Source organism: Fodinibius sp. AD559, assembly GCF_052712805.1.
Window position 1 is genome coordinate 346,029 of record NZ_JBQPVW010000003.1, and the last position, 57,671, is coordinate 403,699.

50 protein-coding genes and 1 tRNA gene (2 of these 51 cut by a window edge) are annotated in these 57,671 nt (G+C 42.1%); 23 read left to right on the top strand and 28 right to left on the bottom strand.

Annotated features, from left to right (window positions below):
• The 3 genes from ACQ4LT_RS07210 to ACQ4LT_RS07220 all read right to left on the bottom strand — a co-directional run.
• A protein-coding gene (locus tag ACQ4LT_RS07210) for a FecR family protein (protein WP_445665354.1) crosses the window boundary here: on the bottom strand, positions 1-524 show its 5' portion. 187 nt of this gene lie to the left of the window's left edge; 524 of the gene's 711 nt are visible here — the first part of the coding sequence; it begins with the start codon at positions 522-524; the stop codon falls past the left edge of the window.
• Between the two features lie 8 nt (positions 525-532).
• Entirely contained in the window at positions 533-1,615 is a 1,083-nt protein-coding gene (locus tag ACQ4LT_RS07215; RefSeq protein ID WP_445665355.1) for a hypothetical protein, read from the bottom strand.
• A gap of 259 nt (positions 1,616-1,874) precedes the next feature.
• Positions 1,875-1,948: transfer RNA gene (locus tag ACQ4LT_RS07220), tRNA-Ala, on the bottom strand.
• A gap of 192 nt (positions 1,949-2,140) precedes the next feature.
• On the opposite strand from ACQ4LT_RS07220, the gene ACQ4LT_RS07225 reads away from it, so the two are divergent.
• Positions 2,141-3,088, top strand: a complete 948-nt coding sequence (locus ACQ4LT_RS07225) for an OmpA family protein (protein WP_445665356.1) — start codon at positions 2,141-2,143, stop codon at positions 3,086-3,088.
• 228 nt (positions 3,089-3,316) lie between these two features.
• Here the strand turns inward: ACQ4LT_RS07225 and ACQ4LT_RS07230 are convergent, their stop codons facing one another.
• From ACQ4LT_RS07230 to ACQ4LT_RS07245, 4 genes are all read right to left on the bottom strand, one after another.
• Positions 3,317-4,195 (bottom strand): hypothetical protein, encoded by an 879-nt coding sequence (locus tag ACQ4LT_RS07230; protein WP_445665357.1) that lies wholly within the window; start codon positions 4,193-4,195, stop codon positions 3,317-3,319.
• Between the two features lie 128 nt (positions 4,196-4,323).
• On the bottom strand, positions 4,324-6,231 hold the full coding sequence (locus ACQ4LT_RS07235; RefSeq protein ID WP_445665358.1) for a TonB-dependent receptor plug domain-containing protein: 1,908 nt from the start codon (positions 6,229-6,231) through the stop codon (positions 4,324-4,326).
• Between the two features lie 228 nt (positions 6,232-6,459).
• On the bottom strand, positions 6,460-8,490 hold the full coding sequence (locus ACQ4LT_RS07240) for a prolyl oligopeptidase family serine peptidase (protein ID WP_445665359.1): 2,031 nt from the start codon (positions 8,488-8,490) through the stop codon (positions 6,460-6,462).
• A 46-nt stretch (positions 8,491-8,536) separates the two neighbouring features.
• Complete coding sequence (locus ACQ4LT_RS07245; RefSeq protein WP_445665360.1) at positions 8,537-9,889, bottom strand: M20/M25/M40 family metallo-hydrolase; 1,353 nt, start codon at positions 9,887-9,889, stop codon at positions 8,537-8,539.
• Between the two features lie 163 nt (positions 9,890-10,052).
• Here ACQ4LT_RS07245 and ACQ4LT_RS07250 point away from each other — a divergent pair, with 163 nt between their 5' ends.
• On the top strand, positions 10,053-10,700 hold the full coding sequence (locus ACQ4LT_RS07250; protein WP_445665361.1) for a CPBP family intramembrane glutamic endopeptidase: 648 nt from the start codon (positions 10,053-10,055) through the stop codon (positions 10,698-10,700).
• A 53-nt stretch (positions 10,701-10,753) separates the two neighbouring features.
• On the opposite strand, the gene ACQ4LT_RS07255 is transcribed toward ACQ4LT_RS07250, so the two are convergent.
• The 3 genes from ACQ4LT_RS07255 to ACQ4LT_RS07265 form a co-directional block, all read right to left on the bottom strand.
• On the bottom strand, positions 10,754-11,401 hold the full coding sequence (locus ACQ4LT_RS07255) for a LexA family protein (protein ID WP_445665362.1): 648 nt from the start codon (positions 11,399-11,401) through the stop codon (positions 10,754-10,756).
• 183 nt (positions 11,402-11,584) lie between these two features.
• Positions 11,585-13,060 (bottom strand): dihydrolipoyl dehydrogenase family protein, encoded by a 1,476-nt coding sequence (locus ACQ4LT_RS07260; protein ID WP_445665363.1) that lies wholly within the window; start codon positions 13,058-13,060, stop codon positions 11,585-11,587.
• Positions 13,057-13,383: a hypothetical protein gene (locus tag ACQ4LT_RS07265; protein ID WP_445665364.1), complete on the bottom strand. Its 327-nt coding sequence runs from the start codon at positions 13,381-13,383 to the stop codon at positions 13,057-13,059. The genes ACQ4LT_RS07260 and ACQ4LT_RS07265 overlap by 4 nt, the downstream gene beginning before the upstream one ends.
• A gap of 300 nt (positions 13,384-13,683) precedes the next feature.
• Between ACQ4LT_RS07265 and ACQ4LT_RS07270 the strand changes: the two genes are divergently transcribed.
• The 7 genes from ACQ4LT_RS07270 to ACQ4LT_RS07300 all read left to right on the top strand — a co-directional run bounded on the left by ACQ4LT_RS07270 (position 13,684) and on the right by ACQ4LT_RS07300 (position 19,860).
• Positions 13,684-14,019: an arsenosugar biosynthesis-associated peroxidase-like protein gene (locus ACQ4LT_RS07270; protein ID WP_322574660.1), complete on the top strand. Its 336-nt coding sequence runs from the start codon at positions 13,684-13,686 to the stop codon at positions 14,017-14,019.
• A 63-nt stretch (positions 14,020-14,082) separates the two neighbouring features.
• Positions 14,083-15,132 (top strand): arsenosugar biosynthesis radical SAM (seleno)protein ArsS, encoded by a 1,050-nt coding sequence (gene arsS, locus ACQ4LT_RS07275; protein ID WP_445665533.1) that lies wholly within the window; start codon positions 14,083-14,085, stop codon positions 15,130-15,132.
• 14 nt (positions 15,133-15,146) lie between these two features.
• Positions 15,147-15,767, top strand: coding sequence for a TIGR04282 family arsenosugar biosynthesis glycosyltransferase (locus ACQ4LT_RS07280; protein ID WP_445665365.1), 621 nt, complete (start codon positions 15,147-15,149; stop codon positions 15,765-15,767).
• Entirely contained in the window at positions 15,767-16,453 is a 687-nt protein-coding gene (locus tag ACQ4LT_RS07285; protein ID WP_445665366.1) for a TIGR04283 family arsenosugar biosynthesis glycosyltransferase, read from the top strand. Before ACQ4LT_RS07280 ends, ACQ4LT_RS07285 begins: the two co-directional genes overlap by 1 nt.
• 87 nt (positions 16,454-16,540) lie before the next feature.
• Positions 16,541-16,708 (top strand): hypothetical protein, encoded by a 168-nt coding sequence (locus ACQ4LT_RS07290; protein ID WP_445665367.1) that lies wholly within the window; start codon positions 16,541-16,543, stop codon positions 16,706-16,708.
• A 140-nt stretch (positions 16,709-16,848) separates the two neighbouring features.
• Complete coding sequence (locus ACQ4LT_RS07295; protein ID WP_445665368.1) at positions 16,849-19,248, top strand: DUF5686 family protein; 2,400 nt, start codon at positions 16,849-16,851, stop codon at positions 19,246-19,248.
• Between the two features lie 90 nt (positions 19,249-19,338).
• The gene (locus ACQ4LT_RS07300; RefSeq protein WP_445665369.1) at positions 19,339-19,860 is read left to right on the top strand and encodes a hypothetical protein; all 522 of its coding nucleotides are present in this window, start codon (positions 19,339-19,341) and stop codon (positions 19,858-19,860) included.
• Positions 19,861-19,921: 61 nt separating this feature from the next.
• Here the strand turns inward: ACQ4LT_RS07300 and ACQ4LT_RS07305 are convergent, their stop codons facing one another.
• From ACQ4LT_RS07305 to ACQ4LT_RS07315, 3 genes are read right to left on the bottom strand one after another with little or no spacing between them, the layout of a single operon-like run.
• Positions 19,922-20,200 carry a GlsB/YeaQ/YmgE family stress response membrane protein gene (locus tag ACQ4LT_RS07305; RefSeq protein ID WP_445665370.1) on the bottom strand — a complete coding sequence of 93 codons (279 nt, stop codon included), beginning with the start codon at positions 20,198-20,200 and terminating at the stop codon, positions 19,922-19,924.
• 14 nt (positions 20,201-20,214) lie between these two features.
• On the bottom strand, positions 20,215-21,264 hold the full coding sequence (locus ACQ4LT_RS07310; protein ID WP_445665371.1) for an ABC transporter ATP-binding protein: 1,050 nt from the start codon (positions 21,262-21,264) through the stop codon (positions 20,215-20,217).
• Complete coding sequence (locus ACQ4LT_RS07315) at positions 21,261-22,703, bottom strand: ABC transporter permease (RefSeq protein ID WP_445665372.1); 1,443 nt, start codon at positions 22,701-22,703, stop codon at positions 21,261-21,263. The genes ACQ4LT_RS07310 and ACQ4LT_RS07315 overlap by 4 nt, the downstream gene beginning before the upstream one ends.
• A 361-nt stretch (positions 22,704-23,064) precedes the next feature.
• On the opposite strand from ACQ4LT_RS07315, the gene ACQ4LT_RS07320 reads away from it, so the two are divergent.
• From ACQ4LT_RS07320 to ACQ4LT_RS07340, 5 genes are all read left to right on the top strand, one after another.
• A complete protein-coding gene (locus ACQ4LT_RS07320) occupies positions 23,065-23,592 on the top strand; it encodes an SPOR domain-containing protein (protein ID WP_445665373.1) in 528 nt (175 codons plus the stop codon).
• A gap of 99 nt (positions 23,593-23,691) precedes the next feature.
• The gene (locus ACQ4LT_RS07325; protein WP_445665374.1) at positions 23,692-24,618 is read left to right on the top strand and encodes an alpha/beta hydrolase; all 927 of its coding nucleotides are present in this window, start codon (positions 23,692-23,694) and stop codon (positions 24,616-24,618) included.
• Between the two features lie 339 nt (positions 24,619-24,957).
• On the top strand, positions 24,958-25,320 hold the full coding sequence (locus tag ACQ4LT_RS07330; RefSeq protein ID WP_445665375.1) for an STAS domain-containing protein: 363 nt from the start codon (positions 24,958-24,960) through the stop codon (positions 25,318-25,320).
• A gap of 5 nt (positions 25,321-25,325) precedes the next feature.
• On the top strand, positions 25,326-25,745 hold the full coding sequence (locus ACQ4LT_RS07335) for an ATP-binding protein (RefSeq protein ID WP_445665376.1): 420 nt from the start codon (positions 25,326-25,328) through the stop codon (positions 25,743-25,745).
• 4 nt (positions 25,746-25,749) lie between these two features.
• A complete protein-coding gene (locus tag ACQ4LT_RS07340) occupies positions 25,750-27,483 on the top strand; it encodes a SpoIIE family protein phosphatase (protein WP_445665377.1) in 1,734 nt (577 codons plus the stop codon).
• Here ACQ4LT_RS07340 and ACQ4LT_RS07345 read toward each other — a convergent pair.
• On the bottom strand, positions 27,476-29,005 hold the full coding sequence (locus ACQ4LT_RS07345) for a transglycosylase SLT domain-containing protein (protein WP_445665378.1): 1,530 nt from the start codon (positions 29,003-29,005) through the stop codon (positions 27,476-27,478). The genes ACQ4LT_RS07340 and ACQ4LT_RS07345 overlap by 8 nt on opposite strands.
• A gap of 834 nt (positions 29,006-29,839) precedes the next feature.
• On the opposite strand from ACQ4LT_RS07345, the gene ACQ4LT_RS07350 reads away from it, so the two are divergent.
• Positions 29,840-32,104, top strand: a complete 2,265-nt coding sequence (locus ACQ4LT_RS07350; RefSeq protein WP_445665379.1) for a TonB-dependent receptor — start codon at positions 29,840-29,842, stop codon at positions 32,102-32,104.
• 101 nt (positions 32,105-32,205) lie between these two features.
• Here ACQ4LT_RS07350 and ACQ4LT_RS07355 read toward each other — a convergent pair whose 3' ends face one another.
• The 6 genes from ACQ4LT_RS07355 to ACQ4LT_RS07380 all read right to left on the bottom strand — a co-directional run bounded on the left by ACQ4LT_RS07355 (position 32,206) and on the right by ACQ4LT_RS07380 (position 40,437).
• A complete protein-coding gene (locus ACQ4LT_RS07355) occupies positions 32,206-33,105 on the bottom strand; it encodes a DMT family transporter (RefSeq protein ID WP_445665380.1) in 900 nt (299 codons plus the stop codon).
• Positions 33,106-33,131: 26 nt separating this feature from the next.
• A complete protein-coding gene (locus tag ACQ4LT_RS07360; protein ID WP_445665381.1) occupies positions 33,132-33,539 on the bottom strand; it encodes a DUF4293 family protein in 408 nt (135 codons plus the stop codon).
• 155 nt (positions 33,540-33,694) lie between these two features.
• Complete coding sequence (locus ACQ4LT_RS07365; protein ID WP_445665382.1) at positions 33,695-37,045, bottom strand: efflux RND transporter permease subunit; 3,351 nt, start codon at positions 37,043-37,045, stop codon at positions 33,695-33,697.
• Between the two features lie 20 nt (positions 37,046-37,065).
• Positions 37,066-38,106 (bottom strand): efflux RND transporter periplasmic adaptor subunit, encoded by a 1,041-nt coding sequence (locus ACQ4LT_RS07370; protein ID WP_445665383.1) that lies wholly within the window; start codon positions 38,104-38,106, stop codon positions 37,066-37,068.
• A 15-nt stretch (positions 38,107-38,121) separates the two neighbouring features.
• Positions 38,122-39,639, bottom strand: coding sequence for a TolC family protein (locus ACQ4LT_RS07375; RefSeq protein ID WP_445665384.1), 1,518 nt, complete (start codon positions 39,637-39,639; stop codon positions 38,122-38,124).
• A 108-nt stretch (positions 39,640-39,747) separates the two neighbouring features.
• Positions 39,748-40,437: a TetR/AcrR family transcriptional regulator gene (locus ACQ4LT_RS07380; RefSeq protein WP_445665385.1), complete on the bottom strand. Its 690-nt coding sequence runs from the start codon at positions 40,435-40,437 to the stop codon at positions 39,748-39,750.
• Between the two features lie 184 nt (positions 40,438-40,621).
• On the opposite strand from ACQ4LT_RS07380, the gene ACQ4LT_RS07385 reads away from it, so the two are divergent.
• Positions 40,622-41,539 (top strand): DMT family transporter, encoded by a 918-nt coding sequence (locus ACQ4LT_RS07385; RefSeq protein WP_445665386.1) that lies wholly within the window; start codon positions 40,622-40,624, stop codon positions 41,537-41,539.
• Between the two features lie 10 nt (positions 41,540-41,549).
• Here the strand turns inward: ACQ4LT_RS07385 and ACQ4LT_RS07390 are convergent, their stop codons facing one another.
• A complete protein-coding gene (locus ACQ4LT_RS07390; protein WP_445665387.1) occupies positions 41,550-42,794 on the bottom strand; it encodes a YaiO family outer membrane beta-barrel protein in 1,245 nt (414 codons plus the stop codon).
• 41 nt (positions 42,795-42,835) lie between these two features.
• Positions 42,836-45,307, bottom strand: a complete 2,472-nt coding sequence (locus tag ACQ4LT_RS07395; RefSeq protein ID WP_445665388.1) for a sulfatase-like hydrolase/transferase — start codon at positions 45,305-45,307, stop codon at positions 42,836-42,838.
• A gap of 181 nt (positions 45,308-45,488) precedes the next feature.
• On the opposite strand from ACQ4LT_RS07395, the gene ACQ4LT_RS07400 reads away from it, so the two are divergent.
• Genes ACQ4LT_RS07400 through ACQ4LT_RS07410 form a run of 3 tightly spaced genes read left to right on the top strand, consistent with a single transcriptional unit; the run spans position 45,489 to position 48,564 of the window.
• Positions 45,489-45,953, top strand: coding sequence for a response regulator (locus tag ACQ4LT_RS07400; RefSeq protein WP_445665389.1), 465 nt, complete (start codon positions 45,489-45,491; stop codon positions 45,951-45,953).
• A 15-nt stretch (positions 45,954-45,968) separates the two neighbouring features.
• A complete protein-coding gene (locus tag ACQ4LT_RS07405) occupies positions 45,969-47,165 on the top strand; it encodes a HEAT repeat domain-containing protein (protein ID WP_445665390.1) in 1,197 nt (398 codons plus the stop codon).
• Positions 47,158-48,564, top strand: a complete 1,407-nt coding sequence (locus ACQ4LT_RS07410) for a glycosyltransferase (protein WP_445665391.1) — start codon at positions 47,158-47,160, stop codon at positions 48,562-48,564. The genes ACQ4LT_RS07405 and ACQ4LT_RS07410 overlap by 8 nt, the downstream gene beginning before the upstream one ends.
• Positions 48,565-48,600: 36 nt before the next feature.
• Here the strand turns inward: ACQ4LT_RS07410 and ACQ4LT_RS07415 are convergent, their stop codons facing one another.
• The 3 genes from ACQ4LT_RS07415 to ACQ4LT_RS07425 all read right to left on the bottom strand — a co-directional run bounded on the left by ACQ4LT_RS07415 (position 48,601) and on the right by ACQ4LT_RS07425 (position 51,230).
• Positions 48,601-49,563: an aspartate carbamoyltransferase catalytic subunit gene (locus tag ACQ4LT_RS07415; protein WP_445665392.1), complete on the bottom strand. Its 963-nt coding sequence runs from the start codon at positions 49,561-49,563 to the stop codon at positions 48,601-48,603.
• On the bottom strand, positions 49,564-50,115 hold the full coding sequence (gene pyrR, locus ACQ4LT_RS07420) for a bifunctional pyr operon transcriptional regulator/uracil phosphoribosyltransferase PyrR (RefSeq protein WP_445665393.1): 552 nt from the start codon (positions 50,113-50,115) through the stop codon (positions 49,564-49,566). It lies immediately after the preceding gene.
• Positions 50,116-50,336: 221 nt separating this feature from the next.
• A complete protein-coding gene (locus ACQ4LT_RS07425) occupies positions 50,337-51,230 on the bottom strand; it encodes a DUF4382 domain-containing protein (protein WP_445665394.1) in 894 nt (297 codons plus the stop codon).
• A gap of 168 nt (positions 51,231-51,398) precedes the next feature.
• Between ACQ4LT_RS07425 and ACQ4LT_RS07430 the strand changes: the two genes are divergently transcribed.
• Positions 51,399-51,887 (top strand): D-glycero-alpha-D-manno-heptose-1,7-bisphosphate 7-phosphatase, encoded by a 489-nt coding sequence (locus tag ACQ4LT_RS07430; RefSeq protein ID WP_445665395.1) that lies wholly within the window; start codon positions 51,399-51,401, stop codon positions 51,885-51,887.
• A 142-nt stretch (positions 51,888-52,029) separates the two neighbouring features.
• Positions 52,030-53,052: a TolB family protein gene (locus tag ACQ4LT_RS07435; RefSeq protein ID WP_445665396.1), complete on the top strand. Its 1,023-nt coding sequence runs from the start codon at positions 52,030-52,032 to the stop codon at positions 53,050-53,052.
• Positions 53,053-53,160: 108 nt separating this feature from the next.
• On the opposite strand, the gene ACQ4LT_RS07440 is transcribed toward ACQ4LT_RS07435, so the two are convergent.
• A complete protein-coding gene (locus tag ACQ4LT_RS07440) occupies positions 53,161-54,057 on the bottom strand; it encodes an SMP-30/gluconolactonase/LRE family protein (protein WP_445665397.1) in 897 nt (298 codons plus the stop codon).
• 301 nt (positions 54,058-54,358) lie between these two features.
• Here ACQ4LT_RS07440 and sucC point away from each other — a divergent pair, with 301 nt between their 5' ends.
• Together sucC and ACQ4LT_RS07450 are read left to right on the top strand one after the other, a co-directional pair.
• Entirely contained in the window at positions 54,359-55,573 is a 1,215-nt protein-coding gene (sucC, locus tag ACQ4LT_RS07445; protein ID WP_445665398.1) for an ADP-forming succinate--CoA ligase subunit beta, read from the top strand.
• Between the two features lie 130 nt (positions 55,574-55,703).
• A complete protein-coding gene (locus ACQ4LT_RS07450; protein ID WP_445665399.1) occupies positions 55,704-56,501 on the top strand; it encodes a tryptophan-rich sensory protein in 798 nt (265 codons plus the stop codon).
• Between the two features lie 24 nt (positions 56,502-56,525).
• Here the strand turns inward: ACQ4LT_RS07450 and ACQ4LT_RS07455 are convergent, their stop codons facing one another.
• Together ACQ4LT_RS07455 and bshA are read right to left on the bottom strand one after the other, a co-directional pair.
• Complete coding sequence (locus tag ACQ4LT_RS07455) at positions 56,526-57,419, bottom strand: DMT family transporter (RefSeq protein WP_445665400.1); 894 nt, start codon at positions 57,417-57,419, stop codon at positions 56,526-56,528.
• Between the two features lie 53 nt (positions 57,420-57,472).
• A protein-coding gene (bshA, locus tag ACQ4LT_RS07460) for an N-acetyl-alpha-D-glucosaminyl L-malate synthase BshA (RefSeq protein WP_445665401.1) crosses the window boundary here: on the bottom strand, positions 57,473-57,671 show its end. 953 nt of this gene lie beyond the right edge of the window; 199 of the gene's 1,152 nt are visible here — the last part of the coding sequence; its start codon lies beyond the right edge, outside the window — the gene reads right to left on this strand; it ends in the stop codon at positions 57,473-57,475.

Below are 57,671 nucleotides of genomic sequence, written 5' to 3' on the forward strand. Positions count from 1 at the left end.
TACATTTTTTCGGAGAGCGTAACGCTTTGACCTGTCTGTTTTGAGGTTACCTCCACTTCTCCTTCTTCCACCCAGAAGTAATCACCGAACGTAGCTCCAAATGAGGTTCCCTTCACAGATGCCACCGCCGAGTTTGTAGTTACCTCAAAATCTTGTGATCCGCGCTCCGATACATTCAGTAATATCTCTCCCAGCTCCAACCCAATACGGGTACTCGTATTTTGCTTGTCTTGGATATCTCCACGAACAATTAACCGGGAATCGGGGTTTATTTTCGCCATGCTTTTATCCATAAACTGAACCAAAGCAAAGCCGTTCTGATCGGTTCTTAATGTATCTCCATCAAAAAGTGGCTTCCCTCGCTCCCGAATATCCTTAAACTCTCCATTTTTCTCGAGCCCAACACTTGGCTTGAACTTTTGCACAAATGCCAGGGGACGATCATTAGCATCATATACATGTGCCCCTATGCCCAATACACCTATTATCAACAGTGGCAGAAAGTATTTTGACAAACTTTTCATAAAAACCATTAATTTTCTATCAGTATTGATACATCCCCTTGCTCATTTTTTCGGTCCAGCTCTCTCAGCTTTTGCACCGCCTGTCCGCTATGAAACCTCTGGCCTTCAATCTCTACAGACTCAAGCGAAAAGCCATTTTGACGAACCTCTTCATATCGGTCTCCTAAAATACGCTCCAAAATTCTGGATATTTCTATTGCTTGTTGATCTCCAGAAGATTTACGCAAATCAGCCATTGTAAAACTCCAGATCTCCGATTCTCTTTCCTCAATGCCATCACTCGTTTCGAGCTGACTAATGATTCGCCAAAAATACCGGGTGCCGGGCTCTAAATCCTGTACTCCCGAACTGGGGTACTGGTATCCGGAACCATCGACGAGAATATCCAATATTTCATAATCTAATAATGAACCGGCTCCGCTTGAACTGATCAATTCAATAGGTTCTGTACTTATTGCTCCATCCATCAATGACTGGGCACTTTCATGAGTTCTTGACTCTACAACCACCAGCCGATAACGAATATCCAAACGACCCTGCCACTGAAAATTAGGATATCGACTTGAAATAATAGTTTCTGACCCCAGCTCATCTCCCGGCGCAAGCAAATAAAAACCACGTGTATTTTCTACCAGATTTGTGCCAAAGTCATCTGTTTGGGAGGCAAGTAATTCTCCATTTATTGATCCCCGATATATTTCTACAGTAACTTGATACCGATCAGCCGGCAGAGATGTTAATCCCTTAAGGCCGTTATAAAACTCTCGTCCACGTCTGGTATAATCATGTTCAAAAGCTATTCTCTCCTCAATGCCGGGCAGTCCATTTCCCGAGTTGTTGTTATTAACAAATACCTGTTGTCCCGGATCTAAACTAAATGGACGCCCCGAAACCTGACGAACCTCTAAAATTCTACCAATTCTATCTGAATCAATGACAACCCGTAAATAAAGATCTTTTAATTGCTCTGAACTATTTTGATTTTTCAATAAAAGTCGAAATAAGGTAGGACCTTGCAGATCATTAGCCAACAATGATTGAATATTTATTACCTGGGAATTCTCCAGTGTTTTATCTATTTCGAAATCCATAGCAAGCTGGCCAAAAACTGGCTTAGTATTACTAACCAGCAATAAAAAAAACAGTACCCAAACAACCTGTCTGATATGTCGTAACCACATTGGTATAACCTCCCGAAATTATTACAACCTTTACCATCGGTTGTTATTCAATTAATATCTCTTGATGTTTAAATATTAATTAAATGACTTGGAACATTTACCCCAATCCCAAGTATGAAGCAGTGTTAATCAAGTAATATGGTTCTTAGCAGAAATGCAAAACAAAAAGTGGAGCTACGGGGACTTGAACCCCGGACCTCTTGCATGCCATGCAAGCGCTCTAGCCAACTGAGCTATAGCCCCATTCAAGAGTCGATAAATATAAAGAACATTTATCGAAAGTTACACCCATAGATAGAATTAACTTTATTTTGTTTTTGATTATATTAGATAACATATTATAGCTAATAGTTTTAACTGGTATTTATACTTTTTCTGGAAAACACTATCTTATAATTCATCACAAATCAACTTTTAACCTACACTCGTAACACGATGATTAATAAACAATTAATACTACTACTCTCTTCCGTGTTTCTTGGGATGGCATTGCTTTCTGGCTGTGCCGGTACCGAAGAACTTAGAGCCCCTTCAGACCGTGATATGGAATATCTGCAATCATTAGATGAGGAAACCCTCCGCTCTCTTGATACTGATGATGACGGTCTAAGCGACTGGGCTGAAATGAATGAACATAATACTGATCCACTGAATGCAGACAGTGACGACGACGGCCTTACTGATGCCGAAGAAATCAATGAATATGAAACCGATCCTAACAATGCCGACACCGATGGAGATGGTCTCCAAGACGGTGAAGAGGTTAACTCTTATGAAACCGATCCGCTCGAAGAAGATACTGACGGCGACGGTTTAACCGACGGTCAAGAAGTTAACGAATACAATACGGATCCATTAAGTGCTGACAGTGATGGCGACGGTCTCACTGATGCCGAGGAAATCAATGAGTACAATACGGATCCTAACAACGCTGACTCTGACGGTAACGGTTTTACCGATGGTCAAGAAGTTGAAATGGGCACCAATCCTAACGACAGCAACGATCCTCCTTTCCTAAAGAAAGATGCTCTTGGAACTGTTAATTTTGCCTTCGACAAGTCTAATATTGACAAGACCGCTGCCAGTATTCTGAACGAGAACATCAAAAAGCTGATGAACTCTTCAAAATTTAGAATTCGCATTGACGCTTACACCGATCACGTTGGTGGCGACCAGTACAATCTGCGTCTCAGTAAACGACGCGCAGAATCCGTCAAGCAATTCTATATAGAGAATGGCGTTTCTGAAAATCGCATTGAGTCACGAGGATTAGGAAAAGCTCCTCAGCCATGCATGGATCAAACGGAAGAACTAGGCTGCCGTAAAAACCGACGTGCAGAATCTCATCCGCTAAATCCTTATCAGTATGAGCCAAGCAACTAAGGCTTAGTGGAACCATAGACTATTAAAGAGGCGACCTCATTTTGAGGTCGCCTTTTTTTATTACTTACATACATATGTAGTAACCAGGCTGTAACTTTATTCAGAATATTGATCTTCTTTTTCTTCTGATCACTGCTTGACCTCAGACGTCATATATTTTTGATATATGCCCACCTGCGTAGTTTGCAAGAATCTTCCATCGAAGAATATAGCTCAAATCTATTTCCTTTAGCTATTTATCCAATAAGGCTCTTGTATATTTCGAATTATTGAAACCGAACAAAATATAGCAGTCAGAGCAAATAGTGGTATGATAATAATTGCCGGTATCACTGATTGCCCCAACAACCCCATGGCAATTATTTTCGCTGTCAAAGCCATCATCAAAATTGAAAGAAAAACGACATATACTGGAGCCATCACATAGCCCATCGGTTTTTGTTTAAGGAACAGCCATCCCGAAAGTAAGGAAAGCGGTAACAGCAGTGCCAAATCCAGTCCCTGTACGATAAGCGTCGTATAGTGTTCAACCTGTGAGGGAATTATCTTACCATCCAGCAGCGGAGGAACAACCACTCCCAGCCATAGCAACGCAATAATAATACTGTTGAAAATGAGAAATCCGCTGGTAAATGTCCTCGGCACAGATTCACTGAAAAATTCGGGAAGCTTTTGTAGATCAAATGAAAAGAACGTCAACGCCAACGCAAAAAACGAGGATCCAAGCAATGCCACATATACCAAAAACAGGATATTATACATAGCCATAACCAAGTAAAAAAGGTAAGTCACTAAAAAATAACCCAGCACACCAGCCAGCATAAAACGTCCCTTAAGCGAATTCTTTCGCGCCCAGACTAAGCTAATTATCAATAAAGGAACACCTACAAAAAGCGTAACATAATCTTGCGCTATGCCTTGGGGCGCCACGTCGGCCGACATGTGTTTATACACTCCCTCTCCATAAACGGTAACCGTTTCACCGCGGACCGTTTCAATTTCATATGCTCCGGGCCCACCTGATGAAAAGATGCCCATTGACGCAGCGACTATTGCCAGTAGAACTATTACAGAAGAAAGGAAAGTTACAGCTCGCTGATTTTTCATAGCGGATCACATTTAGGAGTTATCAGTACTAAATATTAATCTAATATATCAAAAAAAGAAAAATCCCCGCAGTGTTTCTCTGCGAGGATTCGAAATTTAGAATAAGACTTAATTTTCAGAATACCGGTTTATAATCTCCAGCTTAGCGTTCCTAATGCCCATCGACCCGGCATGCGTGCACCAAGTACATCTTGGTTATCCTGATCAAATACATTATCAATCTGGACCCCAACCGACACCTGTTGCGTGATCTCATAATTGAGCTTCACATTCCACAAGCTGTAAACTGACGATTTAAAAGCTCCAATATTTATATTTCTTGATGATTGTCGCTTCTTCCAAACCGCACTTACCGAACCTTCCACCGGACCATGGCTAACGCTTACAATTCCATTCACCAGATGTCGAGCGTAATTGGATATATATTTAGAAGCAACATCCTCACCCCCAAAAAAGTCAGTAAAGGAATAGCCCATTGTGCTATTAACTAACCAGCTGTTACCCAAATTTTTACTGATGGAAAGCTCCGTCTCTACGCCGGCCGTCGTAACGTTATTGATATTCCGGGCATACAGATAATTACCTCCGGATTGTAAATTATCATCGTTACGGATTTGTGCCGTATTTGTCATAGCGTAGTCAATCAGATTGGTCGATTCACGAACAAATCCTGTTGCTGAAAAACGTACATTCTCCCAAGGAAACAGATCAACTCCCGTTTCTCCGGACCAAGCACGTTCGGCCTGCAGCCAGGGATTCCCGACATTTCGCCCTTCGGTCAATGGGCCGGCCAAATTTGTTGAAATAAAACGTTCTGTATAGCTGGGAGCTCGAACGCTACGCCCGCCCGAACCACGCAAAATCCATTGCTCCTGCTGATACGAAAAGCTGAGCTGCGGCATCAATTCCGTACCGTAGTTATCGTCGTGATCTAACCGGAGACTCCCGGAAATCGTAATTGGAATCGTAGGTTGCCATTGCACCATTGTAAACCCTGCATAATGCCAATTACTGTGATCCCCCCTATCGTTACTTCTGATCGTCCGGTTGTCCAATTGTGCACCATAAGTAAGATCCCAGCCAGCTGATAGTTGTCGATACTGATAAAGCTGCAAAGCTCCTCGGGAGGTAGTATGATTATTACCGGGGAACTGCGGATTGAAAATAAACTCATCATTCGTACGCTTAAATGACCCTTTCATAGTTGTTACACTATTTTGGGTACTTCGCTGTAAACGCATCTGATTCCACCACATTGAAACTGTTTCGGTTGCTTCATCCAACGGACTGGCGGTATAAAAGTAACGAGCATTAAAATCGCGATAGTCGTATCCCGTTCGGAGCGCTAAATCCCAGTTATTATTTAATTTTACTCCTCCTGAAACTGAACCGTTAGCAATATTAAACCGGTTTTTATAATCATCAGCTAACTCTTGTCCGGGACTTTGATGCCACATACCGCCTCCGCTAATACGGTAGCTCTCATTGCTGAGATAGAATCCGCCTCGCCCCATCTTGAGATCATTCTGTCCATATCCCCCTTTAATGCGGGCATTTGTTTGTTTTTCGTTCGACTGACTGCCGAATGTATGGGTAATTATGTTTATTACACCTCCCACAGCATCCGCACCATATTGTGCTGCCGCCGGACCGTGCAGGACTTCAATACGTTGAATTTCGTTCGGGGCCACTGGAATATTCGAATTAAAATGAGCCGTAAGCGGATCATTTATCCGCATGCCGTCAACCAGTACCAATACCTGTGAAAACGTGCTGCCACGCATGCTAAAATCCGACTGCGTGCCAAAGGCGCCGCGTGACTGTACCTCTATGCCAGATATATAACGAAGAAGCTCATCGGGGGTATGAGCAGGAGTATCTTCAATCATCTGTGCCGATATTGTTGAAATATTACGGCCTGAGCCCGCTGCCGTTTGTGGTACCCTGCTGGAAGAGATTACCACCTCTTTTGAAACTACCAGCGTATCTAACGTTTGAGCCTCCTGGGCTTGGGAGGACTGAGAAAATCCTGTCATCAAAAACAAGAAAATTAAAATTGATAAAAATATCGTAGATATAATATTCCTATTTGATAAGTCCATTCTTAAAGAGATTTTTTTGATAGATCCTTTTTTTGAAGATGCTGAAGATATTAGGGACAATACTATATTGAAAGAAAAAATCTCCGTGTTCTATTCTAAACAAAAACCCCGATGAGACGATCCCATCGGGGCTAATGCACAAAAATAAATATTAATAAACGGTTAGTGATTACCGAACCATTCTAAAATATGTGCTACTTTACTCATCAAATTGCTTGGGCGACTGGCAATGCCATGTCCCGAGCCTGGAATTCTAACCATAGCCGACTCTACCTTCTGCAGCTGCAGCGCGGTATAATACTGCTCGGTCTCTGACATTGGTGTTCGATAATCCTCTTCGCCCGTCAGCAACATAGTCGGCGTTGTAACATTACCCACCAGCGAAATGGGAGAACGATCCATATAGTGATCACGATTTTCCCAAGGAAAACCAGGGAACCAATATTTATGGTACGAAGAACCATCTGACGTCAACACAAAACTATACCAATTGATCACCGGTTTAGCCACTACTGCTGCATTAAAGCGATCGGTCTTGCCAATGGCCCAGGCCGAAAGCACTCCACCACCGCTTCCTCCGGTAATATAAAGGCTGTCAGCATCCACATAGCCTTTGTCGATTACCGCATCCACACCCGACATCAGATCGTCGTGATCTTCGCTGGGATAATTTTTATCGATATAATTGCCAAATGCTTTACCGTAGCTGGTACTTCCACGCGGGTTAGTATATACGACCACGTATCCTTGGGCCGCCATCAATTGTAATTCGGCTGTAAAGCGATCGCCGTAATTGGTATGCGGACCGCCGTGAATCTCCAAAATCAAGGGATATTTTTTATCGGAATCAAAGTTGGGTGGTTTCACAATCCAGCCCTGAATCTGCTTGCCATCATATGACGATTCGTACCAAATTTCTTCGACCTCACCCAACGTTTTATGACCAAAAAGATCTTCATTCACCTTGGTAAGTCGTTTCATTTCACGGTTGCGCCCGGCAACGGCCACATCACCCGGGTGGTACGGCGTAGCATAGGTATAAGCGATATTTCCATTAGGTGCTACCGTATACGATCCACTTCCATACGGACGACCAATCGTGGTCCCCCCGCGATTATCCGCAACTTTTTGCACCTCGTTATTTCCGTTTAGGGATATAAACCCGATCTTGCCATTGCCCTCATCATCATACTGCAAGTACAGTCCGTTGCCATTTTCAGCCCACTGCACATTACTCACACTCCGATCAAAATTATCTGTCAGTGCTTGTTTTCCGGAACCATCCGTATTCATCACATATGCATTGCTGAGCTGATAGCTGTCCATGTTATTATCATAACCCAAGTAGACAATTTGCTCACCATCCGGCGAAACCACAGCTCCATAATCCGGACCGCGCCGATCGGTAAGCTGCGTCATTTCTCCATTATCAACCGAAACCTTATAAAGCTCGGTATCACGCTCCTTGTATTGCCAATCTTCTTTTCGGTTGGATGAGATAATCAAATACTCACCGTCTGCCGTCCACTCGGGCGAACTGTGGTCATAATCCCCCTTAGTAATCTGTCGCGGAGTACCGCCTTCAGCCGGAATCACAAACACATGCGTAAAACCATCCTTTACAAATCCGGAAGAACCGTCTCGTCGGTATTCCAGATCGTCAATAACATTTGCGGGCTCCGCCCAATCTGCGCCATTGGGCTTACCGGGCAGTGAAACCATCGGCTTTTCATCACGAGGTACAAACATCGTAAAAGCAAGATATTTGCCATCAGGCGACCAGCTAATCGAACCCGGTGACTGTGTCAGGTTGGTAATCTTAGCCGTTTCGCCGGTATCCATCCAACGCATATACAGCTCACTTGAACCACTTTTTGTAGATGCAAACACCAATCGATCTCCACTGGGTGACCAGCGCGGCGAAAAGTTGTTATTATTGCCCGAAGTCAATGGACGATGACGACTGCCATCCGTATTAACAATCCATAAATTTGATCGTCGTCGATCTTCCATGATATCCATAAAATTACGCTGGTAGACCACCTGTTTGCCCTCAGGGGAAATCTGCGTATTGGATACATATTCCAGATCAAATACATTCTCGAGCGTCAAAACATCCGATTGGGCTTCTGCATCCATTGAAAACACAAAAGCAAAAATCGCTATCAGGAATGAATAAAGTAGTTTTTTCATGACTTTCATTATATAAATATGTGTTTAATTCTGTATTTGATAACTCCTAATCTCTGATTAAGCCCGAAGGATAAGAAACCACGCTTTCGTGTCCGTCTTTACCAACCGCCGATACTCCAAACAGATAGTTGTCAATAACGATATTTTCGAGGGTAAATTCACTAACATCGCCCACATAACGCTGACTTTCCCAGAGCGGTTGGGAGGTTGGCCGCCAGTAAATTTTATATCCCTTAACCAGATCACTATCCGACTTATCCCAGCGCAGCGTAGTTGAAGGCTCTACTGCACCACCGATCTCTACATTCTTGGGCTTTGGTGGAGCCTTCGCCAGCGAGGCCATTGCAACCGCATTCACGGCTGTTAGTTTTTTGGCGTAATCGAAATTAACGTGCTCGATAACATCACCATACTCGATTCCATCTTCAGTGCGGATATCCTGGTGCTGCTGAGTATAATTTTCATGAGCTTCCATAATACGCACTCCGGCAAATCCGGCTTCATTAAACGGACGATGATGCCCGCCGCGGCCAAAACGATCCAGACGATAAATCAGCATTGGATCCATCTGAGGCATATAAAGCTCGGTGGTTTCGTAAATGTAGCGAGCCAGCTGTCGAGATATACCATCATTCTCACCACCATAAAAGCGTTTCATCTGCAGTTCACGCTCAGTAGCTTGCGAAGAGTACGGCTCTGAAAAAATGCGAAATTCACGGTTGTCAATCACTCCGTCAACACCTTCAATATTTCCAATCATATCATTGTTGAGTACGCCAATAATTTCCCAGCCTTCTTCTTTGGCCATCTCTGCCATATGGCGTCCGCCATAAAGTCCCTGCTCTTCGCCCGACAATCCGGCGAAAATAATACTATTATTAAACTCATAATTTGATAACACCCGCGCGGCCTCAATTGCGCCCGCCATGCCCGAGGCATTATCATTGGCGCCGGGTGCATCAATGGTATCGTTCATCACATCCGAAGCGCGACTGTCAATATCACCGCTCATAATTACGTAGCGATTGGGATGCGTATTGCCCTTTAATACGGCATAAACGTTAACCACCCAAGTATCTTCGTCGATACGGCTGTCGGGATCTGCTTCTACAAGCGTTCTTTGCTCCCGGACCTCCAGGCATCCACCGCACTGATCACTAATCTTTTCAAATTCCTTTTTTATCCAGCGGCGTGCAGCACCAATACCGCGTGTGTCAGAAGTCGTATCCGACATGGTATGACGTGTTCCAAAACCGGCCAGGGTTCGGATATCCGACTCCAACCGATCAGCACTTACGGCATCAATAATGTCATACATCTGGGGATCGATGGTGAGGTCTTGTCCATTTGCAGACCAGGCAAACAACAATAACAACGGAAAAAGTAAAAGACGTTTCATAGTAGTATTTGGAGAATTAATTAAAAGAGAATATCTGTTGTTCTCAGTTAACTTAATTATTTCATACCATTATGCGAATCCATTTTACAAATTAATACTTTTGAAATCACTGCATGAGTTTTCATAATAAGTCTATTTCGCGTTTTCGATTGAATACCCTGATATGATTAACAATAACAATATCAACCAACAGCCTGAGTCTGATACATCCGAACACATACCCAGCCGAGAGCTTTTAATCCTCTCCATTATATCGGCCACTGCTTACCTGCTACTTGCCTTTCTAATTTACCGATATGTTCACGAGGAAAATATCAAAACTGCTTTTGAACACGGCTATCCCGTCACAATTCAACTTCTCATCGGGTTTGTATCTGGTGGCATCGCAGCCGGTATAATCGGCCTCATTATAAGTCGGCCACCGGTTTCAGACATCCTGCATGATTTTTATATCGTTGATATGGTTTCAAAACTGCAACTTACCAGATTTGATCGGATTCAGCTCTCAGCATTCGCCGGGGTGGGTGAGGAACTGCTCTTTCGGGGAGCCATACAGCCCCTTCTCGGCATATGGTTTACTTCTGTAATTTTCATCGGCATCCACGGCTACTTTAAATTCAAGTCCGTGGGACATCTTCTGTTTGGGGCGATGATGTTTGGCCTAAGTATGATGCTGGGCTACCTGTTTGAATCTGCAGGACTGATTGCTGCTATGAGTGCCCATGCTGTTTATGATATCATCATGCTACAAATGGTACAGTCCGATAATAGCAAAGAATCTAACCATATAGGTTTATCAGACGATAAATAATAAGTTCAATTACAAAAGTGTATTCGACAGCACACGAAGCCATGACTGTAAAGCTATCCGGATCGAAAGATTACGCCCCAATCATCCCCGTTTTTCCAGGCCTTGCCAACATACGTTCCATAAACCATGATCTTTTCCCATTCGTCAGGGGTGATATCGATAGGTTCATAGGATGGATTCTCTGGTTGCAGGGTAATTCCATCCTCTTTCTTTCGAATCGTCTTTAAGGTAGTTTCCCCACGGTAACGAATAGCTCCAATCTCTCCGTCTTTGGGCTCGCGGGGATCAATAATAATGTAATCACCATCCCGAATATCCACATCAATCATGCTTTCTCCGTCAACGATAAGGGCAAAGTAATGATCGGACTTCTCGGGATGAATCTCTACCGGCAAATGCCCGAGATTTTCGCTGATAGCCTCGTGCATAGCTCCTGCCGCAATACGTCCTTTAACGGGTATACCGGGATAAAACCCACTTAGTTCATTCCGTTTGGCCGGATGTATATCGTAATTCCCGCGACCGTGTTTAGTCAAGTAATTCTTTTTGGTTAGTGCTTGTATATGTTGATAAATGCTATTGGAAGAGCTATACCCAAACTCTTTCTGCATATCATCATAGCTGGGAAACTGTCCGTAATCTTCGTAAAAGGTTAGAATGTATTCCCAAAGTTGTCGCTGTTTGTCGGTAAGTGATTTCATGGGCGAAATTTAAAATATTATATGAATAACCATATGAATTATATAAAAAAATATATGAAATAAATAATTTTGTAAGGATTACCGTTTTCAATGGTCTTACTTAACAGATAAGCCGTTGAATAATATCAAGAGAGAGTAGTTTTTTAAGTCCGCCTTAACCGGCGGGCTTTTTTTATCTCCCAACTAAACAATGCGATCTTTGTTACTGAAATCTGGAACCGTTCCCCGATAGCCAAACACCCATTTTATCAATTTAACCATCCATGTCGACTGGCTCTGAATATACCACTGATCTGCGGCCCTGCGGACACCAAGTCCATATGTGGGATAAGGATGAATAGTATCAGCAATATTTCTGAGCGTAATCCCATTTCGCATCGCCAGTGCATATTCACTAATTAGATCACCGGCCTGCTTTCCAAAAATTGTAGCCCCCAGTATTTTTCCGTTCCACTCCTTGGCAAAAACTTTAATCAATCCTTCAGTGGACTCATCAGTAATCGCCCGATCAATTTTATCATAGGGAAACCGATAGGTTTTGTATGAGATATCATTCTCCTGTAGCTCTTTTTCTGTAGCTCCTACATGTGCCAGCTCGGGATTGGTGTAAGTACTCCACGGTACATGTTTCTGATCAATCTTCTTCGGTATTTTAAGCAGCGCATTCGTCACTGCAACTTTGGCCATATGCTCAGACATATGAGTAAACTGATACCGTCCCGTAACATCACCTACTGCATAAATATGCTTTTTATTCGTTCGACATCGGTCATCAACATTAACCCCATTCTTTTGGCGATCAATTCCCGCATTTTCTAATTGCAGCCCTTCACAGTTAGCTGTACGTGCGGCAGCAACAAGTACTTGGCCCCCCTCCCAAACTAAAGGCTCTTCGTTAATTTTTGTCTCTATCTTAATATTACCATCCGAAGTTTCCGATAGTCTTTTTACATCGGCAGAAAGCTTAAAATCAATACCCTCATCTGCTAAATACTCCTGCAGCATTCCGGCTAACTCTTCATCATCATTAGATAGAATACGTGGCAGCATATCGAAGACTGTCACCTTTGTACCCAGCCTTTGAAACGCTTGGGCCATCTCAATGCCGATAGGACCTGCTCCGATAATCGCTAAACTCTCCGGCTGTTCTTCGAGTTCAAAAATCGTTTCGTTGGTATGATACGATATTTCTTGCATTCCTTTAACGGAAGGAATCATAGGCCTACTGCCCGTTGCAATAATAATATATCGTGAAGATACCTTCCTATTTTCCTCATCCTTTACAATGCGAACAGTATGGTCATCAACAAATAATGCCTGACCGAACTCAATATCTACACCCATTCGGCGATAAATATCCGGATCATCCGCTTCTTCATAGACCTCTTCCCGCTTGGATCTGACCCCCTCCATCACAGACGAAAAATCCAGTCCTTGTGATTTTTGATAACCAAATTTTTCCGCTTCATTTATGTTCTGCGCTACTTTCGAAAGGTGTAATAATGTTTTACTTGGGATGCAGCCATGCCACGTGCAATCGCCTCCCAGCTTATTGGCTTCCACCATTAATGTTTTCGCCCCAAAATTGGCCCCTATACCCGCCGCGGTTAGCCCACCGGCACCACCGCCAATTACAAGTAAGTCATAATCGTACTTCATACATTACTGTTTTTTCGTTTATCCTTAATTCGTTGATAGGTAGAGTAGAGCCCATACGCAAGCAGAAATATGATGATCAAATAGACCCACGAAGGAATATTTTCACCTGCTACTAACAGATATAAATAAGCTGAGGAAAGACAGAAACCCGTAGAAATAACCGGTAGCGTTATCGGATTATCGTGTTTTAAATTTCTGATAATCCAAGCTACGGATCCCATAAAAAAAGGAATCGCCCCAACATAAATAGCGGCGAAAATATAGGGATTCACGCTATAATCAGCAGACAATCCCATCATCCACTCGTGCAATGTTTCTAACATCAAAGTAAAACCTACAAGTTTTATTATCTGAATTGCTACATATGCTCCTACAACATCATCAATAATGCTAAGATTATTTAGATGCTTTATCCAAGTAGCTTCTTACTATTTGCAATCTACTCTTTACGAACTACTTTTCCTCATATTTGGTTTCACACTTTTGTCGCAATAAAAATCGTAAGAAGAAAGAATCTATACTCGTCAAATTTTCTTGCATATTCTATCAGTTGGTATAATCTTTTTTCGTTGCTTTTTTATGACTGCAAATCACAGTAATACAAAACTTAAATCATATTTATAATGAGTGACAGCTATTACAATCCCAAGGATTTAAAAAAGTTTGAAGATGTTGGTGAATTTGGTCCTGAGTTAGCCGAAAAATTTTTTGATTACTATGGAGCTGTTTTTGAAGAAGGAGCACTGAGTGCCCGCGAAAAAGCGCTGATCGCATTGGCAGTATCACATACAGTGCAGTGTCCCTATTGCATTGATGCCTACACCACCGAAAGCCTGGAAAAAGGAGCCAGCGAAGAACAAATGATGGAGGCGGTTCATGTGGCTTCCGCTATTCGCGGCGGATCATCTCTTGTACACGGCGTGCAAATGATGAACAAAACCAAGGATCTGAGCATGTAAAGCCCTACAGAACCCATACTTCTATCTCACTCCAAATATTTTCAGAGCATACTACGCATTATGATCAAATCGCTTAAAACACTTAGCCACGATCTTTCAGATCCGACCTATCAGTTAGATGTGCTCAACAACTACTCAGAATCACTGCGGCAGCAGCCAAAATTTAAAGAGAAACTCGAAGAGATCGACCTCTATCCTCTTCGTCCCACCGGCATCGAAATTTTCCAGATTAATGTAGGATACATGTGTAATATGACCTGTAAACACTGCCATGTGGATGCAGGACCGGATCGTGACGAGATTATGACCAAAGAAACCCTTGAACATTGCCTGGAAGCTTTGCGTCACTCCGATATAAAAACGGTAGATCTAACAGGCGGCGCACCGGAGATGAATCCTCATTTTCGATGGTTTATCGAACAGATATCAGATCTTGGCAAAGATATCATCGTGCGGTCTAATCTGACCATCCTAACCACAGCTCCCAAGTATCAGGAACTACCGGAATTTTTCGCCAAACATGGCGTAGAGGTGACCTGTTCTCTGCCTTTTTATAATAAATCCCGAACTGATCGTCAGCGAGGGGAAGGCACATACGACCGTTCCATTGAAGCCCTTAAAAAACTTAACGAAATCGGTTACGGAAAAGAGGATACCGGGTTGGAGTTAAATCTTGTCTACAATCCAACCGGAGCGTTCTTGCCCGGCGGACAAGAGTCCCTCGAAAAAGAATTCAAACGTCAGCTCGACCGTAAGCACGACATTGTTTTCAATAATCTGTTTACCATTACTAATCTGCCTATCAGCCGATATCTTAACTTCTTGCTGGAATCCGACAATCTGGATGAATATATGGATCGGTTAATTACCTCCTTTAATCCTGCGGCTGCTAAAGGTGTTATGTGTCGCGATACCATTTCGGTAGGCTGGGATGGCACCCTCTATGATTGCGATTTCAACCAGATGCTGGAAATGCCTGTGGAAGAGGAAGCTCCGCAGCATATCAGCGAGTGGAATGAAGCCAAACTTAATGATCGAGAGATCAAGATCAATCAGCACTGCTTTGGCTGCACGGCCGGGGACGGTAGCAGTTGTGGAGGCACTACAACATAAGCAGAAACTTTATTATGGATGTCCAGAAAAATAACTCAAGTGATATTGTACTTATCGTTTTTACCAAAAATCCTGAGAAGGGTAAGGTTAAAACCAGACTTGCTAACACTGTTGGCAATAAAAAAGCGCTAAAGGTCTACCAAAAACTTTTAAGAATTACCAAGTCTGTTACAGATAAGCTGGACGTACCCAGGCAGATTTGGTACTCCCGTTTTATCGACGACGATGATATCTGGTCGGATAACAATTACGAAAAACACCTCCAAAAGGGCGACAACCTCGGCCTCCGAATGCAGCATGCATTCAAAAAAGCTTTTGCCGAGGGATATCAAAAAGTGGTGATCATCGGAAGTGATTGCAGTGCTCTTAGATCCGAATTGATTGAACAAGGTTTTCGGGCACTGGATAATCATCAGACCGTTATTGGTCCCGCCCGAGACGGCGGTTACTATCTGCTGGGAATGACAAACTTCTATCCCTCGCTTTTTGAAGATAAACCGTGGAGCACCTCTTCTGTTTTTGAAGAAACCATTCGCCAATTTGAACAAATGAACCTTTCGTACAAACAGCTGCCTGTACTCAACGATATTGATACCGAGGCAGATCTTAAAGCTTCAAACCTGCCTACTGATTAATGAGCATCAGTGTTATTATTCCCACTTTCAATGAAGCTGATTCCATAGCTAAAACTATAGAAAAAGTACGGCAGCATAGCAATGATCACATTCGGGAAATTATAGTGGTCGATGGGGGAAGTACGGATCAAACCATTGAAAGAGCCAACACCGCCGGCGCTCAAACACTCGAAAGTCCCAAGAAAGGCCGGGCGGCACAAATGAATGCTGGAGCAAAGCATGCGGAGGGAGAAATATTCTATTTTCTACATGGTGATACCCATCCGCCCACAAATTTTGACATCGCTATAAAACAAGCGGTTCATCAAAACCATCAGGCCGGATGCTTTCAACTCGGGTTCGACGATGATCATTTTCTGCTACAGTTTTACGGCTGGTTCACCCGATTCGATATTGATCTTTTTCGCTTTGGCGATCAAAGTCTGTTTATCACCAAAGACGCATTTCGCGAGCTACAGGGATTCCGGGAAGATCATATCGTAATGGAGGATCAGGAATTCGTCCGTCGTATCAAGAAAAACGTTTCCTTTACCATTCTTAATAAGGCTGTCACCACATCCGCACAAAAGTACCGGGATAATGGTGTTCTAAAGCTGCAGCTGATTTTTACTCTGATTCTCTCGCTCTATTATCTGGGAATTGAACAGGATCAACTTGTGGCAATCTACAAACGGTTTATTGATTAGCGTAAACCAATAGAGAATCTTGAAAAAATAATACGAGTGTTAAAACCAGGTAGGAAATTATTCAGTGCTTTTAGAGACAAAGATCTCATGCAAAGAAAAAGCTCGACCGTGACAGAAAATGGAGACGTATTCCAGAATCTTTATCAGCCTGATGAAGTAAAGCAGCTATTTCAGGAAGCAGGTTTTAAAGAGACACAATTACATACGAAAACAACGAATTCTGAAATAACTTTTTTAGCTGTGGGAAACCGATAAAATGTTCCCCGGCCTTAAAACTTGACTCCTCTTATTTTAATAACACTGGAAAAACCTACAGGATAAGCCCTACTTTCTGTAACATAAGATAATAATATCAGTACAAAGCTACTGTTGTTTTCAATCAAAGAAACAGATCAATGTCCGGGACCCGAAAATTATTACCTGTACTCTTTTTTCTGCTTTTTATTTGTTCATCTGTACAAGCGCAAAAAAAGATCAGCGGCACCGTCATTGATGCCCAAACACAGGAAACGCTTCCCTCTGCCAATATTCTGATTAAAAATACGTATCGCGGCACTATCACCAATAGCAGTGGCAACTTTTCTTTGATAATTCCCGATTCGCTGCTTCCCGCTACGCTGGTTATTCGCTACATCGGATATCAAACCCAACAGCTAACAATTACCCGGAACTCATCAGCAAGGCAAAATATCTCGCTAAAACCATCAGTAACCGAAATGCAGGAAATTGTAGTTACCGATGAAGATCCCGGTGTACGTATCATGCGCGAAGTCATAAAGCGAAAACAACAGTGGCGCAAACAGCTCAAATCCTATCGCGCCGAAGCCTATACCCGGCAATCACTGTCCAACGATACCGCTATTATTTCTATCAGCGAATCGGTATCAGAAGTATTTTGGGACAAAGAAAAAGGCCACCGTGAGGTACAAAAATCAAAACGCCAGACCGCCAATATTGAGGCCAGCGCAAACTTTGCGGGTGTAAGCTATCTCCCGAACTTTTATGACGATAACATTGAAATTGCTGAATTCAACTTGGTGGGCATTACCCATCCCGATGCTCTGGACTATTATAATTTTAAACTTGTGGGCCAGACCTCACTCGATGACCAAACCGTCTACGAAATTGAGGTAACACCTGCTCGAAAACTTCAGCCGCTATTTAAAGGAATGGTATATGTACTTGCAGATGAATACGCACTAATCGAAATAGATTTAACCCCTAATAAGGTTGTAACCTTTCCTCCTCCAATAAAGTCGTTCAATACAGCGTATAAACAACAGTTCAGCAATTATGGTCAGGATTTCTGGCTTCCTGTTGATGTCCGTATCGAAGGCGACATCAAAATAAAGATGGTAGGCCTCGATTTTCCAATGATCAAGTTTAAACAGCTTTCCCGTATTACCAACTACCAGGTCAACACCTCACTGCCCGATTCGCTTTATAAAAAAGAAGACAGATTCAGTGTTGACAGCACTACCGTTCAATTCGATTCATTGATTGCCCAACAGGTAAATACCGTTCCCCTCTCATCCGAAGAAGAACTGGCCTACGCTACTCTTGATAGCACCGCTACACTCGAAAAAGCGTTCAAACCCAGCGGCTTTTTAGCTAAATTTTTAGACGATGAGGAGGGTGAAGGGAATGAGTCCAACTCAGAATTCCTAAGCTTCCTGGATGAAATACCCGGTAGTATTATACCTAATGGAAAGTACAACCGCGTGGACCAAGCTTTTGTGGGATTACGCTATAATATTGATGCAACTGACTGGCTTTCCATTCGAGGTCAGGGCGGATACAGCACCGGCTACCGCGAATGGAATTACGGCGGCGGACTTACCATTGAATGGCTTCAGCGTAATTGGAGCTCAGCAACATTGGGCGGTGATTATCGCGCCGGCACCGAAACCCGATACCACTCTCATATCTATAATCCGTATTACACGATCATTCCCAACTTACTGGGCCACCAAGGCTATTTTGATTACTATCGATCGGAAGGGGTTCGAATTTTTTCCGGATGGGATTTTCCTTACAACCTCTCTATGGAGATGGGATTCAACCATCAAAACCAAACATCTCTACCCACAACTACTGCATATGATATTCTGGGCAACTCCAATAATTTCCTTTTAAACCCCTCCATCCCCGAAGGAACGCTGAAGTCTATAGATATTACCGCAGGCTATAATATAAATGAAGCCTATAACTTTGGAGTAACGGGACAGAAAAAGGTACAATTTGCTATCGAGCATTCCTCGGATGCGCTTGGCAGCGACTATGAATTTACACGATATACGGGATTCGTTTCGTGGTCATTCCCCACATTCTATCAACGCAGATTTTTAGCCAACACACTCGATTTTAATATCAAAGGCGGAACCTACAGCGGAGATCTCCCACCTCAAAAATGGGGTATCATAGATGGCACCATCGGCTCTACAGCCCCATATGGAGTACTAAAAACGATTCGAAATCGCCCCTACCAAGGACAACAGTATCTCTCCATAAATGCCGAACACAACTTCCGCACCATCCCTTTTGAACTCATAGGATTACAGGCGCTGGCAGATCGCAATATTAGTTTTATAATCTTTGGTGGAATGGCCAAGACCTGGCTGCAGAACGACAATTTTTTATCTCAATCGGGATACCAACCAAGACAAACTAATGGCACTCACTGGGAGATAGGAGCATCACTAAATGGCATACTGGATTTAATTCGGTTAGATCTGGCTACCCGTATTGACCAACCCGCTGTTCTGCTTAATATCAGTATAGCACGGCTATATTAGTTACTTAAATAACTTGGAATTTGATTCCACCTTTCGTCATTTTTTTATATACTTAGACTCATTTTAAATAGTGAATATATCTCTCCAAAAATGTTTGATCAGACCAGCCCTACAAAAATCTTATGCCTGGTATTAACCTTCATTCTCTGTGCCTTTCTAACCATTCAGTGCACAACCGAACAACCTAAAAATAACAGTGCATCCCAACAAAAAGTACAAAAAGCGAAGGAGGATACTCCTGAACTTGCAGATGCTATGGGGCAGCTACAAACATACTTCCACAAATACGCTTTAGCAGTTGAAGCAAAAAATCATGAATTAGCTACTTTTTATTTTCATGAAGTAAGAGCAGCTGCTGATGGTATTAAGGAAAATATCCCGGGCTACGAAGGGTATGATATTAAAAGATTTATGACTTTGATATTCGATCCTTCTATCGAACCCGTAGAAACAGCATTAGCTAACAAAAACTGGGATGAAGTTAGAGAAAAAACGATAGATCTTACCAACTCATGTAATTCTTGTCACAATGCAACATCCCACGGATTCGTAAAAATCACACCCGGCTTTAACAACAATCCCTTTAATCAAGATTTCTCTGCTTCCAAATAAGTTTTAGCAGACAGGCAAATATAAGGTGGGACAGCACACCATCATTTTCAGGAAAAGGTCACTATTTTTTTAGCTGATCTTTTCCGCGAGATAATAGACCGATAGTAACTGCAAAGAGTGCAGATCCCAGTATAGACCAGATGATTGGAAAGGTTTCTCCGCCCACATCAACAGGGAAAATATAGGTAAGTCCCATTTCTGCAGCCAGCCATTTACCAATAAAGGCACCGATAAATCCCACCACGGTTGTAATCAGACAGCCACCCATCGAATAACCTGCTATACTTTGACCAATCGCACCACAAATGGCAGCAATAACGAGAAGTAATATAAAACTCATATAATCAAATTTAATTAATCAGATTCATCCAAAATTACCGCCGATTCAAGGGGTTTGATAACTACGGCATCATTTGGTTCGAAAAGCACCCGATTATCGGTATGCACCAGGTATTTCTTTTCCCCGAGCTGCACGTGATACGTAATATCATGCCCTTTGAACTCACGTCCAAGTACTGTACCTACATTTTCCGGCTTTTGATTGGTTGGCTTCTCCAACGTCAAATGCTCAGGGCGAATAGAGCAAAGAACCCGCCCACAGGCATTACAATTCAAATTCATCGGTCCCAGCTTCGTGGCCACTTCTGATCCGCCGGTTGCATCCGCATGGAACAGATTAGTTCGACCAAGAAACTGCGCTACAAATTTTGTCTTGGGATTATAATAGACTTCTTCGGGCGTACCGATCTGTTCAATTTCTCCGTCATTCATCACTGCAATACGATCTGCAAATGAAAGAGCTTCCTCCTGATCGTGGGTAACAAGCAAAGCACTCATTCCCGCCTTCTTAAGTAATTCACGTACCTCTTTACGCATGGAATCGCGCAACATCGCATCCAAGTTGGAGAAAGGCTCATCCAGCAGTACCAGCTTAGGTTTAGGGGCTATCGCCCGTGCCAGAGCTACACGTTGCTGCTGTCCACCCGAAAGTTCACTGGGATTGCGATCTTTATAATCGCCCATCCCCGTCCGGCATAAAACCTCCTCGGCATAAACAAGACGCTTGTGTTTAGGGATATCAGTGAGCCCAAATGCTACATTTTCAAGCACCGAAAGGTGGGGAAACAATGCATAATCCTGAAAAACAAATCCGATACCTCGATCTTGAGGAGCCACATGGGTCTGAGGAGATTCCAGCAACTGATCGTCCAAATAAATTTCTCCCTCATCGGCATGTTCAAATCCTGAAATAAGTCTAAGGCACGTTGTTTTACCACAGCCGCTCGGCCCCAACAGGGCGAATATCTCATGCTCTTTGACTTCAAAATCTAGCTTATCAACAACCGGAGCGTTTTCATCAAAGGATTTCGTTAAATTTTTAACGGTAAGTAAATCATTCATCATTTCTTCAACTCCTTAGAGAATAAAAATCCCACAAACAGGGATGAAAATAACAAAATTAACAGTGCAAAGGGAGCCGCTTCTGCAAACATCGCTTCCCCCGTATACGACCATACATTCAACGCCAAGGTGTCAAACCCTATGGGTGATAGTAAAAACGTTATGGATAGCTCTTTCATTGCAGATAAAAAAACCAAAGATGCCGACGCAATAATTCCACCCCGCAACAACGGCAAGGTCACTTTTAAAAATGATTTTATAGACGAGTACCCCAATGACTGCGCCGCCTCCTCAAGATCTTCGGGGGCCTGATACAGTGCACTGCGCACTGGCCCAATTCCTTCTGCCAAAAAGTGCAGTGAATAAGCAATCACCAATAATAAAAGCGACTGATACAATACGGTAGAAACCTGCAGGGAGAAAAACACAAAAGCCAACGCAAAGGCAAGTGGCGGGGTTGCATATCCTAAATAAGCAACGCGCTCAATGGGATTACTTAATTTTGTTTTATATCGAACACCTATATATGCCAATGGCAAAGCCATCAACGTTGTAAGTACCGCTGCAGGGGCCGATGCTTGGACAGAATGGAAAAAAGCCTCGTATAAATTACCGGCCACAGACGCAAAGGCTGTTTGGTTTAACCAAAAAACAATCGATGAAACCGGTAAAACAATAGCCACTAAAAATAAAATTCCCACAAAAGTATAGGCCGGAACCGCCCAAGGTCCCAACTCTAAATAACTTTTTGCTTTAGAAACTCCGCGTCCCAGACGATGAAATATTGCTTGCTTAAGCATTTTATATTCTAAAACTAATGCACCGGTAGTTAACGCCAAAAGCATAAGCGCCAGCCAAGCCGCATAAATACGATCGTAGGCCGCGATGTATTGCAAATAAAGAGCGTAACTAAACGTTTCGAATCGCATCAGTGAAACCGTTCCAAAATCACCGATCACATGTAAACTTACTAACAGCGACCCCGCCAGAAGCGCTGGCCTAAGTTGGGGCAATATTACCTTAAAAAATGTTGATTTAGCATCATGTCCCAGTGAGCGCGAAACCTCCTCAATCGAGCGATCCATTCCTGCAAGTGCCGTGCGAAGATTTAAATACAGATACGGAAACGTACAGAGCGTTAATACAATAAGTGATCCCGAAAACCCATTAATGCGTGGGATTGTCCATCCAAACCAAGCCTGAAAGGTGCCATTATACCCGCCGAGTCCCAGCATCGCATAGGCCATCACATAACCTGGAATAGCAAGGGGCAACACTCCCAATATGGTAATAAATCTTCGCGCTTTAATTTTAACCCTTGCTGACATATAGGCCAATGGCAAAGCTATCAAGATATCTAACAACAGCACGCCAAAAGTTAGTAACAAAGTGTTGCCAAGCAGATACAGGTTACGCATCCGAAAAACAACATTATTAAGCATCTCCGGAGACGCCTCAAAAGCCCTAATTAATAAATAAACAAGGGGTAATAAAACACCGGCTGCAATAACTCCCGCAATAAGTAACAGATACCACGGGGGCGATTTACTATTTGTTTTTGTACCTATAATAGTGCTTATCCTTCTCTGAGAAGTGAAAAATTTAGATCAAATCTAAATAGAAACATCCTTGATAGCAACCGTTAAACTCAAATTATTATCCTTTTCAACACGCAAGTTTTACCCCGAAAAAAATTAAAATGATCTTTTTATTTAAATAGTTTTGTACCGATCCTTTTTTTAAGTAAAATTAAGCCTGAAAGGCTAAAAGAATTCATCCCAATACATCAATAATACAAGGCTTATGAAACGAGTAGTGATTTTTCTCATAACTTCGGCAATAGCAATCAGTATGTTACAGGCTTGCGGACCAAGTGAAGAAGAAATTCAACAAAGAGAACAGGCCCGCCAAGATTCACTGGAACAAGTTAAACAGCAGCGTCTTGAACAACAACGACAAGATAGCATTGAACAGGCTCGTCAAGATAGTATTGAGGCTGCCAAAAGAGAACGAGAACGCAATAGAATTAAATATGACAATAATGGAGCGTTTTCAGTTCAGGTAGAAGCTTGGCGATCAAAAGAAAAAGCTGAAGCACAAGTTCAAAAATGGGTAGACCGCGGCTACGAAAATGCCTATGTCGTTAAAATGGGTAACGAAGAAACTGGTGATATCTGGTTCCGCGTACGCTTAGGACGAGTAGCCACCAAAGATATGGCAAAAAAGCTACAGGATAAGCTGATGCGAAATCACAATGAAAAATCCTGGATCTCATTACTTAATGATAAATCTTCGTCAGAGGAGAAGGCTGCTGAAGAAGAAAAAGAATAACAAGCCTCCAAAACATTTTATATTAAAGCATCGTAGTTAACTCTGCGGTGCTTTTTTATTTTTAATGCTGGTTATATTACAGATACAATCGAAACAAAGATGGAAGATAAAATTTCTGAACTACCTACTGACCCTCATCTGCTGGATAACTTTCTGAATGAGCGGGAATCTCAGTTCAACTTGAAAGAAGGTACAAGAGCACAAATAATATGGAATTCTCAGGAACCGAGACAAACAGAATATGCTATTGTTTATCTTCACGGTTTTCGTGCCTCACACCCCGAAGGGGATCCCGTTCATAAAACAATTGCTAAAATATTTGGATATAATCTCTTTTTAAGCCGGATGGAAGAACACGGCATCAAAAGCGACTATCCGCTGCTAAACCTAACTGAGGAAAAGATGCTCCGATCTGCTCGTTTTGCTCTTGAAATAGGCAGGCGTATCGGCAAAAAGGTTATTTTAATGGGCACATCAACCGGCGGCTCACTTGCCCTTTATCTGGCCTCAAAGACAAAATATCGGAAAGAGATTTCATCTCTTATTTTATATTCTCCTTTAATAAGTTTTTACGGTATAAGCGCAAAACTTTTAACAAGTAAACTGAGCCGAAAAATTTTAAAAATTATACCAGGCGAAAAACACCTCATTACAACTACAAATACGACCTTTGCCGAAGACAGAATTTGGAATAAGCGTTACTCCCTTGGAGGTACTCTGGAGCTGGGAGCTTTTGTTGAACACAACATGACACTTCCCCTTTTTAAAAAAGTATCCCACCCCACTTTTGTTGGTTATTACTACAAAAATAAGAACGAGCAGGATACCGTTGTCTCTGTACCTGCCATTAAAAAAATGATCCAAAACTTAGGTACTCGCACAGAACTTCTTCATATTTCGAACTTCCCAGAGGCTAACAATCATGTTATTTGTAATTCACTCGTATCAAAATCCGTAGACAATGTTATCGATAACACCAATAAATTTCTGAAAAGCGTTGGCTCCCATATGACTAGCGAAATATAAGGATGAGGAGTATCTCTGGAAGGTTGCGTAACATTAGATTCGTAAAAAATTTGTAGAAGATATTTAAATTGCTGTATATTGAAATGCGCTCAAGTAGCGTCTCTCTTGATGAATAGTCAGGGCCTCACGACTGATACTCGTGAGGCCTTATTTTTTTGAATCATTTCCCCTTTCTATCCGTAAGCCTTACGCAATATAAATATGATATTGGATACCGGCTTATATCGCTCCAGAAAAATTTAACCATTTACTCATTTTTGCGTACCATGTTCGTAAAATTTTTTATGTTTAGTCGTTCTTTCCATTAGGGAATAGTTTTCTAACAACAAATCCGCAGTAATGAAAAATTTTAAAATCAATCACAGAGAAGTTCAGTCCTATGATGTTTTGGAGCTTTGCGGTGAGCTGGATGCTCATACAGCCTCTCAATTAGAAGATTCTCTAAAGAAGCTGATAGATCAAGAGAGGCACCAAATAATTGTTAATTGCAAACAGTTAGACTACATCGCAAGTGCAGGCCTGGGCGTATTTATGGCATACATCGAGGATGTTCGTTCGCTGGGTGGCGATATCAAGCTTACGAACATGAATTCCAAAGTATATAACGTGTTTGACCTTCTGGGCTTTCCCTCGCTCTACGACATTTTAGAGGACGAAGCTGATGCTATCAAAAAGTTTGAAAAAGACAAAGCTGAATCATAATTACCTTGGCAAAATCTACTACATATAGTATTTCTGTACAGGCTTCTACCAAGCAGCTGGCTGAGGTACGGAATTTCGTTGCCAAATACGCCAAGGAGTTTGGGTTTAATAAACAAGATGTCGCAGATATTCGACTTGCTGTTGATGAAGCCTATACCAACATCATTAAACATGCCTATAAGCATGATGAACAAAAGGAGGTAGACATTGAGTTGGGCTATAATGGTAACATGTTCTGGGTTTCTTTGATGGATACCGGAGATGCATTTGATCCCAGCAGCTACTCAAAACCCGATGTTCGGCAAAAGATTAAAGAGAAAAAGCGAGGCGGTGTTGGAGTTTATCTTATTAGAAAACTTATGGATGACGTGCAATACCACACTGAAGGTTCGGTAAACAAAATCAGGATGACAAAAACCAAATAAGACCTTGAGCAGCTCTTCCAACAAAAATGATGAAGGCCATTCCAGATTTGAGCTAAAAACTTTGCTTGAGACTTCGCGAATGCTCATAGAGTCTCAAGACATGGATTTTGTTCTCAATAATCTCTTGTTAATCACCATGGGCAAACTGATGGTGAGCAGAGGTATGATTCTGTTGTATCAACCGGGGTCTGATAATTACATCATTTCTAAATCAAAGGGCCGCAACTGTCCCAAAGAAGGGAAAACTATTTCTTTTGATTGGGATAAAGAAGTTCAAGAACAATCGGTTATACAATGTGGTATTGATGATTTTGAAATGCCTGATCTTATTGAAGACGACCAACACTGCACGTTTTTTAACCTGCAGACCAGCAACGACCATATTGGATTTTTATGCCTCGGTTCTAAAGGAAACAAACAACCGCTCAGCCAGCGTGAGATCGAGTTTGTGGAAAGTCTTTCCATCATATCCTCGGTAGCCATTGCCAACTCCAGAATGTTTACTGAGCTGCGGCGCATCAACCGAATGCTCGATCGTAAAGTGTATGAACTAAACACGCTATTTGATCTTAGCAAGGACTTTAACATACTGGTTGATCGAGAGGAGATTATCCGTATTTTCAAATTTGCCATGCTCGGGCAGATGCTCATCCGTAAATTCTTTTTTGTGCTTGAGTATGAAGATGAGCGAAAGGTGATGGCTACCAGTGGCATCAACGGTGAACTATCTGATGATGCGATGGAAAAACTATTTTCACTGGATGACGACCTTACCGAGGTGGATCAAACCTTAGAAAAGGAAATTCCTTTTTTAGCAGAAAACAACATTAAGGCCCTAATTGGGCTTCAATTTCAAAGTGAACGTGTTGCTCTCGTGGGCGTGGGGGCACGGGCCAATGAGGAGGAATACAGCAGCTCTGACTATAATTTTCTGCAGTCACTCGGGAACCTGGCTGTTCTTTCGATCCAAAAAACATACCTGCTTGAAGAACGTATTGAGAAAGAACGGATGGAGGAAGAGCTCAACATTGCCAAGGGTATCCAAAAAGGACTACTTCCCGATCCAATCCCTCAAAGTGATGAACTTGATATTTCTGCAAGCAATATCTCTTCTTATCAAGTAGGAGGAGATTATTTTGATATTTTAGAAGCTCCAGAAAACAGGCTTCTCTTTGCTATCGGTGATGTCTCCGGGAAAGGCATGCCGGCCGCTCTCCTAATGGCCAACCTGCAGGCGATGTTACACGTATTACTCCCTGTCGATATCTCTCTGGGTGAAGCAACCGGGCAAATCAATAATATTATTTATCAAAATACGCCCAGTGATAAATTTATTACGTTCTTCTGGGGCACTTTTAATCCCAGAAATTACCAGTTTCAATTTGTTAACGCCGGTCATAATCCCCCGATCTTGTTAAGGTCGGACAAGAATGAGGTCGAGGAACTGACTGAGGGAGGCCTTATTTTAGGAGCTATGTCTACAATGACGCCTTATGAGGATCAAACAATCACGCTTTCAGAAGACGATCTCTTGGTATTTTATACCGACGGGGTAACAGAAGCCAAAAACGAAACTGAAACTGAAGAGTACGGGGAAGAACGGTTATTTAATTGTATCAAAAAACACCGTGCTTTATCTTCCAAAAAGATACAAGATGCAATAATTAAAGATGTCAAAAGCTACTCAAAAGATATCCAGTACGACGATGTAACCATCATCGTTATCAAGGTTAATTAAACAATCCCATTACCCCAAATCCGGTTGCTTTCTTATTGTCTTTGCCCATGGTCAGTATACTTTCGTAAGTATTATACCTGTTTCTAATTTCTTTGACATAGCGCACCGTTTCTATTCCCCGGGTAAATCCGTATCGGGCATCTTTATAATACTTTCGGTGCATTAATTTAAGCAGGGCATCTTCAACATTTTTCCATTCGTTGGGATTCTTATTCTGATCAATCGCCAACCGACGGGCATCTGCAACATGACCCTGCCCAGCATTATACGTAGCAAGAGCAAAAGACCATTTATTGGTACTGTCCATGTATGAATAGTGATTAAGGTGCTCTTTTATAATACGTACCCCCTCTTTGATATTCGTCTCTACATCATATAGTTCCTCTTCATTTGAAACCTGTGAAAACCGAGGCATAACCTGCATTAATCCTACTGCTCCAGCCCAGCTCTTGGAGTTGGGATTAAATTTGGTTTCCTGTGCCGCAATGGAAGCTACTAAAAGCCAGTCGACCCCAGCAGAATCAGCGACTTCCTTAATCAAATCATCATAGGGAGAGATAATGCCAGAACCCCTGCTCGACATTTCAGGGTTATAGTATTCCGCAATCTGCTTTCCTGATTCGAAATATCTTTTACGCAAGACATTTAAAAACGTAGACCGCTTGGGGGACTCTCCCACTTTACCAAACCGGAAATGCTTATACAGAAAACGATTTAACTCGGTTTCAAGATCTTCGGCATTTTTACGGATGGCCCATGCAATTGTATCATTTTTAGCGATCGTTGGCCCCTTGACCAATCCCTGCATATACCTGTTGGAAGCATTAAAAATATTATCATCTGCCACCGTTGCCTGATGCGTATTGTTTGATATTTCAAACAGAAGCGACTCGGTATCCTTGGTGTTGGGGACCTGGTGTGTTACCAAGTTAATTCCCTGATCTTTTAAATTTTGCAAACGATAATAATAAGAACTATTCCGGCGGACCGTAATAGGGATATCACGCTCTGCCACCTTCTCAATCGTTTTCGGGGGATCGGCAACTTCATCCGAAAAAACTAATACTTGATCAACCAGATTATAAGGCCGGGTAAACTTTACAAACTTTTGCCGTTCTTGAGTAGCTGCATAATTAGCGGCTATCAAATCTCCCATTCCGCTGTTAAGCAAATCATAGGGATTTTCATCGGGGCCAATTACAACAACTTCTAATGCAAGATCGTGCTCCTCGGCAAACTTACGGACAAGCTCATATTCAAATCCCCATTCGATACCCTGGTGCAGAAAATAGGTGTTGGAACTATATCGGGTAATCATTTTGATCGTCCCGTCCTGCTTTATATCGGAATAATCACGGTCAATGGGTTCGGTTACCGTTACATTTAATCCCTCTTGTGTACTTCCATCGACCAATTGATCCATATCATTGGTGTTTATACATCCTGTACTAATAAACAATACGGATAGGGCACTTACAACAGTATTACGTATTGTTGACGGAACTAATGTCTTATTTTGCATAATACATCAATTGGTTAACGCCAGATGGATCTGATATGCAAGTGTTTTTACCAACGTACATTTAATTTCTTATACCCAAAATACCCAAAATTCTTGAAAAATTGGTTAGTACAAAGAATTTCTAATATTCATTAACCAATCCTTATCAAGTACCGATCTCTGTTCTCTAACAGTAAATTAGCCTACAACGTTTATTAAAGTCCCCCGCAATGCTATAATAGTATTTTTGCCAGGGGCACTTATACCTGATGAGTAGGGTCGATAATGCTTATCAAATATATTTTCTACACTTACATTCATATTGATTTTTGAGGTAAGCTCATACGACGTCCTCAGGTTTTACGTAGCCCATGCTGGCGTCCCTTCTGGGGGGGGGGGTAAAGATGAGTTTTATTGCGTTTGGAAGGGAAAAAATCGGAGATATCTTTCTTGACACTAACCCAGGTAAACGCTTCAATCCTAATTTTATCAGACTTGTATGTTATACTTCCACTTCTAAACAGAGGGGTATGAGGTGCAAAGACTCATTATTGAATAATTTTTCCTTCAATATATATGAGTTCAGAATCGTGTTATTATTTGTAATAATTTTTTACTATACGCGATTTCTTCTACAAATTAATTCGCTGTACAACACGATTATCTGCGGTTCGTTTATTATCTACAATTGGTGAACCCAAGTGTCATAGATATAAAATGCATCCATTGTGTATGGTCTGTTAAACAGGCACTGGGACAGCCCACTTCAGCAATATTCGTTGTTGAAAAATCTTTTTTAAAATATTTTCTGCTGTAAGTTTTCAAATTACATATTCGAGCATCGACTATAAATTTATGAAAGAATTCCTGTCTTTTCTCGCTTCTTGTTGTGTTATAATTACTACTTTTGGCTCCCTACATGCACAAACGGCTACTATTAAAGGTCAACTCACCGATGATAAAACCGGGGAAGCTATTCAAGGAGTAAATATTTATCTATCACGCCAGGAAACACAATTTGCAAGTGGTGTAGCTACCGACAATAATGGGAGATATACTTTTCGTGGGTTATCTGGTGGAAATTATCGATTAAAAATTTCAGCTGTAGGATATCAGCAAAAGACAAAACAGTTTACTATAGAAGCTACTGAAACACGAGTTTTGGATATTAAACTCCAGCCCATCAGATACGAGTTAAGTGAAATAGTAGTGAGCCATACCGAGCAAGATGCCCCTACTACCACGACTATCCAACAAATAGAGGCTGATGAAATAGAAAATATAGATCTCGGTACCGTTGCCGATGTGGCGCGCATGCTACCGGCTGCTCATGTTGCTACCAACTCCCGGGGGCAAACCATACTCTATCTTCGAAACTCTGCAGATCGTCAGACTGCACAATTTTTTAATGGGGCCCTCATTAATGTGCCTTGGGATAATCGAGTTGATATCGGCTTTCTGCCTTCTTCAATGCTCGGAGGTGTAACCGTTTCTAAAGGAGTACCCTCGGTCGTATATGGCACAAATACCATTGGAGGCGCCGTAAACTTTCGCGCTCGCTCTCTATCAAATCAGGAAAGACTTACTGAGCTCAAAGTTTCAGGTTCATCGCCGGGATTGGGCGGAGCCTCAGTAGTTCAGATGGGTAAAAGCAACAATTTTTCGTATACCGCTGAGGTCGGTTACTCTAAGCAATATGATTACAAACTTCCTGATGGAGCAACCACTCCATACAGCCAACCCTCAAATGATACCAGAGTTAATACCGACCGCCGTAATGCAAATTTATTTTTTGAGGGTACCCAGCAATTCGAAAACGGTGCACGCCTTAGTGCCTCCCTTTTTCATGTGGATGCCGAACAAGGCGTTGCTCCCGAAAGTAACCTTGATCCTAAACAAACAAGCGTCCGCTATTGGCGCTATCCCACCATCCGTCAATCCATGGTTATTTTAAACGGCATGGTTCCGTTTGATTCTGATACACGTGTTCGCGGATCGGTATGGTTTAATCGATACTCACAGGATATCTATCAATATCAAAGTGTTGATTATAAAAATCTGGACCAAACACAGGCTGATCTTGATCTAACCAGCGGACTGCGGTTTATTCTTGAGCAAGACATAGGCAATGCACAACTTGATATAGCATTAAATACTCTGACGACTCAGCATCAACAAACGATTATACCTTATCAAAACAGCAGTGCACAAGCCGACTCAAACGATACTTATGGACAACAAATTTACAGCCTCGGTGCTGAATATACTTTTCCCTTAAGCCACGATTTAACAGGTATGCTGGGACTAAGTTATGAGGGAAGCGCCATTACCAATACAGGTCCGTGGGAAAATAAGGGATACGAAAATTATTTAACTTCTGCACTCAGTCTTTCCACAGGATTGACATACAATATTTCTGAGCAATTACGGTTGCGATCATCAATTGGTCGAAAACCACGATTCCCTACTATGCGCGAACTATATGGCGGTGCATTGGGCAAATTTGTGCCTAACCCAAAACTTAAACCCGTAACAGCTTATCTGAGTGAAATTGGCATGGAATGGGTTGGTAGCACTGTCAGTAGCTCACTCACCACATTCCTAACCCGTACGTATGACACCATCGACAAAACAACTATCCAACAAGGCCCCAATGCGGGTAAAGAACAGCGAATCAATCTCGACGGCAGTCGTATATGGGGCGTAGAGGCGAAACTCACGACAAATCCTGTTGAGCAATTATCAATCGACGGTAGCTTTACCTACATGAATATTCGGGGCTTTTTCCAGGGCGAACCTCGCAAACTGGATGAAAAGCCTACGGGGCTGGGAAAGCTGGGTATCACATACAACTTTACAAATCGCCTCAGCATATTATCACAAACCGAATATACAGGCGGTATTTATACCCGCACCAAGCAAAATAATTTTGTGCTGTTACCAGATGCTCTCATCTTTGACGGGCGGCTCTCATATGATCTCTTTCAAAAAAGTCGTACTCTCAAGGGTGGCGAACTCTTTTTCCGGGTGAATAACATCACTAATGACCTTCGTGTTCTACAGCTGGGTCTGCCAGGTCCTGGGCGCAAATTCTTGGCCGGAGTGAAAATTCAATTCTGATTTTGAAACACTTTGAAAACCACCTGCCATTTTAAACAAGCGAAGCGACGAAAAAAAACTTAGTTTTAACGGATGAAATGGTTTTTCAAACGCTCTTCTAATTATTCTGCTTTGGGCTTATCTCTTTTCCATGTAAGGCCCACGCCTATAAGGATTAAAACCATGGCAGCTATAGAAGCAATGGGCGGCATTTCATCAAAAAGCATGAAAGCTAACACCGAGGCCAAAAGCGGTTCTACCAAAATTAGTGTCGACAGCAGGGTAGGCGACACATATTTAACGGCATAATTCATTGACCCATGGCCCAGAATCTGCGGACCAAAAGCCAATCCTGCCCCAGCCCAAATTCCTATCGTAGAAATATCAAGCAGATTTTTACCCATCACTACTGCCATTAATACACAGGCCGCAGCGGCGTAAAAATATACTGGGAATACGTAATCGATCCATTCTCGCTTTTTTCGAATTTTTTGCCCGATTAGAAGATAAACCACAAAAATAATGGCAGCTGCCAACGCCAGAAAGTTGCCAAACAGGGGATCAACAAAATCCTGCTCTATTTGACTGTCGGATATTCCAAGCAGCACAGATCCTCCAAACGCCAAAAGCACACCAATCCAGGTCGTTTTTACAAAACTTCGTTTAAACCATAGGCGCTCAACTAATATCATAATAATGGGATGGATGGTCACCAATACTGATGCTGAAGCGACGGAGGTGTAATAGAGAGAGGAAATCCAGAAAGTAAAGTGGAGTCCCAAGCATATCCCCGACAGTGCTATCCATAACCGCTCTTTACCTTTCCCCGATCGTTGCTCGCTGCTTCGCAGCCAAATCCAAAAGGGAAACAGCATAGCCGCAGCGAAAACGGTACGGTAAACAACTAACACTAAGGGAGAGGTATCCGACGCAAAACGAACCAGGATGGGCGCAAATCCAAAAGCTGTTAACCCAGCCAACAGGGCTGCCAGCACTTTTACTTTTGGGTACTCCTCAGCCATATCACAAAAATAAAATTGGAATTATGTTACCGTATACGGTCCATGGATTTGACCAGCTCAATATCATCTTTAATTTTTTTACGTGCATAAAGCTGAGCACCCAGTGCCAAAACTAATAATCCCAAACCGATAGTTTCATCCCATAAAAATGTACCGAAACCACCCAGTGAGATATAAATACCTGCCGCAAAACCAATCGTAATTACCTGAACGAGCAACAGCACACTTACCCACTTTCGGTGGTTTTCGCGATTTTGATATAGAAAAATAGACCCCAGCGATCCAAGAGAAGCAATGCTTAAAATAATTGCAAAACCGAAACCAACCCACGCTTGGGGATCGTTCATTGCATGGCTGTAAAGCGCATTAAAGAAAACGCTCCCATTCATAAGAAAGGCTAAAAATAGAAAAACCGACTGGATCCGTTGAATCACGACTAAGAAGAATAACTTTGATTACTGTTAATTGCGATGCGCAAAGATACAATTTTTTACAGAGCAGGTCATCCCCAAAGTGCCCTAAATTTACGTAAATAAAAAAGCCCGGAATTACTTCCGGGCCAATCAGGGATATCAAAAACTGATGCTATTTATTCGGGTAAAAGTGCTTTAACCTTACGCTTTGTTTTAACTCCTATGTAATACATTGATGGTACAAGGAATAACGTTAAGAAAGTGGCAAAACCAAGACCGAAAATAATCGTCCAGGCCAATGAGCCCCAGAAATCAGCATTATCTCCACCGAAGTAAATATTGGGATCCAAGCTGGCAAATAGTCCGTAGAAATCAATATTTAATCCTATTGCCAGTGGTATCAGTCCCAAGATTGTTGATGCTGCCGTCAGAATAACGGGATTTAAACGCACTCTTCCGCCTTCAATAACAGCATCATGCAAGCTTTCACCTTTATTCCGCAAGATATCGGTATAATCGACAAGAATAATACCGTTCTTCACCACAATACCAGCCACAGCAATAATACCCATGCCGGTCATAACAACCGATACATCCAAACCAAAGGTAGCAAAACCGATAAAGACGCCAATCAAACTAAATAACACCTGAGACATAATAATTACTGGCTTGCCAATAGAGTTAAACTGTGCAACAAGTATCAAGAAAATGAGAGCCACAGCCGCAAACAATGCTATTGATAAGAAGTTTGCCGCCTCAGCCTGATCTTCCTGCTCACCAGTTAGAGAGATAGTATATCCCTCAGGAACTTCAAAATCCTGCAATGCTTCCCTAATTTGGGCATTGATCTCGTTGGCGTTATAACCCTCCAATACGTTTGATGATATGGTCACCACTCGATTTAAGTCGATGCGGTTAATCGATCCCACATTCGACACGTACTTAGCATCTGCAACCGCTGAAATGGGGATCATGCTACCCGCAGGTGTTGGAATTTTCAGATTCATAAGATCCGTAATATTAGATCGATACTCTTCTTGTAAGCGCAACCTAATATCATACTCCTCATCTTGGTCGCGATATGTTGAAATCGGCTGCCCTAACAATGCTGTATTCAGCTCCATGCCCAGTTGTGTGTTACTTAACCCGTAGCTGTTGGCTTTTACCTCATCAACATCGACAATAATTTCTGGATTATTATTCTGCAGATCCGAACGCAGCTGCTCGATACCCGGGATATCTTGAGACTCGATGTAGGCCGTTAACCGCTCGGATATATTAATAAGCTTATCAAATTCATTCCCTGTTATCTCTATATTGATTGGTTTACCCGAAGGTGGGCCCTGCTGTTCTTGTTCCACTGTAACCTCAGCACCGGGAATTCCCTTTACATTTTCCCGAATCTTATCCATAAGCGCTTGGGTAGATACTCCATTGCGGTATTGATAATCCACAAACGATATGGCAATTCTACTTCTATTGGGACTTGGCGTTTGATCAATTGAATTTGGAGGTGCGGCGCCAACGGCTACATTCGTAATAATAGATTTTACGACCGGATTATCCTTGCCCAGAACTTCATAGACACGCTGTTCAAGTTTTTCTGCCACCTCATTTGTAACTTCCAGGTCGGTACCTGTCGGCATCTTATTATAAACATACACCGAATTGGGCGCACTTTCGGCAAAGAAAACCACTTTGGGCGATCGAATAAAAAGAAGAACCACACTGCCAATCAAAAACAGGATAGTAAGCACCAGAGTATACCATGGACGATTACCTTTTAGAATCCAGGCAAGGACACTCTTGTATACTTGTTGAATCCGGGGAAGTACCGATTCATTAAATTTGGTGATCAATGGTCTTAACACAAAGCGCTCCAACAAATAAAGCAGATATAAGAAAATAAGTAGATTTGCTACAAATGGGAGACTTAACAAGTGGAAAAGAGCTGAAATAGCTACAAACACGCCTCCGGCAATCCACACAGGTTTGTTACTTTGATGTTCGCCGCTGCTATCAGTTTGACCGTCATTGGCATCCATAAATGAAACGGCAAAAACCGGATTCATAAACAAGGCTACCGCGAGCGAGGCTGTTAACGTAAGGATTATAGTAATGGGCAGATATACCATAAAACGACCTATTATGCCGGTCCAAAACAATAGCGGAATAAACGGTGCTATGGTCGTTAACGTACCAGTGATCACCGGTACAGCAATTTCACCGGCCGCTCGCTTTGCGGCCTCAATCTTTCCATAGTCGGTGGTAGTTATATATCGATAAATATTTTCAACTATTACAATGGCATTATCTACTACAATACCAAGCCCCAGAATGAGAGCGAACAGCACCACTATATTAATACTATAACCTTCCATTCCCGGCATTACAGCAAAAGCAATAAGTGAGGAAAGCGGAATGGCTAATCCTACGAATATGGCATTCTGAACCCCCATAATGAACATGAGTACCAGAACTACAAAGAAAAAACCAAGAATTACGGTGTTAAAGAGATTAGAGATACTATCGCGGGTATCCTGAGAACGATCCCCCGTATATGTAATATCAAGTCCTTCGGGAAACTCAGCCTTACGAAGCTCTTCAACCGTTTCAACGGTCAACTCCGACATTTCAATTAAGTTAGCCCCACCCTGCTTTTTAACATTGAGTGTAATAACATCTTCGCCGTTAAGGCGTGCATAACTTTCACGATCTTCGAATCCATTCTTAATTTCAGCAATATCTTTTAAATAAACCTGTCGCCCAAGATTGTTGGTAACGACCAAGTTTTTCAGATCTTCGGCGCTTGACACCTCCCCATCAACTCGAACGGAACGTTCCACACGCCCCACATCAAGTCCCCCGGCAGATATGGTCACGTTTGAAGCCGCTACTGCCTGCCGTACACGATCAAATGTGACACCGGCCGCCAACATTTTGGGCAAGTCCATATTTATTTCGATTTCAGGCTCGAGGGCACCGACAATTTCAGCCTCATTTATGCCTGACAGGCTTTCTACCTCATCCTGTATCTGATCAGCAAACCGTTTGAGTTCAACTAAATCATAGTTCCCCGATAAGTTAATATTTAGGATGGGCTGATCATCCAGATTTATATCCGTGACCTCGGGGGCTTCGGTTAAATTAGTCGGCAGATCACTCCGGGCTTTTTCCACGGCGTCATTAACCTCTTGCTGAGCCACCAGTTTATCCTTACTGGTTTCGAACTCAATGGTAATTATCGAAGCGGCCTGCTTCGATACACTTCTTATTTCATCAATCCCATCGATACTTTGCAGTTCTTGCTCAAGGGGACGGGTAATTAGGTTTTCGACATCTGCCGGAGAAGATCCTGCCTGAATAGTAACCACGTTAAAAATGGGAATTTCGACCTCCGGAAACTGCTCCTTGGGCAGCATGATGTAGGAAAAAATCCCGGTAATCGCTATTAATACCGTAACCAGATAAACGGTGGTACGATTATTTATCGCAATGCTGGAAGGCTTAAATTCTTTGAAGCTCATTTTAGAATAATCGTTTTATATTAATTTTCTTTGATGGAAATTAGATCACCATCATTTAAACCATTATAGCCGACCGTAATAATTTTATCTCCCGGCTGTAATCCCTCTTCAATAATAATTTTATCTCCATAGCTGTTACCCGTAACAACTGATCTTTGCTTTGCAACCCATTCTGAACCATTCTGCTCGGCTACAAACAAATACCCTTTATTATTGGTTGATTTGACAATATTCACCGGCACCGTCAACACATTACTACGTTGATAATCATTAATCTTAAGTTTGGCCAGCATATTAGGGCGGACCAATCCATCTATATTGGGTATATATATCTCGATTCCAAAGGTCCGATTCGCCGGATCAATCACTTTGCTTACCACATCAATGGGCTTGGTAAGCTTCCGGTCGATACTCGGTAGCGTAATTGTGACACTATCTGTTGTTTCAATACGATTTATATAGGATTCCGAAATTTCGGCTGTCACTTTTAATGCCTCAGAATTGGCAATCTGAAATGCCGGTTCAGCTGGGCCAATATTTACACCTTCTTTGATAAACACTTGATTTACCGTGCCGCCAATTGTAGCCGTAATGGTGTAATTGTAATACTGCTCTTGCAATGTAGCCAACTGGTTTTCAAGCGATCGCACCTGGGTCTCAACTTCCAAGAGCTGAATTTCGGAGCCAATATTATCTTCGCGAAGATTTTTCTGCCGCTCGTATCGCGTTTTAGCCAGCTTAAGCTGTGACTTTACTTCTGCAATCTGTGTTCGAGTAACCTCCCCGTCGAGCTTGGCCAATACCGCACCTTTTTTTACCACATCTCCAGCCCGGACATTAATTTCCTCAACCGTTGCTGGAACCTTGGGAGTTATCGAAATAGTCTTGTCAGATTCAACATTTCCCTGGATATTCAAATAATGATTGAACGTAGCGGGAGTTACCTTTTCTACATTGACCGCTATTGAATCATCATTCTTCTCATTATCTGTTGCCGGTCCATTGTTACAAGCTGATGCAAATATCAGCGTACTAAATGCAAGTACTAATAATTTTTTCATTGTTCGTGTGTTCGTTTATTCGAGTTCAATCTTTTCTTTAATGGGTTCAACATCTTCTTCAACAAAAGGAACTTTGCCTACCGCCTGATCGTATTGAGCTTTGGCAGCCAAATAATTAAATACCATCTGCGCATAACCGACTTCTGCCTTTCTCAACTGTAGCTCGGCATCAGTTACCTCTTGTTGTGATCCAAGTCCTGCCTGATATCTTTTCAGAGCGCGGTCGTATCCTTCCTGAGCCAAATCCAGGGCACGCTTTCGTGCAGCCTCAATTTGAAATGCTTCCCTAATACTTTCTTCGGCAGAAGTGATCTCACTTTCAGCATTTTGTTTGGTTTGATATTCTTGCAGCTGTAAATCTTTCCTCTGGATTTGCGCCTGCTGAATGGCAGCATCTCGGCGAAAACCCTGAAAAAGGGGCAGTTGCACTCCAACCATAAATGTCTGAGATCGAGCTCGCTGTCGCTCCGTACCGAAAAATACCGGATTGCCGGGCTGAGCAGCTGACCACCGCAAATTATAGTTAGCTACAATGCTGGGCAGATACTTGCTTTTCTGTGCTTTAATTTGTTTTTCCTGCAGCTGTTGTCGTACATCAAGTACACGCAAATCACCACGCATCTCAAAGGCTCGCTGCAGCAAGGTTGAATCTGACTCCAAAGATAGTGCTGTCATTCGATCAACCTTCTTTAGGGCCCGGTTTTCTTCTTTGGATGTGTTTGGAGCCTGAATGTCAAAACTGCTGAGATCGCCCTTTACCTCTAAACTCAAACTAACAGGCAATCCCATAGCATCCAGTAAGTTACGCACAGCTTCTTTCTGGGAAAACTCGGCACTGGTTAGTTCCGGTTTTATATTTTCGAGCTGAACCTCGAGCTGCATCACAGCATACTCATCAACCAACCCCTGCTCATAGCTTTTACGCGTATCCTCAAGATTTTTGCGCACCCGCTCAAGGCGACTCTGCTGCAATCTCACCTGCTCCTTGGCAATAAGTACCTGGTAATAAGCCATACGCGTTTGCGTAACAATACCCTGAGCCGTTGCCCGTAAACCTTCGGATTGAGCCGATTTATACAAACTGGAAGTGCTTACCCCCACAAATGCCTGTCCATTAAAAATAGTTTGAGAAATAGTAAAACCACCTTGCCAGTTATTATCGGTACCAAACGCAACGGGCACCAAATTATCAGGATCCCCATTGGGATTAAAGACCACCTCGGGGATAAAGTTTACCGGTACTTCCAAATTACGGGTATAATTAGCAGAAGAGGTGATTTCCGGCATCACATTACTCCAGGCTGTTCGTACCTGCTGGTCGGCATCTCGCACCGAAAGTAGAGACCGTTTTATGTCGGTATTATTCGCAAGGGCTATTTGTATAGCCTGATCAAGCGAAATAGCTCCCGGTTGTTCTTCAATCTTCTCAAACGCTGATTTCAATGTATCCTGCTGCTGGCCAAGAACCGTACCGGCCAGTGAAAGCGACAGCATAAAGAGTAATCCAATTTTAATAATCTTTGTAGGACGCATAAATATTATAGTTACAAAATGTAATTATTTTCGATTAAATCCGTGCGTAACAAGGCGGTTTATTACGCAAGTAATTAAAAGATGTTACAAAAAAATGAACGCCAGTCATCATGAACTATTTTCTGAATCTTTTAATTCCTTTTTAGAAGCCATTCCTTCTACCAGTAGATTTAAAAAGTTTTCAAAAAGCGTGCTCATGCTCACTTCCATTTCATCCAAAAGTTCAAAATAATGACCTCGGTCACTGGCATGGGTCATAGCAGTAAGTCCACGTGTACTTGCAAAAATAATGGTAGCCAACTCCTTCGGCTCATATCGATCATCAACTGAGCCATCTTGCATGCCAATTTGAATCGCACGTATCATAAAATTCAGAGCTTCGCGCCTGTTTTGATCACATTGCTTAGCATACTTGCTGTTTTCAAGTGCCTCAACGTCACTTATCGACTCGTAATACATAAAAGCCGTGAAATAGTTGGGATACTCTTCAACAAAATTCAAATAAGTTTCTCCCATCATTCTGATGAGTTCGAGCCCTGTATAATCATGCGCGCCGGCAAATACTTTGGCAAACTTACTATTCAATAAGTCAGAACCGCGTTGGGTAATCGCAATATACAGGTCCGTTTTATTTTCGAAATACAGATATAATGTACCCTTACTGAGTTCGGCCTCTTCGGCTATCTCATCCATTGTTGCCTGTTCCAAACTTTTGGAAAAGATAACCCGCTCAGCGGCATCAATAATTTGATTTCTCCGACGCTCTTTTTCACGCGCCTTTCGATCTTCTTTACTCATACAATATAAATTAGAAATGACTGACAGTCAGAAAGTGACTAAAGTTAATAGTCAGAATAGTCTTATACAACATTCACAACTAAAAAATTCCGTCCTTTATTAATAGTTGTAATACGCCAAGGCACTCTCCTTATTATCTCCTACCTTTATCATTAATTTTCTCATACAAACCGTATTGACACCATTGAATATTTCGAAAAAGTCCTATGTAGAATTCTCGCTGTTTTTAGTAGCAATCATATGGGCACTAAATTTTTCAGTCGTTAAATACTCCCTTGTCGAAATTGATCCACTCAGTTTTAATGGCCTGAGGTTTCTTTTTGCCGCAGCCATTATTTGGATCGTACTATTCTATCGCCGACAACTGTTTACCATCCCTAAAAAAGACTGGCTTCCACTGCTGGGGATGGGACTTCTGGGCAATATTATTTACCAGGGACTTTTTATTATCGGTATTGACTATACGTACGCAGCCAACGCCGCTGTTATGCTCGGTACTATTCCTATCTGGGTAGCCCTGATCAGTCACTTCTTTAACCTGGAACAAATGAACATCTTTAAAACACTCGGAGTTATTGCAGCTTTCGCTGGCATCGTATTTATCATGTCGGGAGGCAAAGATCCCTTTTCTATGGATTCCGACACCTTCTTTGGCGACCTGATAATCATCGCAGCCGCTGTTGTCTGGGGAGGCTATACCATTTTATCTAAATCATTTCTCACGCGCTATACACCCATCCAGTTTTCGGCCATCATGGCAACGATAGGTTCTATAGTACTTTTTCTGATTGGATTACCAAAAATAGTAGAATTAGAGTGGACAAATATTTCTGCTGCAGCCTATGGCGGGGTTGTTTACAGCGGACTGTTATCCATAGGAGTAGCATATCTTATCTGGAACTATGGCCTTCAGACTGTTGGAGCTGTTCATACGGCAACCTACCAAAACCTTGTGCCCGTAATGGGACTTTTCTTTGGCATAGTTCTGTTAAATGAGCAACTAACCTTTCTCCAATATACCGGATCGGCACTGGTGATAGCCGGAATTGTACTGGCACGGTGGAGAAAATCATCACCGACAAAAGTACCGCCAATGGAATAGACTGATACTACTAAAATCGATAGGAGATATTCACTTTCGCGCTAAAGCGCTCTCTCGTAAAGTTATTGGGGTATTCAGAGGAGTCAAATCCTACATTCCCGCCAATAAACCAAACTTCAGATAGTGGATACTGCCCGTCAATACTTACCGACCACGAGTCCAATGCTTTAATTGATACAGTATTAGGCGAAATTTCAATTTCTATTGGTGACGAACCGTAACCCGCATTTAGGCTTAAATAGGACTCAGCAGTTCCAAAATAACGACGGGTCACAAGATTCAAGGACTTGGATGTGTGTCCTGATGAAGGCACCAGATATGTCTGTGCTGTAAAAAGATAACTCCCCAAATATTTTGTGAGCGATACGGTATAGATATCGGTTTGAGACGTTTCAAAATCCAAATATCGCATCCCTGCTTCGAGCTCAAACCCCGAAGGCAACGACTTGTAAAGGGAAAAACCAAACCTGTAATCCGGATAAATAGAAGACTGCGAATACCCAGCATTAACATAGGCATAAAGCCCCGGTGCTATTGATGGATACGCATCTATGTTAAACTGCACCCCATCCGACCCAAACCTTCGTGCATATTCAACCCGGCCGATTATAGAACCAATGGGGGTCTGCCGCGTTAGTCCAAATTGCGTAAATTGCCAAGGATCAAATCTGGTTCGAAATCGATCATAGCGATAAGACACTGTTGCGCGATATTTCATCTGGTGCAACTGAACATCCTTTAACTCTTCCCGTGCCTTTCGATTGCCGGAATCATCAGCAAGAATCCTTTTATACGTCTGCTCCGCCTCCTCATAGTTCTCCATTCCGTAAAGGACAGACCCTTTGGTCAACATAAATTCGGTATCACTCGGATAATACTCCAACCCTCGATTAGCTGTTTTTAGAGCTTCATCCATTTCTCCCGACCATTTTTGAGTATCCACCAGGGCCATCAAAGCCCGTCGGTTTTGCGGATCTTTATCTAACACATCGCTCAGCTCCTCTACAGCCTTTTCATAGTTACCTTCCCAGCTATACAAACGCGCTACAAAGATTCTGATGCCGTGATAATCCGGACTGCGATCCAAGGCCTCATAAGCATATTTTCGCGCCTTTTCATAATCACCATCATCAAAAGCCACGGTACGCGCCTTTTTGTATAGCTCACCAACAGTAAAATCCTCCATCTCTTGTGCCAAAACCGTGGCACTCCCAATCAATAAAAACCCTATACAAATGGTTATTATTTTTTTCATAACATCGAATTAATTATTTGGCATCATTACAAGGTAAAAGATTATTCAACGATATATTTCTTCAACTTCGGTAGTTCTTTATAGTCAGCATCCAAGTTCTTAAGCTCTTCGTATGTTTTCTGAGCCTGATTCCGTCTACCCAGCCGACCAAGTATTTTAACTTTACGTTCTAAAAATGATTTATTTTGAGGATACTGTTCGAGTCCTTGGCCCATTACCTGCAGAGCCGTTTCGTAATCACCCTGCCAAAACTCATTATCCGCATAAGCGTTATAAGCATCTTCGTAGGTTGAATCTTTTTCCAACACATCCCTGAAAAAAACTTCGGCCTGCCCATAGTTTCCTTGCCAGGCATTCGTTCTCCCAATCAATATTGTCACATCGTGGTACTCAGGAACTTTCAACAGAATACGCTTTGCGATAGCCCGAGCTACCTCATAGTCCCCATCAAACGCCCGTTGGCGTGCCCGCTGAAACTGCTCATCAATCGTCAATGACAATGAATCCAGTTTTGTAAAAAGCGTATCATACTTAGCTAAAAAGGTATATTTCTCTGATGGACTTGCATTTTTATCTTGTGTGGGATATAGGCGATTGTTTTGCACCACAAAGTTATTTACCGCCTTAAACCCATTCAACTTTTTGCGTAGCTCCTCTTTTTTCTGTGAATCGTTGCTGCGGCTAAGTGAAAGATTTTCATTCACCGAATAAAGCTCATCACCAAAAAGGTAATACCTTCCATCCAGGTAGTCCGTAATACGATTCTTATTACGCATAAACGGTACCGACTGCGTACTTTGAAAAGTCTTAGTTGTATCCATCAACTCACTTATCCAGTGTACCTGTTCAGGCATATCCAGTCCAGTTTTTTGATCCAACATCGCCACCAGTGACGGCGCTATCTCCGCATGGGTATTCACCGATTTAAAATGAACAGACTCCTTTAGTTTGGGCGAATACATTATGATGGGTACATGATAGCGAGAAATAGCCGTTGTCTGAGGTACCGGAATAAGCCAGTGATCACCCGTAATCACAAAAATCGTATTTTCAAATTGTGGCTGTTTTTGATACGACTGCATAAAATCCCTGACCGCCTGATCGGCAAATAGTAATGTAGTAAACTCTTTTCGATACTGTTGATAGGGCTGCTTTTCCTTTTCGGAAAGTTCCAATTCGTCAAGGCGGCTCTTAAACTCCTTTTTATACCTTTCGACATTGGGAACCGTAAACGGGGAATGGCTCTGCAGGGTGTGGTAGATCTCCAGTCGGGGAAATGTATTGGCAGTATCCAACAATTCCGCCGAGAACTGCAGCATGGTTTTATCATCAATGCCCCAATAGTTCGACCGACTTTTCGACTCCGGGATCAGCTTTTCCAGGCGTTGCTTATTGAATACATCGTCGGTTCCTTGATAGTTCAGGAAGAAATCGAGTCCGTCAAAATACGTATCATATCCGCTGTAAAATGCTGTATAATAGCCTCGCTTATCAAGAATACTGATAAGTGACTGATGCCCGGGATAATCGGGACCAAGATCCATAAATCCATGCTGCCCAAAAGGAAGTGATCCCAGCAGTGACGGCATCATCCCAAATGTACGACCTGAAAGGCTAAGACCATTTTCCCAGTACAGTCCTTCCTGGGAAAGAGAATCCAGATAAGGAGCAAAGCCGGTCCATTGACCGGATGGACCAATAAATTCACCGCCCAAACTTTCTACTAATAGAAATACAATGTTGGGAGGACGCTCAAACTCTTCAAAAAAAGGACCCAGAACATCTTTCTCATAGTTGGCCGTCTGCAACAATGGATATTCTTCCGAATCAAAATCTGACGACTCCTTGCCTCCCCAATCGACTGTTTCAACACTCTGGCTGATAAAATATGACAACTTATTCGCATATTTTTCATGCTGGGCTGGCGTAACATTATTGCTGGTTACAAAGAATGAAGCCACAAAAAAGGCTGCAATTCCGGCCAGGCTGCCATAAACCATTTTCGATGCCTCCTCCTCGAAGATCTCTGCTGATTGTATTTTTCTTATGAGAACATACATCAGCACATAAGTAACTATAATAAAACCGATACCAACTACCGTCACCTGCTCTGCCGCGATAATGGTATTAGTCATTTCGGTCAATGAATAGGCCCAAAATTCTGCCCCCAAAGGCATCTGCGTTGCTCCATAGTGTGATATCAACAATGTATTTACGATCCCTATAAAAGCAATAAGATGAACCGTTATCTGATTTGCTGCGCTGGATTTTTGAATCTTTTTGAATCCCAATGAGAAAAGCAGTACAACAGGAGTTAATATTACACCAAGTTGTAAATCCCGAATAATAGAAATCAAAGAATACGAAAGGTCTACAAACCCGACTCCAAAATTCCAGATCCCAAGCATCATTTCATAACTACGCCCCAAAAGCAACACCCCGAAAAGAGCGGCCAAGAGCACCACTACCTGAGATAAAGAAACGGAGAAATTCGGGGCGCCAGCGTTATCCATTATCGTATTGTCTTGCAGAGTTTTGTGAAATTAAAATAGACATTCCCTCCTCTACGGATACTAAAGATAAGAATCACTTAATAAACATTAAGATTTTTTAATAGAAATTGTTATATTTTGTCAAGTAGCATAAACACCAAACTGCCATAAAAGGTATCAACGGCAAAATAGTGAGGCAGTTATGAAAAAAATAGACTCTTATCGTAACCTAACTGGGATTGCAAATAATTCAACAGATAAAAGCATAGCTGGAGCTAAATCATCAACACCCAAAAGGGAAATTCTTATTGTGGATGATGACGATCTCACCAGAAAGCTAATCAGCAGACTCGTCTCTAAAGAGTTTGATCATGATATTACAACTAAAAAAAATGGGATTGAAGCTCTTGAATATGTCGAAAAAAACATTCCACAACTGATTATTTTGGATTTGATGCTCCCCGGAATGAATGGATTCGAAATCCTAAAAAAAGTTCGTGAAGACCAAAGATTCAGCCAAATAAAAGTAGTCTTGGTTTCAGCAAAATCTCGGTCAGAAGATATTGAACGCGGCTTTGATCTAACCGCCGATGAATATATCACCAAACCCTTTCAACCCAAGGAGTTTACCGCCCGCATCCGGAAACTATTGACAAAAGCTGCTTAGGGTGTATATTATGGCATGTTTGATTTTAATATTGCCTTACAGTCACTGATTGGAATAACGGTCTTCCTGACCCTCCTATTCTTTTTTCTACTGGGATATACTTTTTGGACCCGAAAGAAGCAACAATACTGGAACAGCTATGAGGAAAAATTTCGAGATCACTTTTTTTCTCTACTCCTGGATTATGCAGAACAATCTAATCCAAAGCTCAGTGCTGACAAAATTGTCAAAAAAATTAGCAAGAGGACGAAGGATTATACCTTTTTTATAAAACTACTTGATGAGCTCGACGATATCCTGGATGGGCCCGAACGTAAGCGACTCAATAATTTAATTAAACATCCCATCTTTGCGTCTTTTTACCGAGAAAAACTGTTTCGATTTTCTGTCGATTCGAAACTCTACGCCTGTATTTACTTTCAAAAAAGTGCCCACCTTGATGATCGGGTTTTGGCCAAGCTTACTACTGTAAGCCAATCAAATAACTTGAAACTGGCCTTTGCTGCTACCAAAGCCCTTCAATCTGCCAAAGACTGGACAGTATGTAAAAGTGCATTATTACGATTTTTCAAACGTACTGATATTTCAGAACTAATGGTGGCAGAACTTCTTCACATTTTTGATTCGGGTCTTGCAGAGGACCGAGAAAAAGTTGGGGAAGCCCTCAAAGATTTACTGCTCAAAAAAATAGATCCTGATATTAAAAATATTATTGTTCGATATATGGGATATCAGCAATTTTACCAGTATGGAGAGTTTCTACATCAATGTCTGAAACGGATTGACTATAGCCCAAAAATGTTTTCTCTTATTAAGGGACTTATTATAGCTCTTGGCGAATTATATCACACCGAATCCGCTTCTACCATCAAAAGTTATTGGGGCAAGGAGAAAAACACCCCCATTCGATTGGCCAGCGTACAAACGCTCAGTATTTTTGGAGAAAAAGAAAATTTGTCGTTCTTATTACAAAACCTGTTAAAAGCTGAATTTCCTATCCGGAAGGCCATTATCTATGAGTTTATCAAGGAAGGGGAAAAGCGCATAGAATTACTAACAGAATTTATTAAAGAAACACAGCAATCACTTTTAGAGATTACTGTTACAAGGAGATCTCACGAACAGCTGGATTTATATTTAGATAAAATTTTGGATATTACATCAGGTATTAAAATAGCCCTAAATCACCGATTAAATAAATCCTATGCTTGATAGCTTTTCGTTTTTCAACATTATTGAGCAGTTCATCATAGGCTATTTTCTAACAATCAACACTGTTTATTTAGCGTTGGTTGTCGGGGCCCTTATCTATGTTCGAAAACAGATGCTGCATCCCAGTGTAGTTAAAGCAGATGCCCTTTTTAAGACCGAGCTTTTTAAATCTATCAGTATCCTTGTACCCGCCTATAACGAGGCGGATAATATTGTAGAATCGGTGGAATCGTTACTCAAACTGGAATATCCCGAGTACCATATCATTGTCGTCAATGACGGAAGCACCGATGATACCCTCCAACGACTTATCGAACATTTTAACCTAACCGAAACCGACATTTACTTTGAAGAACAAATTGAGCATGAGCAAATTCGTACCATCTACCGCTCACCGGACACTGCTATGCTCACCGTTATAGATAAGAAAAACGGAGGCAAAGCAGATGCCCTTAATGCTGGTATAAATATTGCCGATACCGATTTAGTCTGTTCAATCGATGCGGATTCCATCCTGGAACAGAATGTTTTAAAAAAGCTCATACAAACGTTTATAGAACACAAAAATACCATTGCAGCCGGCGGTGTTGTTCGAGTTATCAATGGTTGTGAGATCGAAAATCGCGAAATTGACAAGATCCATGTCCCCAAAAATTTCTGGGCTCGATTGCAGTCGGCAGAATATATTCGCGCTTTTTTATTTGGCCGTGTGGGATGGGATTATTTTAAAAGCCTGCTTATCGTCTCGGGAGCATTTGGAATTTTTGATCGCCAAGCTGTTATCAAGGTAGGAGGTTATTTAACCAATACAGTTGGCGAAGACATCGAACTGATTGTCCGCCTGCATAGTTATCACCTCCGCAATAATGAGGATTATCAGATCCGATTTTTACCGGAACCCATCTGTTGGACCGAAGTACCCACCGACTACAAGAGCTTACGTAACCAGCGTAACCGCTGGCACCGCGGCTTGGCCGATTCACTTTGGAGACATAAATACATGCTTTTCAACCCCTCTTACAAACATATTGGGATGTTTGTGATGCCGTTCTTTCTAATTTTTGAACTACTTGGCCCCATCGTAAATATTCTTAGTTACATCTACCTGATTGTAGTAATTTCACTACCCACCTATTTTAACCTAACCTTTATTCTACTATTCCTGGCTGTATCTATAATTTATGGGATGGTACTTTCGCTCATTGCCATTTTAGCTGAAGAGATTGTCTTCAAAACCTACGATGATTTTAAAGATATAGCTATTTTGAGTTTATTCTCCTTCCTTGAAAATTTGGGCTATCGACAAATCCATGCATGGTGGCAATTCAAAGGGCTGATAGACTTTTTCAAAGGCAAAAAAAGCTGGGGCAAGATGGTCCGAAAAGGATTTAAAGAGTAATACTAATACATATATTGGTCTTTTTATAAACTAATACTACACCCTTGAACCGCCACTCAGTAGATAAAGAATAGCCATCCGCACAGCCACACCATTAGTAACCTGACTTAAGATTATTGATCGGTCACTGTCGGCCACCTCGCTCTCCATTTCCACGCCACGATTTACCGGTCCCGGATGCATTATAGTAAAATCAGGATATTTTTCGAGATGATTCTTTGTGATACCAAAGAGCTGGTGATATTCCCGAATACTGGGAAAAAGTTCGGTACCGTCTTCCTGCCGCTCCAGCTGAATACGAAGCGCCATGGCAATATCGCACCAGCCAAGAACCTCATTTATATTATGGGATACATTAGCTCCGAGCTCTTTAACATAAGCCGGCATCATAGTTTTTGGGCCACAAACCGTAACGTTGGCACCCAGCTTCAACAATCCAATAACATTGGATCGTACTACACGACTGTGTGCAATATCCCCGATGATAGCAATATTTTTGTCCGTTAAATCCGGATAAACCTGTTGCATAGTAAACATATCAAGCAGGGCCTGGGTGGGGTGTTCATGCGCGCCGTCTCCGGCATTGATAATAGCTGCGTCTACACAACGCGTTAAAAAGTGGGGCACGCCGGGACTTTCGTGACGCGTTACCACCATATCAATTTTCATGGAGCTAATATTACGAATAGTATCTTTGAGAGATTCTCCCTTTTTCACGCTCGATGATCCCTTAGAAAAGTTAACTACATCGGCGCCCATACGTTTTTGAGCCAGTTCAAAAGAAAGGCGCGTTCGAGTGCTATCTTCATAAAACAGATTCACGATCGTCTTATCGCGAAGTGTGGGCACTTTAGGAACAGGGCGATCCAGAATCTCCCGGAAATATTTAGTCTGTTCCAATACATATAAAATATCCTCTTTAGAGTAGTCTGCCAGTCCCAGAAGATGTTTGTGGGTAAATTCGTGATCGCTATCCTGCAGTTCGATATCTTCAGTCATCTATTTAACCTCCTCGTCAGCATTTTCTGCCACATAAACAGCGTCTTCGTCATCCAAGGCCTTAACCTTTACACGCACTTCTTCCTGAACATGTGTTGGAAGTTTTGTCCCCACATAATCGGCACAAATTGGAAGTTCACGATGTCCCCGATCCACCATGCAGCAAAATTTTATACTGCGCGGACGTCCGTAATCCATAAGTGCATCCATAGCAGAACGCACTGTTCGGCCGGTGTAAAGCACATCATCTACTAGTACCACATCGCGGTCGTATAGATCGAATGGGATTTCTGTTACTTTCACCTCCGGCATTTTAAGCTTCGTTCGAAAATCATCTCGGTAAAAGGTGACATCGAGCACTCCAAAGTCAATATCGTAGTCAAACTTTTCTTCGATATGCTGTAAAATCCGCCTGCCCATATGCACTCCGCGAGTTTGCATGCCGATAATGGCCAATTGATTAGGATCGTCATGCGGCTCTAAAAACTGGTGGGCAAATCGCAGGTAGGTGCGATTCAAATCTTCGGCCGACATTATCTTAGTTGTATTCAAACGTGGATCCTCATTCGGTCTTTTATTCAATCAAAAAGAATGTAGTCAATGCTTATTACGAACTCAATACCACGCAAGAAGATAGTTTGTTATCAACAGCCGGACAAATTTACATCCAACTTAGTCAATGAATCTAAATAACCGCAAAGGAGTGACAAAAAAGCCCGACCGCTTACAGGCAGCCGGGCTAATACTCAAAATAAATAATTATCTCTCTGATTCTATTCGGTTTCGTCCAAGATGATCGTTCCCAAATCCGTTTGTTCATCCTCCTCAACTATCACATCATTGACTGTAGTATCGGCATATTGCTCATTTGTCGGTTCAATGCTTATATCATATTGACCATCTTCTAATCCCTGTAGCAAGAAACTGCCATCTTGGTCGGTTTGTGTAGTTGCTGCAGTATCATTATCCATTATAGCAAATACATTGGGAGCTGCTTCTGCAGGTTCCACACTGCCTGCAACTGATCCTACATCAACTTCATCGCCGTCTTCTACAAAAGCTTTTAGTACCGGCTTGAGGATATGCTTGCCACTTCTCCCTGCTTTATGCACTGAACGACCGGCATCAAAATCAACAGTAACCTCAATTTCTTCGCCTGCTTCAAGGTCGGTTTTAAACTTAATTTTATATCCCGACTGTTGTCCGCTCGGCACCTTGAGATCCTGGATTGTACTGTCAACCATTACTGTATTATCGGAACCAAGGATCAACCGAAGCTCTTTGTAATGTCCCGGTTCCAAATCAGCCTCAGCCAGTAAAGTATCAACACCGTTTGTCAATTCTAACAGATTGACCTTCATCGGCTCAACGGGCAGATCTATCCATTCACCTTCATTATCACTTTCAACACTGTCACTTTCGGCCGTATCACTTTCAACAGGCGTATAATGAATCCGTAATCCCTGCACATCAATATTAACTTGCTGATAATCACCGGGAGCATCAGTAAGGTTTACTTTCATATGAGCTTTTCCATCGACAGTATTGCTCGATTCAACATTCGAGCTCAAATCAGTGCAGGAAATAGCTAAAGATGCTATCAGCACTAAAGAGAGGATATTCTGAATATAACGGGATATTCTAAATTTCATTTTTGACAACTTCATAGTAGACTCCGTGCTTAATTTTTAAATAATATTTTATTTCTCTCCTCTCACTCATATCCAAATCCAGCTTACTTGTTCCGCTTTTCACCTCCTAAAACCTCTCGGATAACGGGAGGTGAATCCTTATTTTACCTTATCATACTACAATGCAAGACAGGCATCGATATAATGAACAAAGCGTTTTTTCTCGACCGGGATGGTACTTTGAATGTGGATTACAATTATGTGCATAAACCAAGAGAATGGACGTTGTGCGACGGAACCATAGAGGCCTTGCGATGGATGCAAGAACATCAGTATAAAATCATAATCGTTACTAACCAGTCTGGTATTGCCCGTGGCCGTTATACCGAGCAAGATGTACAACATCTACACAACTGGGTTGATGAGAAACTGGCAAACCAGGATCTATATATTGATGACTGGTACTACGCCCCACATCATCCCCAGCATGATCCTGGTAAAAAATATGCTCCCAAAGATCGCAAACCCGGTACGGGAATGTTCAAAAAAGCCGCAGCTAAACATGAGATCGATTTTAGCAGATCTTACATGGCAGGAGATAAAATTACTGACCTGAAACCGGCCATTGAATTGCATATTACGCCCTTCTTTATCCGATCACGCCACGGCCCAGCCAAGACAAACAATGGTTGAGAGATCATAACATTTCGACTTTCGATAATATTGGACAAGTTACTAATACCTTGAAAGAATAATTGCCATGCACATATCTTTTAATGCTTTAAACAACATTTTTTAGTAATGTCATTATAACCATTACTAAAAAAGGGGAGCGATGAAACGCTTTCTTCTATTTATAAGTGCACTTTTATTTACCAATGGGTATGCTTTAGCTCAGGTCACCACACCGGACTCTGCAGGAAACATCCATCCCTATTGGTCACCCACGGGTAACGAAATTGCTTTTGCTTCCGCTATTAATGGCAATTTTGAAGTTTATGTGATCGATTTAAGCAGCGGAGAAGTTCACAACATGAGCCATCATCCCGCCAACGATTACTACCCTTCATGGGCGCCGAATGGAAAACGATTAGCATATTTTTCTGAGCGTGAACGCCAGCACTATTATGATCTGAAGTATAAAGATGCGAATAACCAGGAAAAGGAATTTCCCATAAATTCAGCGCGTGATGTTGACATGCCCTCATGGTCACCCGACAGTCGGAATGTGGTATATCATTCCAGTGAGGATGGAGACATGGAAATCTATCTGCGCGATTATCGAGGAAACAATATTCGTAAACTCACCGACAATAAAGACACTGATGTATACCCGTTCTTTTCGCCGGATGGTCGCTATATTCTTTTCCTTTCTGATCGAGATGGCAACCTGGAAATCTATAAAATGCGTCCCGATGGCCGCAATCAAACCCGGCTGACCTATTCTCCGCATTCTTATGAGGTCGATCCTATCTGGTCGCCCGATGGTGAAAAAATTTCTTTTGCCTCAGACCGCAACAAAAACTTCGACATCTATGTGATGGATGCGGATGGATCTGATACAAAACAGCTTACTACCGATCCTCATTTTGACTTGGGTCCGCAATGGTCGCCCGACGGCAAGCATCTTGTCTTTTCTTCGAATCGCTTTGGCAGCTTTGATATTTATACTATTAAAGCAGATGGAACGGATCTGAAGCGATTAACAGGACATCCCGGAAAAGATCATTATGCTTCGTGGTCTCCGGATGGTGGTGAAATTGTTTTTAGTTCTGATCGCAGTGGTAAATCAGAAATTTATCTTATGGAGAAAAACGGGAGCAATCTAAGAAAACTAAAAATCAATATTCATCAATAATATAAATCCTATTACAATCAACGACTTCAAAGCGATTTCTTAATTACTTTCAAGTCAATCCCCCCCCCCAAGACAAAAACCAGCTTGATTCAAATAAAATAACATCTATCACATCCCTGTTTTATTGGTCTCCAGCTTGTAAACTGCATTAGGTGCCGTTAAAAACAATGTCGAATTCTCGGAACCACCCCATGCCAAATTGGTAACTCGATCCGGAGTTTCAACTTGTTGTAACACTTCTCCCTCAGGAGAAAACACCCACAATCCGCCCGGTCCTGTAGAATACAGATTCCCGTCAGTATCTACTTTCATTCCATCCGCTGCACCCTCGGCATCCGATTCCATTTCGGCAAACATTCTTCCATTTGCTAACGACCCATCTTCATTTACATCAAACACTCGTATATGATTATGACGAGTATCATTTACGTACAATCGGGACTCATCAGGTGAAAAAACAATCCCATTAGGCAGATCAAAGTCATCCGTCAGTAACTGCAGGCCATCCTCTTTGGAATAGCGATACACCCCGTTAAAATCCAGTTCCTTATCTTCATCCGATACTCCAAAAGATGGATCCGTGAAGTAGATGGAACTGTCTGACTTTACCGTAAGGTCATTGGGACTGTTCAGCCGTTTGCCATTGTAACTATCGGCCACTACGGTAAGTTCTTTATCTCCCGTTAATCGTGAGACAAGACCATCATGCTGAGCCAGCAACAGATTCCCATTCTGATCAAAAGTAAGTCCGTTCGAACGGCCGCTGGGTTTTAAATATATATCAGCCCCTTCAGCAGGCGTCCATTTATAAACTGTATTAGCCGGGATATCACTAAACAACAAATATCCCGAATCGTGCCAGAGCGGACCTTCCGTAAACTCATACCCGTCAGTAATTATTTCAGGCTCAGCATCTTCCTCAACAATCTGCTGTCCAAATGTTAACATAACCGGCAAAACCATCATCATTAATGATGCAAAAAATGTTTTAGATACTTTCTTCATAATAATTTTGTTTAAACACTCTGAAATTAGACCCTCTTTTACCTTCTCCCTGCGAACAGACAGCAAGACTCATCGATTCAATATCACAAAAGTACTAAAGAATTCCTCCCACTAAAAATAAATTGGAAATCGTACAGAAGTGGATCGGTCACCAGCGAAATATTAAAATCCAAAGTCCTAAAATTCTTGCCATTCATTTGTTATATTAATCGCTCAATTTTGATACGGTATTTCGGGATGTTCACACCATCCCATTTTGACGAGCTAAACTGAAGTAATTACTAACTATACGATTGTTGTTATGAAAATTCATGAGTATCAAGCAAAAGAACTTTTAGAAGACTACAATGTTGCCGTCCCGGCCGGTGTAGCAACTACTTCTGTTGACGAAGCAGTTGAAGCAGCGAAGGAGATGAAAGAGAACGGATCATCTCTTTTTGTGGTTAAAGCCCAAATTCATGCCGGTGGACGCGGTAAAGGTAAAACCAAAAACAGCGGCGCAAGCGGTGTAATTCTCTGTAAAACAATTGATGAGGTTCGCGATGCGGCCGAATCGCTGCTCGGCGATGTGTTGGTCACGAAACAAACCGGTGAAGAGGGACAGAAAGTTCAGCGCATCTATGTTACCGATGGCGTAGACATTGAACAGGAATTTTATCTCGGTATTCTGCTCGACCGCTCCAAAAGCAAAAACGTTATCATGGTTTCTACCGAAGGTGGTGTAGAAATCGAGAAAGTAGCGGAAGAAACCCCTGAAAAAATTGTTAAGGAATGGGTTGAGCCGGGCATGGATCTGCAGCACAACCAGGCACGCCATTTGGCTTTCGCATTGGGACTTGAAGGCGATGCCTTCAAAAAAGCCGTGAAGTTTATTATGGCATTGTACAACTGCTATTTGGATACAGACGCCAATATGGTGGAAATCAATCCGCTGGTTCTTACCCCAAGTGGCGATGTGATGGCGCTTGATGCCAAGATGACCTTTGATGACAACGCGCTCTTCCGTCACCCTGATATTGAAGAACTACGCGATAAATCAGAAGAAAATCCCGTTGAGCTCGAAGCATCCGAGTACGGGCTCAGTTACATTAAACTTGATGGAAATGTCGGCTGTATGGTAAATGGTGCCGGACTTGCCATGGCTACTATGGATATTATCAAGCTTTCCGGCGGCGAACCGGCTAACTTTTTAGATGTAGGTGGTAGTGCCAATGTTGAAACTGTTAAAAACGGATTCCGGATTATCCTCGAAGACAAAAATGTAAAAGCAATCCTCATCAACATCTTCGGTGGAATTGTCCGCTGTGATCGTGTTGCCAACGGTGTAATTGAGGCCGTCAAAGATCCTGAAATTGCTAAAAAAGTGGAAGATGTACCTATCATTGTTCGTCTGCAAGGTACTAACGCCGAAGAAGCGAAAGAGATTATTGATAACTCAGACCTGAATGTAATCTCCGCCGTTCTTCTTAAAGAAGCAGCCGAAGAAGTATCGAAAGTACTGGCACCTGCTTCGTAAACAGATAAACAACTTAGACATTAACCCTGTCAGAGCTACAAACTCTGACGGGGTTTTTTATTTAAAGGAACAGTCTGAGCAGCACATCAGTTTTGTGCACAGGACATTCCATATAATCCAGCTAACTATCATGAAGAAAACACTACAAATTGCTAACATCGTCGCACTTATTGTTACCATCATTTTGAACTATGTGGCAGGTGCAGGACTCATTAACGGTCAAACAATCGGTGACATTTCAGCCCGATATGATAATCTTTTTACACCCGCAGGCTATGCGTTTTCGATATGGGGATTTATTTACCTGATGCTTATAGGGTTTGTTATCTATCAGGCTCGTGGACTTTTCAAGAAAGTAGATAACGATAGCTTTATCCTTCAAATAGGCTGGTGGTTTGTTATAAGCTGTATTGCCAACAGCTTTTGGCTTATTGCTTGGGTCCACGATTATATTGGACTATCCGTTATACTGATAGCCGTTCTATTAATTTCATTGATGAAGATCATCGTCAATACAAACATGGAGCGATGGGATGCCCCCTTTCCTAAAATTGTCCTGCTCTGGTGGCCATTTTGTTTTTATTCCGGATGGATTACCGTAGCCGTGATTGCAAATATATCAGCATATCTTACTAAAATAGGTTGGGAGGGTTTGGGGATCAGCGATGTCACTTGGGCCATAATTATGATTGTAGCAGCGGGACTTATAAATCTGTTTATGATTATTACCCGCAATATGCGTGAATTTGCATTAGTTGGCATCTGGGCATTAATCGCTGTAGCAGTTACAAACTGGGGTACCTATCAACCAATCGTTATTACGGCATTCACCGTTTCAGTAATATTATTTGTAGCTATTTCAATACACGGTTACCAGAACAGACATACTGCTCCACATATCAAATTTAAACAGATGAGGGAAAGCTAATTACCTATTATGCCGAATTTCTATTTATTTCTTCATTTTTGTTGCTCCCAAGTAAATAGCAGCCAATACAATAGCTGCACCAACATATTCGAGCAGCGTTGTGGGACGATCGAAGAAAAGAATATCCCACCCAAACGCCAAGGCCGGCTGAAGCAGCAGTGCCAATCCCGCCACCGAGGCATTTACATGCGGCAACCCTTTCGATATAGAAACCCAACCAAGAACCTGCCCCATAATTCCAAGTCCAATTAAAGCTACCCAGGTCTGTAGGTCCGGAATGCCAAAATGAGCCCCTGGTTCGATCACAACCGTAATACCTAAAATAGCTGCCGACATCAGGCTGATCCACATCATATTGGGAATCAACGAAAAGCGTAGCTTATAGCCCGCCGACTGTGATTTGCGAAGTGTAAGAATATAAAGTGCATATGTTAGTGCTGTGAGTAATCCATAAAGCACGCCCATCTCTACGGCACCCCCCTGCTCTCCCCATCCTGTTCGAACAATCATAAACAATCCCACCACCGCAAAAGGAATAGCCACCAGTAATCGCCAACCGAGTTTCTCTTTCAGAAAAATAACGGCCAGTATAGCTACAAAAAATACCTGCATATTTCCAAGTATCGTAGCCAGTCCCGGCCCCACAAAGTTGATGCTCCGGTGCCAGAAAAACAGATCCATGCTAAACAAAAAAGCACAAACAAAAGGAATGGCCAGACTTTTTATCCCAAACCACAACCGATCACTTTTAATAACCGTTATTCCCAACAGAATAACTCCGCCAAAAAGCATCCGGTAAAATGCCGAAACTGTTGGTCCAACATTAGCCAACTCCACCAACACAGATGTAAAGCTTACCATTGCGGCCCCAAAAATAATATACCCAATGGCACGCAACGAAACCCTGGAATTAGTCATAGGATGGTATATTTATTAGCCAGTAGATAAACAGATAATATAAACGAATAGGATTAACTAGCTTTACTCGACTGGGACATCTGTTGCCTGCACTCTTTGTAATACTGCTCGTATTGGGTGATGACCTTACTCATCTCAAATGTTTTAGCCTGTTTACGGGCATTTTCAGCAAGCTCCTTATGTAAGTTCTCATCCGATAAAATTTTAACGGCATAATCGCCCATACAATCAATATCATCGAGATCACATAAA

What these genes read in the sequence shown, in the direction of transcription:
- ACQ4LT_RS07320 (WP_445665373.1), top strand. Translation starts at nt 23,065, where the DNA reads ATGAAACGAGTAGTGATTTTTCTCATAACTTCGGCAATAGCAATCAGT.
- ACQ4LT_RS07370 (WP_445665383.1), bottom strand. Translation starts at nt 38,106, where the DNA reads ATGAAAAAATTATTAGTACTTGCATTTAGTACGCTGATATTTGCATCA.
- ACQ4LT_RS07390 (WP_445665387.1), bottom strand. Translation starts at nt 42,794, where the DNA reads ATGAAAAAAATAATAACCATTTGTATAGGGTTTTTATTGATTGGGAGT.
- ACQ4LT_RS07435 (WP_445665396.1), top strand. Translation starts at nt 52,030, where the DNA reads ATGAAACGCTTTCTTCTATTTATAAGTGCACTTTTATTTACCAATGGG.
- ACQ4LT_RS07430 (WP_445665395.1), top strand. Translation starts at nt 51,399, where the DNA reads ATGAACAAAGCGTTTTTTCTCGACCGGGATGGTACTTTGAATGTGGAT.
- ACQ4LT_RS07245 (WP_445665360.1), bottom strand. Translation starts at nt 9,889, where the DNA reads ATGAAACGTCTTTTACTTTTTCCGTTGTTATTGTTGTTTGCCTGGTCT.
- ACQ4LT_RS07375 (WP_445665384.1), bottom strand. Translation starts at nt 39,639, where the DNA reads ATGCGTCCTACAAAGATTATTAAAATTGGATTACTCTTTATGCTGTCG.
- ACQ4LT_RS07250 (WP_445665361.1), top strand. Translation starts at nt 10,053, where the DNA reads ATGATTAACAATAACAATATCAACCAACAGCCTGAGTCTGATACATCC.
- ACQ4LT_RS07215 (WP_445665355.1), bottom strand. Translation starts at nt 1,615, where the DNA reads ATGGATTTCGAAATAGATAAAACACTGGAGAATTCCCAGGTAATAAAT.
- ACQ4LT_RS07350 (WP_445665379.1), top strand. Translation starts at nt 29,840, where the DNA reads ATGAAAGAATTCCTGTCTTTTCTCGCTTCTTGTTGTGTTATAATTACT.
- ACQ4LT_RS07240 (WP_445665359.1), bottom strand. Translation starts at nt 8,490, where the DNA reads ATGAAAAAACTACTTTATTCATTCCTGATAGCGATTTTTGCTTTTGTG.
- ACQ4LT_RS07395 (WP_445665388.1), bottom strand. Translation starts at nt 45,307, where the DNA reads ATGGATAACGCTGGCGCCCCGAATTTCTCCGTTTCTTTATCTCAGGTA.
- ACQ4LT_RS07415 (WP_445665392.1), bottom strand. Translation starts at nt 49,563, where the DNA reads ATGACTGAAGATATCGAACTGCAGGATAGCGATCACGAATTTACCCAC.
- ACQ4LT_RS07410 (WP_445665391.1), top strand. Translation starts at nt 47,158, where the DNA reads ATGCTTGATAGCTTTTCGTTTTTCAACATTATTGAGCAGTTCATCATA.
- ACQ4LT_RS07255 (WP_445665362.1), bottom strand. Translation starts at nt 11,401, where the DNA reads ATGAAATCACTTACCGACAAACAGCGACAACTTTGGGAATACATTCTA.
- ACQ4LT_RS07305 (WP_445665370.1), bottom strand. Translation starts at nt 20,200, where the DNA reads ATGAGTTTTATATTACTTCTCGTTATTGCTGCCATTTGTGGTGCGATT.
- ACQ4LT_RS07270 (WP_322574660.1), top strand. Translation starts at nt 13,684, where the DNA reads ATGAGTGACAGCTATTACAATCCCAAGGATTTAAAAAAGTTTGAAGAT.
- ACQ4LT_RS07450 (WP_445665399.1), top strand. Translation starts at nt 55,704, where the DNA reads ATGAAGAAAACACTACAAATTGCTAACATCGTCGCACTTATTGTTACC.
- ACQ4LT_RS07330 (WP_445665375.1), top strand. Translation starts at nt 24,958, where the DNA reads ATGAAAAATTTTAAAATCAATCACAGAGAAGTTCAGTCCTATGATGTT.
- ACQ4LT_RS07380 (WP_445665385.1), bottom strand. Translation starts at nt 40,437, where the DNA reads ATGAGTAAAGAAGATCGAAAGGCGCGTGAAAAAGAGCGTCGGAGAAAT.
- ACQ4LT_RS07405 (WP_445665390.1), top strand. Translation starts at nt 45,969, where the DNA reads ATGTTTGATTTTAATATTGCCTTACAGTCACTGATTGGAATAACGGTC.
- ACQ4LT_RS07440 (WP_445665397.1), bottom strand. Translation starts at nt 54,057, where the DNA reads ATGAAGAAAGTATCTAAAACATTTTTTGCATCATTAATGATGATGGTT.
- ACQ4LT_RS07285 (WP_445665366.1), top strand. Translation starts at nt 15,767, where the DNA reads ATGAGCATCAGTGTTATTATTCCCACTTTCAATGAAGCTGATTCCATA.
- ACQ4LT_RS07455 (WP_445665400.1), bottom strand. Translation starts at nt 57,419, where the DNA reads ATGACTAATTCCAGGGTTTCGTTGCGTGCCATTGGGTATATTATTTTT.
- ACQ4LT_RS07365 (WP_445665382.1), bottom strand. Translation starts at nt 37,045, where the DNA reads ATGAGCTTCAAAGAATTTAAGCCTTCCAGCATTGCGATAAATAATCGT.
- ACQ4LT_RS07230 (WP_445665357.1), bottom strand. Translation starts at nt 4,195, where the DNA reads ATGAAAAATCAGCGAGCTGTAACTTTCCTTTCTTCTGTAATAGTTCTA.
- ACQ4LT_RS07295 (WP_445665368.1), top strand. Translation starts at nt 16,849, where the DNA reads ATGTCCGGGACCCGAAAATTATTACCTGTACTCTTTTTTCTGCTTTTT.
- ACQ4LT_RS07300 (WP_445665369.1), top strand. Translation starts at nt 19,339, where the DNA reads ATGTTTGATCAGACCAGCCCTACAAAAATCTTATGCCTGGTATTAACC.
- ACQ4LT_RS07260 (WP_445665363.1), bottom strand. Translation starts at nt 13,060, where the DNA reads ATGAAGTACGATTATGACTTACTTGTAATTGGCGGTGGTGCCGGTGGG.
- ACQ4LT_RS07425 (WP_445665394.1), bottom strand. Translation starts at nt 51,230, where the DNA reads ATGAAGTTGTCAAAAATGAAATTTAGAATATCCCGTTATATTCAGAAT.
- ACQ4LT_RS07355 (WP_445665380.1), bottom strand. Translation starts at nt 33,105, where the DNA reads ATGGCTGAGGAGTACCCAAAAGTAAAAGTGCTGGCAGCCCTGTTGGCT.
- ACQ4LT_RS07235 (WP_445665358.1), bottom strand. Translation starts at nt 6,231, where the DNA reads ATGACAGGATTTTCTCAGTCCTCCCAAGCCCAGGAGGCTCAAACGTTA.
- ACQ4LT_RS07345 (WP_445665378.1), bottom strand. Translation starts at nt 29,005, where the DNA reads ATGCAAAATAAGACATTAGTTCCGTCAACAATACGTAATACTGTTGTA.
- ACQ4LT_RS07290 (WP_445665367.1), top strand. Translation starts at nt 16,541, where the DNA reads ATGCAAAGAAAAAGCTCGACCGTGACAGAAAATGGAGACGTATTCCAG.
- ACQ4LT_RS07400 (WP_445665389.1), top strand. Translation starts at nt 45,489, where the DNA reads ATGAAAAAAATAGACTCTTATCGTAACCTAACTGGGATTGCAAATAAT.
- sucC (WP_445665398.1), top strand. Translation starts at nt 54,359, where the DNA reads ATGAAAATTCATGAGTATCAAGCAAAAGAACTTTTAGAAGACTACAAT.
- ACQ4LT_RS07265 (WP_445665364.1), bottom strand. Translation starts at nt 13,383, where the DNA reads ATGTTAGAAACATTGCACGAGTGGATGATGGGATTGTCTGCTGATTAT.
- ACQ4LT_RS07325 (WP_445665374.1), top strand. Translation starts at nt 23,692, where the DNA reads ATGGAAGATAAAATTTCTGAACTACCTACTGACCCTCATCTGCTGGAT.
- ACQ4LT_RS07280 (WP_445665365.1), top strand. Translation starts at nt 15,147, where the DNA reads ATGGATGTCCAGAAAAATAACTCAAGTGATATTGTACTTATCGTTTTT.
- ACQ4LT_RS07315 (WP_445665372.1), bottom strand. Translation starts at nt 22,703, where the DNA reads ATGCTTAATAATGTTGTTTTTCGGATGCGTAACCTGTATCTGCTTGGC.
- ACQ4LT_RS07310 (WP_445665371.1), bottom strand. Translation starts at nt 21,264, where the DNA reads ATGATGAATGATTTACTTACCGTTAAAAATTTAACGAAATCCTTTGAT.
- ACQ4LT_RS07225 (WP_445665356.1), top strand. Translation starts at nt 2,141, where the DNA reads ATGATTAATAAACAATTAATACTACTACTCTCTTCCGTGTTTCTTGGG.